Below are 57,671 nucleotides of genomic sequence, written 5' to 3' on the forward strand. Positions count from 1 at the left end.
GACAGCGGTGTCCACGACCGGCGACGCCGAAGAGCGCATCGCGCGCACCGTGGAGTTGATCGCCGGGCATGTGGACCGGTACCCGGCCCACATGCGGTTCATCGTCCGCGAACGGCACGGCGGGGTGCAGGCGGTCCGGGAGGCGATACGCGACCAGCTCGCCCGGTTCGCCGAGGAGGTCGCAAAGGCGCTGGCCGAGGACCCGGTGTCCGCGGGCTGGAGCGAGGACGACCTGCTGATGCTGGCCCAGCTCTACGTCGACCAGATGATCGCCACGGGATGCCTCTTCCTGGAGGCACCGGCCTCGACGGGGGCCTCGGCAACGACATCGACGCCCGGACCCGGGGGTCGGGCACGGGAACGCGTGGCGCTGACGGCGGCCCGTCGGCTGCGGCTGATCAGCATCGGCCGCCTGCACTGGCTGGACCGCCCGGCCGGCGAAGGCACACCCGGCAGAGACACATCCGGCAGAGGTACGGCCGGCAGAGGTACGGCCGGCATCGGTACGGCCGGCTGACCCGTCGGCCGTACCGCGAAGGACCGCTCAGCCCAGGCGCACCCGGGCGAGCTGACGGGACTGGGCGACCAGTCGGTCCGCGCTGTCCCAGACCTCGGCGTCCTCCTCCAGGAAACCGCCGGCGAGGTTGCGCGTGGTGATCGACACCCGCAGCGGGCCGGGCGCCGGGCGGGAGCGGACGTGCACCGTCAGTTCGACCGTGGGCACCCAGCCGCTGAGCCCCAGTTCGAAGGCGGTGGGAGGCAGCGCGTCCACCGCGAGGAGCAAGGAGAGCGGGTCGTGGTCCCGGCCGTCGGCGAGCCCGAACCAGGCGCGCATCTCCCCCTTGCCGGAGGGCTTCCCGAGGGCCCAGCCGAGGGTCGACGGGTCGAGCTTGAGCATCAGCCGGTCCATGATGGCGGAGCTGCCCTCGACGGGGGCCGGCCCGTCCTCGGGGCCGAAGCACTGGTCCATGGGCGGTATCGCGGGCGGCTCGGCCGACGTACGGACGTCGTCGGGGAGGGCGCCCAGGTCTCCATAGGAGGCCAGGAGGCGGATGCGCTCGATCTCACGGCCCTGGCCATCGGTCTGGAAGAGGGACGCCTGCCCGGTCGAGAGGGTGCGTCCGGCGCGTACGGTCTGGGTACGGACGACCGCCGGGCCAGGCTGGGAGGCGGTCAGGTAGTGCGCGGAGAGGGTGAACGGGTCCGAGTGCGGCAGGGCGTCGGCGAGGGCGCGGCCCAGGACGGCCAGCAGATAGCCGCCGTTGACGGCGCTGATGATCGTCCAGCCGGCGGAGAGATCGATGTCGTAGACGCCCGGTTCACGGGGCGTGACCGCGGTGTCGCGGTCGAACTCACTGTCGCCGATGGCGGCCCGGATGGCCGGGGCGGAGGCTGCTTCTGGCATGCGTGAACAGTACAAGAGACACCTACTAAGCGGTAGCTTTGGGGTGCCGGTCGGGCTCCGAACCGCACCCCGCTCCCCTGCTCCTCCGCTACTCCTCCTCGCGGGCTGTCGAACGCCGCTGCCACGCGCGGGGGGCCCGCCAGTGGTACCGGAGCGCCAGCAGTCGCAGCACGAACGCCGTGATCACGGCGAGGCTGCTGGTGAACGCGTTCAGCGCGTCGAAGTGGATGCACAGCGCGACCATGGTGGCGCCGACCATCGCCGGTACCGCGTAGAGATCGCGGTCCCAGCGCAGCAGCGAGGGCACCTCGTTGGCGAGCACGTCCCGCAGCACACCGCCGCCCACCGCGGTGACGAGGCCGAGGCAGGCCGAGGCCGTCAGGCCGAGCCCGTAGTCGTACGCCTTGCTGGTACCGACGACGCAGAACAGGCCGAGCCCGGCGGCGTCGAAGAAGTTGACGGCGTTCTGGATGCGCTCCACGTGCGGGTGGAGGAAGAAGACCAGCACCACGGCGAGCAGCGGGGTGACGAAGTACCCCAGGTCTGTGAAGGCGGCGGGCGGCACCGCGCCGATGACCACATCACGGAAGAGCCCGCCGCCGAGGGCCGTCGCCTCCGCGAGGACGGCGATGCCGAAGGCATCGAGGTTCTTGCGGACGGCCAGCAGGGCACCCGAGATCGCGAAGACGAAGATGCCGATCAGGTCGAGCGCGTGCAGGAGGGACGGACTGAAGAGTTGCTGGAGCACCCGCATATTCTTACTCAGCAAGAACCCCTCGCCTTACAAAGCAAGGCGAGGGGTGATGTGAACTTGCCTGTCCGGGGACCATTCCACGGACGCTCGGCGTCGGCTAGACGGCCTTCTCCGCCGCGGCCTTCTTCTCGGCCCCGGCTTCCGGCTCGGCCCCGGCCTCCGACTCGGTCCCGGTCTCCGGCTGAGCCTTGTCGTCCGTGGCCTCCGGCTCCGTCACGGCCTTCGGCTCCGCCTTCTCCACCGCGGCCTCCGGCTTCTCCGGCTCGGTCTCCGCTTCGGCCTTCTCGTCCGCGACCTTCGGCTCCGCCTTCTCCACCGCGGTCCCGGACTCCTCCACCGCGGCCTTCTCCACCGGCGTCCCGGACTGCTCCGGCGCCGTCACGTCACCGGATCCCACGGACGCCGGGGCGTCCTCGACGCCCTCGCGGGTCGCCGACACCACCTCTCCGTGGGTCCGCTTCAGCGTCCCGGCCGCGATCTCGGCGGTGTAGTGGCAGGCCACCCGGTGGCCGCCGCCGACGTCCCGCAGTTCCGGCCGTTCGGTCGCGCACTTCTCGGCCTGGGCCCAGGGGCAGCGGGTGTGGAAGCGGCAGCCGGTGGGCGGGTTCGCCGGGGAGGGCAGGTCGCCGGTGAGCAGGATGCGCTCGCGGCGGTCCTCCACCTCCGGGTCCGGCACCGGCACGGCCGACATCAGGGCCTTGGTGTACGGGTGCTTGGGCTCGGCGTACAGCGTGTCGCTCGGTGCCTCCTCGACCAGCGAGCCCAGGTACATCACGCCGATCACGTCGGAGATGTGCCGGACGACCGCGAGGTCGTGGGCGATCACCAGGTAGGTCAGGCCGAGTTCCTCCTGGAGTTCCTCCAGCAGGTTGACGACCTGGGCCTGGATCGACACGTCGAGCGCGGAGACCGGCTCGTCGCAGATGATCACGTCCGGTTCGAGGACCAGCGCGCGGGCGATGCCGATGCGCTGGCGCTGGCCGCCGGAGAACTCGTGCGGGTAGCGGGCCAGGGCGTTGGAGGGCAGGCCGACCCGCTCCAGGATCGCCTTGATCTTCTCGCGGCGCTCCTCCTGGTTCTTTCCGATGCCGTGGGCGACCATGCCCTCGGACAGGATCGACTCGATGTTCTGCCGGGGGTTGAGCGAGCCCAGCGGGTCCTGGAAGACCATCTGGAGCCGGCGCCGGAAGCGGCGCATCTCCTCGTTCGGCAGCTTCGCCAGGTCGGTGCCGTCGAGGACGACCGACCCCTCGGTGATGTCCACGAGCCGCAGCACCGACCGCCCTAGGGTGGTCTTGCCGCAGCCGGACTCGCCGACCAGACCGTAGGTCTCGCCGGCCTCGACCTTCAGGGACACCCCGTCCACGGCGTAGACGTGCCCGACCGTACGGTCGAACAGCACGCCCTTCTTGATGGGGAAGTGGACCTTGACGCCGTCCAGTTCGAGCAGGCTCATGCGGGGACCTCCTCGGCCTTCGCGTCGTCGAGTACGGGGTTGACGCACCGCACCCGGTGATCGGCGGCACGCGGCTCGGCGAGCTGCGGGGTGCCGGTCAGGCAGCCCATCTCGTACCGGTCGCAGCGGGGTGCGAAGGCACAGCCGTCGGCCCAGGCGACGCGGTCGTTGATGGAGCCGCGGATGGGCTTGAGGGACTCGCCCCGGGGAGCGTCCAGGCGCGGGATGGAGCCCAGCAGTCCGTGCGTGTAGGGGTGGGTGGGGTGAGCGAACAGCTCGCGGCGCCCGGCGGACTCCACGGCCTTGCCCGCGTAGAGCACGTTGACCTGGTCGCAGAGGCCGGCGACCACGCCGAGGTCGTGGGTGATCATCAGCAGGGCGGTGCCCTCCTGGTCCACGAGCTCCTTGAGCAGTTCCAGGATCTGGGCCTGGATGGTCACGTCGAGGGCCGTGGTGGGCTCGTCGGCGATGAGCATGCGCGGGGCGCAGGCCACCGCCATGGCGATCAGCGCGCGCTGGCGCATGCCGCCGGAGAGCTGGTGCGGGTACTCCTTGAGCCGCCGGGTCGGGTCGGGGATGCCGACCCGGTCCAGCAGGTGGGCGGCCTCCTTGCGGGCGGCCGCCCCCTTCATCCCGCGGTGGCGCTCCAGGATCTCGGTGACCTGCACGCCGATCGGCACGACCGGGTTGAGCGAGGACAGCGGGTCCTGGAAGATCATCGCCATCTTGCTGCCGCGCAGGTCGCGGCGGGCGGACGGGCTCATGGTGAACAGGTCCGTGCCGTCGAATTCGGCACGGCCGCCGACCGTGACGCCCTTGGGGGGCAGCAGGCCCATCAGGGCCAGGGAGGTGACGGACTTTCCGCAGCCGGACTCGCCGACCAGGCCCACGACCTGGCCCTGGTCGACCTCGAAGGAGACGCCGTCGACCGCCCGGGACTCCTTGCGGCCGCGGCCGCCGAAGGTGACGGTCAGTTCGTCGACAGTGAGCAGAGACATGGTGGTTCAGCCTCTCAGCTTCGGGTCGAGGGCTTCCCGCATGGCCTCGCCGAGGAGGGTGAAGCCGAGGGCGGTGATGACGATGCCGACGGCAGGGTAGACCGACATCATCGGCGCGTTGTCGAAGAAGCGCTGTGCCTGGGCGAGCATGACGCCCCACTCGGGGATGGCCGGGTCGGGGTTGCCCAGGCCCAGGTAGGACAGGGCGGAGGCCTCGATGATCGCGGTGGCCAGGGAGAGCGTGGCCTGCACGATCACCGGGCTGAGCGAGTTGGGGATGATCTGCGAGACCACGATGCGCCGCTTGCGCACGCCCAGGGACTTGGCCGCGAGCACGTAGTCCGCGCCGCCCTGCGCCAGCATCGAGCCGCGCAGCAGTCGGGCGAACACCGGGATCTGGACCACACCCACGGCGATCATCACCGTGGTCAGCGACTGGCCCATGACGGCCGCGATGGACACGGCCAGCAGCAGCGACGGCATCGCCAGCATCATGTCGATGAAGCGCATGATGACGGAGTCGATGCGCCTTCCGGTGTCGCCGCCGAGGGTGGCGGCGGCTCCGGAGAGGCCGCCGATCAGGAAGCCGATGACCAGGCCGATGAGCGTGGCGACGACGCCGACGAGCAGGGTCTGGCGGGCGCCGATCAGCATGCGGGAGAACATGTCCCGGCCGAGGTGGTCGAGCCCGAACCAGTTCTCGCCGCGCGGGCCGACGAACTCACCCCGGTTGGGGAAGACCTCGCCGCGCCAGGTCTGGGCGGTGGGGGTGAACGGGGAGATGTACGGCCCGACGATCGCGACAACGACGAAGAGGCCGATGATGACGGCACCGATGATCGCCATCTTGCTGCGCTTCAGACGGCGGAAGGCTTCCCTCCACAGGCTGGCGCCGGTGCTGGTCTCCTTGGTCGCGGTCAGTTCCGCGAGGCGCTGGATCTTGTCGGTCTTGGTGGCGACGCTCACGCTAGTGCACCCGCACTCTCGGGTCGATGAGGCTGTACGCCACGTCCACCAGCAGGTTGATCAGGACGTACACCATCGCGATGAACATGATGAACCCGACGAGCACGGGGTAGTCGCGGCCGTCGATCGCGGTCCGGATGAAGGAGCCGATGCCGCCGAAGTCGAACACCGACTCGGTCAGGACCGCGCCGGACAGCAGGGAGCCCGTGAGCAGGCCGACCGCGGTCACCACGGGGAGCATCGCGTTGCGCAGCACGTGCCGACCGCGGACGACGCTCCGCTTGAGGCCCTTGGCCTCGGCGGTGCGGACGTAGTCCTCGTCCTGCACCTCCAGGACGCTGGCGCGGGTCATGCGCACGATGACCGCGAGCGGGATGGACGCCAGGGCGATGGAGGGCAGCACCAGGTGATGGAGCGCGCTCCCGACGGCGTCGAACTCCCCGGTGAGGATGCCGTCCAGGACGGCGAAACCGGTCACGCTCGTGGCGTCGATGCCGGTCTCCAGGCGTCCGGAGACGGGGAAGAGCCCGAGCTGGACGGCGAAGACGCTCTTGAGGATCAGGGCGAGGAAGAAGACCGGGATGCAGATGCCGACGAGCGAGCCGGAGACGGCGGTGACGTCGAGCCAGCCGCCGCGGTTGCGGGCGGCGAAGTAGCCGAGCGGGATGCCGACGGCCACGGCGATGAGCATCGCGAGGAGGGACAGCTCCACGGTCGCGGGGAAGCGCAGGACGAACTCGTCCCACACCGGCTGTCCGGTCTGGGTGGAGGTGCCCAGGTCGAGCTCGGCGATGCGCTTGATGAAGCGCCAGTACTGGACGTAGACGGGCTGGTCCAGCCCGAGCGCACGGTTGATGCGAATTACTTCGGCCTCGGTGGCCTTCTCCCCCAGGATCGCTGAGGCGGGTCCGCCGGGCAGCCGGTCGAGCCACAGGAAAAGCAGTACCGACAGGCCGAGCAGCGTGGGTATGAGCTGGAGCAGTCTTCGTACGACGAGACGCAGCACCCCGCATGCCCCTTTCTTACGTGATGTGTTCCATGAATGGCCCCGCCCGGCCGTGAGTTTCGACGGCCGGGCGGACCCTGTGTGCTTGGGTGGCTACTGCTCGCTTACTTGAACGAGGCCTCGGCGAAGACTTCCTGCGTCAGCGGGGAGACGTTCGGCGGGTTCACGTTCTTGCCGAAGACGATGGCCGGCGGGGAGGACGAGACCGGGACACCCGGCAGGTACTCCATGACGACCTCGTTGGCGTTCTTGTACGCGGCGATGCGCTCTTCGTGCTTGCCGAGCTTGGAGCCGGCGTTCACGGCGTCGAAGACCTTCTTGTCCTTGAAGCCCCACTGCTTGTCGTACCCGGAGAACCAGGTGCCGATGAAGTTGAAGCCGTCGTTGAAGTCACCGGTCCAGCCGAGCATGTGCAGGTCGCAGGAGCCCGACTCGGTGGCGTCCAGGTAGTCCGGGGCCCACTTCATCGCCTTGGGCGTGACGGTGATGCCGGACTTCTCCAGGTCGTCCTTCATCAGCTCGAACAGGTCCTGCGGGGCAGGCATGTACGGGCGGGTGACCTCGGTCGGGTAGCAGAAGTCGACCTTCAGCTTCTCCTGGCCGGCCTTCTTGAGGAGCTTCTTGGCCTTGGCCGTGTCGTACGGGTACTGCTTGACGTCCTTGGAGTAGCCCTCGATCGTGTCGGGCATGAACTGGTCGGCGACCTTGCCGCCCTCGGGCAGCTGGGTCTTGACCAGGTTCTCCCGGTCGATCGAGTGCGCGATGGCCTGGCGGACTTCCTTCTTCTTGAGCGCGGGGTTGGCCTCCTGGCTCATGCCCACGTAGAAGAGGTTGAAGACGCCACGGGTCGGGACGCCGTAACCCTGGTCCTCGAGGGTCTTGACGTCGGCCGGCGCGACCAGGTCGTAGCCGTCGATGTCACCGGCCTGGAGCGCCTGACGGCGCGTCTGCTCATCGGAGATCGTACGGAAGACCAGGTTCTTGATCTTCGCCTTCTCGCCCCAGTAGCCATCGAAGCGCTCAAGGGAGACTTCCTTGTTGCCCTTGTTCCACTTCGTGATCTTGTACGGGCCGGTACCGGCGACCGTGCCGGCCTCCTGGCTGTACTTGGGGTACGTGATGGCGTCGCCCTTGGCGGAGGCGTCCTGCTTCTCGTACTCCTTGATGGCCTTCGGCGAGTGGATCGCCAGGGCGTTGAGGGAGAAGCCGCCGGGGAGGTTGGCGGAGGGCTCCTTGACCTCGATGACGGCGGTGTTCTCGTCCTTCGCGGTGCAGGACTTGTAGTTCGCCTCGGGCGTTTCCTTGTCCTCGTTCTTCGCGAAGCCGCCCATGATGGTCTGCCAGTAGTACGAGACCGCGCTGGACTGGTAGGTGCCCGTCCAGTTGAACCAGTGGTCGTAGTTGGCGCAGACGGCAGCGGCGTTGAACGCCTCGCCGTCGTGGAACTTCACGTTCTTGCGAAGGTCGAAGGTCCAGACGGTGCCCTTGTCGTTGCTCGACCACTTGTCGGCGAGGCCGCCGACCATCTCGCTGCCGCCGGACTTGTGCTCGATGAGCGCCTCGAACGCCTGGCGCGTCACGCGGAAGGTTTCACCGTCGCTCGCGAGGGCAGGGTCCAGGGAGCCAGGGTCACCGGCACCGGCGAAGACGAAGGTGTCCTTCTTGCCGTCGCTCTTGTTGTCACTGTCCCGGTCGCTGGAGCAGCCCGTGGCGATCAGAGCGACCGCCACCGCGGCCGTGATCGCCCGAGCGGCTCGGGACTTGGATATGCGCATATTGGGGCCACTCCGGGTCCGCTATGTGGATGCATCTTGACCGGCCGAACACTACAGATGTTCACAGCGAGTCGAGAACAGTCCGGATAGCGGTGATACCCACCTGAGATCTGAACAGTTGACATAAGGGACTCTTCAGGCGCCCCCCCTTCAGGAATTAACCGTCCTGAGACATTCGGCTCTCCCCGTATCCCTCCATGGGAAGCGCCGGACCGCGTGAAGAACAGGTGAAACCGCAGGTGACGGGCGGTCAACCGGCGACAGCGGAGCGCACATGGCTGAAAACCTGTCACAAAACCAGTGCCCGGCAGCGGCGTGGGCTGCCCCTGCTGACGCTCGTGTCCACTCCGTGGACACCGTCACGCTGAGTCAGCACAGGAGGGTGCGGCCGTACCCGTCTCCCCCGCATACGGCCCGGTCAGCGCTGGTGCGCGGGCGGATAGCCGGAGCCCGCGGCGGGGGGCGCAGCGGCGCCGTGGGCCTCGCGGTCGTAGAACGGGCGGGCGTTGGCGCGCAGCCACATAGCGACCGGGTCGTGCTCGTCGGACATCGCGACGGTCGACACCGGGAGCCCGTCCGGGACCGCGCCGAGGGACTGCCGCATCATCGCGCGCACCGCGTCCACGGCCGGCGGCGACGTGTCGTACACGTCCAGGCCGATGGCGAGGTACGGGGCGCCCAGCGACGGCTGCACCCAGGCACGGCGCAGCGAGCGGACGGCGGGGGTGCGGTGCGCGTTCTGCGCGAGCAGGGCGTAGAACTGCGGGATCTCGATGGCGGGTTCGGACAGCCGCAGGGGCCCGGCGGGCTGACGGTCGAGGCCGGTGGCGAGCCTGCGCAGATCGAGCCAGGGGATGCCGAGGCCGCCGCCGGGGGCGTGCGGATTGAGCCAGAGTCCGTAGCGGTCGGGGTAGAGGGCGCGGGCGGCCTCGAGGCCGTCGACGACCTCGTAGGACCGGTTCCAGCCACTGGCGGACAGCTCCTGGGCGGAGGTCACGCAGGGCGCGTAGCCGAAGCCGTCGACCTCCATGTTCCCGTACTGGGCGTCCGGGGAGCCCGCCTGACCGTGCCACAGCAGCATCCAGACGTGACCGGAGGAGGGGGTCGCGAGCGCGCGCAGCAACGCCTCGTAGGCGTCGTAACGCCCCGGTGCCACCTGGCGCAGCATGTGCTCGACCTGTCCGGCCGCCGCGGTGCCTGCGCTCACTTTGTATCGCCCCTCCGTACAACACCCTCGCCCAAGCCAATGAACCTAGCTTAAGCGCCTCTCGACCCCGGGGAGCTCCGCCGGTTCGCGGCCGTCCTCCGGCAGCACTGCGGCCCCCTCATCGCTCCCACTGGTAGAAGGGGCGGACACGGTCGCGCATCCACTGGCCGACCGGGTCCTGGGCCACGTCCAGGAGGACCAGGTTGACGGGCCACTTCACCGGCGCGCGGCCCAGCGCGCGGCCCAGCGCGTCCATCGGCGCGGCCCGCAGGTCGCCCTCCGCACGGGTCAGTTCGGCGGAGGACAGTTCGACGCCGACGAACAGCACCGGTTCGGCCGTCTCGATCTCGGCGAGGCAGCGGCGGGCGGTGGAGACGACGCCGAGGGCCTCGAACTCCCTGGAGGCGGCGGCGAGGAAGTCCACCGGGTCGTCCTGCCAGTCGGGTTCGAACAGCTTGACCCGGCCGCCGCTCGCGGGGCCGTCCAGCGGTCCGCGTCCGGCGCGGCACAGGGCGGCGACGGCGGGCGGCGGCAGCGGGACACCGACCAGTCCCCCGGGGTTCACGGCGATCCCGGCCTGCGGTGGCAGACCGCGCGCGAACTCCACCGCGGGCGCGACGGTGAACGACATGGGGGAGCCGACGACCTGACGGAACTGTTCCTCGGAGCTGAAGACCGGGACGTACGCCTGGCCTTCGATCTCCATCGTGGGCAGGTCCAGCGGGCCGCTGTCCGGTCCGCCGCCATCGGGCAGCGGTACCCACACATGGCTCCGGCCCAGTACCTCGATGATCCGGCCGTCGGCCGAGGGGAAGCCGAGGGATGCGGAGAGCACCTCCTCCAGCTCGTTGCCGGGCCATCCGCCGTGCGGATGGGGGTGAGTCTGTGCCGGGAAGTCCGCGGAGAAGCCCGCCGGGAAGTCCATCTGCCTACCGCCTGCCTGGAACCACTGCTGTGGCTGAAAGGCTAACCGCTGCCGCGCCCGGCGGTCGGCCCGTACCGCCGCCTGCCCCTGCACCGGCCGCCTGCCCGCACCCCGGCCGCCTGTCCGTACACCGGCCGGCCGTCTGTGCGGCCGTCAGTTCGTGAAGTCGATGCGGTGCAGTGCGTTCGCCGCGTCGCGGTCGGCCAGGACGGCCGAGCCGCAGCCCGCGGGCAGGATGCCGCGCGTCACGGACGCCAGCAGCCGGTCGATGGCGGTGCGGTGGCGCCGGAAGGCGTACCGGGAGACCCCGCGGCCGCGCTCGCGCTGGCCGTCCAGAGCCTGCTCCGGGGGGACGTCGAGCAGCAGCAGATGCAGGTCCGCGCCCCGGCGGCGGGCCTCGCGGGCCAGCCAGCGGCGCACCCAGGCCTGCGTGCCGCAGTCGTGGACGACGATTCCCTCGCCGGTACGCAGGGCGCGCCGCAGTCCGGCGTAGTGGGCGAGGCGGACCAGGGGCCGGTACACCGCGTACGGCAGGAGGCGCGGCATGCCGCGGTCCCAGCGGTCGCGGGTGTCCTGCGAGTCGATGAGGGTGCCGCGCGCCGCGCGCCGCATGAGGGTGGACTTGCCGCTGCCGGGCAGTCCGGTGACCACGACGAGGTCGCGGGGGCCGAAGAGCAGGGCGTGCGGGCTGCGGCCGGCGCGCTCGCGCAGGTCGCGGACGACAGGCGCGGGCAGGGTGCCGCAGGCCCCCCGGGCCGAGGGGGCCTGCGGCTCGGGCAGCGTGACGCCCGTGGTGGTGGCGTACGCCCTGGCCTTGTTCACCGTGAGTCCTCCCCTGGGGGCTGTCCGGCCCTGTGCCCAGGTACCGGACACCTCCCCGCCGAGTGTAAAGAGACGGTAACGCCGGGTGCCTCTGGTTTCCGTCCCTTTCCCGATACAGGCCTGTCACAGCCGTCCGTGAACACCCGAATACCCTGTGCTTCTCCCAGAAGGGTCCCCCTGCCGCGGCCCCGCGATGCGTGCAATGATGAGCGCGCCAACTGCATACCGGCCGTTTGAATCCGCGCGGGAGAGTCCTCGGCACCGTTGCCGCCGGGGCGCCGAAGGAGCAAGTCCCTCCCTTGAATCTCTCAGGCACCGTTACCGCGTGGGCGAGGCACATCTGAAAAGCGGGCCCCGCGCGAGTCGCCGGTGGCTCCACCCAAGGTGCAAGCCGTGGTCGTCCCCTGCGCGGGCGGTCATGGCGAACCTCTCAGGTTCCGATGACAGATGGGGAGGAAAGACCTCGCCTGTCCTGCCCTGGGAGACCGACCGATGAGCAGTACCGAACTCCGCCGGACCGCGCTCGACGCCGTGCATCGTTCGCTCGGTGCCACGATGACCGATTTCGCCGGCTGGGACATGCCCCTGCGCTACGGCTCCGAACGCGACGAGCACAACGCCGTGCGGACGAGGGCCGGTCTCTTCGATCTCTCCCACATGGGCGAGATCACCGTCACCGGCCCGCAGGCGACCCGGTTCCTCGATCACGCGCTGGTCGGCAACATCGGGACCGTCAAGCCCGGCCGCGCCCGCTACACCATGATCTGCCGCGAGGACGGCGGCATCCTGGACGACCTGATCGTCTACCGGCTCGACGACCCCGAGGCCGGGTCCCCCCGCTACCTGGTCGTCGCGAACGCCTCCAACGCCCAGGTGGTGCTGGACGCGCTCGTGGAGCGGTCGGCCGGCTTCGACACCGAGGTCCGTGACGACCGCGACGCGTACGCGCTGCTCGCGGTGCAGGGCCCCGAGTCCCCCGGCATCCTGCAGTCCCTCACCGACACCGACCTCGAGGGCATGAAGTACTACGCCGGGCAGCCCGGCACGGTCGCGGGCGTCCCCGCGCTCATCGCCCGTACCGGCTACACCGGCGAGGACGGCTTCGAGCTGTTCGTGAAGCCGGAGCACGCGGTCGAACTGTGGCAGGCGCTGACCAAGGCGGGCGAGGGCATCGGGCTGGTCCCGTGCGGGCTGTCCTGCCGGGACACGCTGCGTCTGGAGGCCGGCATGCCGCTGTACGGCAATGAACTGAGCGCCTCCCTGACGCCGTTCGACGCCGGGTTCGGCCGGGTGGTGAAGTTCGAGAAGGAAGGCGACTTCGTGGGCCGCGCCGCCCTGACCGAGGCCGCCGCCCGCGCCGAGGCGACCCCGCCCCGCGTCCTGGTCGGCCTGGTCGCCGAGGGCCGCCGGGTCCCGCGCGCCGGATACGCGGTGGTCGCCGGGGGCGAGGTGATCGGCGAGGTCACCTCCGGCGCGCCCTCGCCGACGCTGGGCCGGCCGATCGCGATGGCGTACGTCGACGTGGCGCACGCGGCGCCGGGCACGGCGGGCGTCGGCGTGGACATCCGCGGCAGCCACGAGCCGTACGAGGTCGTGGCGCTGCCGTTCTACCAGCGGCAGAAGTAACCGTCACGGAGGGCCCCGGGACGGCTGATGCTGTCGGCGAATCCGGTGAACCCGGGGCATGAGCCCGCCGACCGTGACACTTCCGGGAATGTGTCACGGTTCGCCGGAGTACCAGGGCCGTCGGTACGGGCTCGCGAGGCCCGGAACGCCGGGCCGAACCGACCACAGCATCACGGCTTCCGGGCCCTTCCCCGTCGTCGTGGGTCGTCGTGGGTCGGCGCGCAGGTCCTCGTACGTCGCCGTAGGGTCTTCAGGTCCTCGCAGGTCCTCGCACGGATGAGCCGGGCAGATCGTGCCTGCCCACGCGCTTGTCCCGTGCTTCCCGTAGTTTCCGAGTCATCAGCAAGTCCACCGCTTACAGGAGAATCCAGGTCATGAGCAACCCCCAGCAGCTGCGTTACAGCAAGGAGCACGAGTGGCTGTCGGCCGCCGAGGACGGTGTGTCGGCCATCGGCATCACCGAGCACGCGGCCAACGCGCTCGGCGACGTCGTGTTCGTCCAGCTCCCCGAGGTCGGTGACACCGTGACCGCGGGCGAGACCTGCGGCGAGCTGGAGTCGACCAAGTCGGTCAGCGACCTGTACTGCCCGGTCACCGGCGAGGTCACCGAGATCAACGAGGACGTGGTCAGCGACCCGTCGCTGGTGAACTCGGCCCCCTTCGAGGGCGGCTGGCTGTTCAAGGTGCGGGTCGGCGAGGAGCCGGCCGACCTGCTCTCCGCCGCCGAGTACGACGCCTTCATCCAGGGCTGAGGAGGCCGTAACCGCATGTCACTTCTGAACACCCCGCTGCACGAGCTCGACCCGGACGTCGCCGCGGCGGTCGATGCCGAGCTGCACCGCCAGCAGTCCACCCTCGAGATGATCGCCTCGGAGAACTTCGCCCCGGTCGCGGTCATGGAGGCCCAGGGCACGGTCCTCACCAACAAGTACGCCGAGGGCTACCCCGGCCGCCGCTACTACGGCGGCTGCGAGCACGTCGACGTGATCGAGCAGATCGCCATCGACCGGGTCAAGGAGCTGTTCGGCGCCGAGCACGCCAACGTGCAGCCGCACTCGGGCGCGCAGGCCAACGCCGCCGCGATGTTCGCGCTGCTCAAGCCCGGCGACACGATCATGGGCCTGAACCTCGCGCACGGCGGGCACCTGACCCACGGCATGAAGATCAACTTCTCGGGCAAGCTCTACGACGTCGTCGCCTACCACGTCGGCGACGACGGCCGGGTCGACATGGCCGAGGTCGAGCGGCTGGCCAAGGAGAGCAGGCCGAAGCTGATCGTCGCCGGCTGGTCGGCGTACCCGCGGCAGCTGGACTTCGCCGAGTTCCGCCGGATCGCGGACGAGGTCGGCGCGTACCTGATGGTCGACATGGCGCACTTCGCCGGTCTGGTCGCGGCGGGCCTGCACCCGAACCCGGTCCCACACGCCCACGTCGTCACCACGACCACGCACAAGACCCTCGGTGGCCCGCGCGGTGGCGTGATCCTCTCCACGGCCGAGCTGGCCAAGAAGATCAACTCCGCGGTCTTCCCCGGCCAGCAGGGCGGCCCGCTGGAGCATGTGGTCGCGGCCAAGGCCGTCGCCTTCAAGGTCGCCGCGTCCGAGGAGTTCAAGGACCGCCAGCGCCGCACCCTGGAGGGCGCCCGCATCCTGGCCGAGCGCCTGATGAAGGACGACGTCAAGGCGGTGGGCGTGGACGTGCTCTCCGGCGGCACGGACGTGCACCTGGTCCTGGTCGACCTGCGCGACTCCGAGCTGGACGGGCAGCAGGCCGAGGACCGTCTCCACGAGGTCGGCATCACCGTCAACCGCAATGCGATCCCGAACGACCCGCGCCCTCCGATGGTCACCTCGGGTCTGCGGATCGGCACGCCCGCCCTGGCCACCCGCGGCTTCGACGCCGAGGACTTCGCCGAGGTGGCGGACGTGATCGCCGAGGCGCTGAAGGCGCCCTCCCCCTTCGGAGCCGCCGACGCCGAGGCGCTCCGGACACGGGTGACGGCCCTCGCGGAGAAGCATCCGCTGTACCCCGGTCTGAAGTAATTCCGTACGCTTTGATTCGTACGAACGTCCGGGGCATCGCGCACACTGGGTCAGTGTGCGCGATGCCCCGTGTCGTGCGTTCCCCTGTGAACACCGTCCCGTTCCCCGCATGCGTATCACCGCGAACCACCCCCCGGCGGACAGCGGCGTCCGCCGAACCCCTAGGAGTCCTCCCGTGGCCCTCTCGGTCTTCGACCTGTTCTCGATCGGCATCGGGCCGTCCAGCTCGCACACGGTCGGCCCGATGCGGGCCGCCCGTTTGTTCGCCCGGCGGCTGCGCAACGAGGAGCTGCTGGACTCGGTCGCCTCGGTCCGCGCGGAGCTGTACGGGTCGCTCGGCGCCACCGGCCACGGGCACGGCACGCCCAAGGCGGTGCTGCTCGGCCTGGAGGGCGCCTCGCCCCGCACGGTGGACGTGGAGACGGCCGACGGACGGGTGGAGAAGATCAAGGATTCGGGCCGGCTGAGGCTGCTCGACACGCACGAGATCGCGTTCTCCTTCGACGACGACCTGGTGCTGCACCGCCGCAAGGCGCTTCCGTACCACGCGAACGGCATGACCCTGTGGGCGCACGACGCGTCCGGCGCCGAGGTGCTGGCCAAGACGTACTACTCGGTGGGCGGCGGCTTCGTCGTCGACGAGGAGGCGGTGGGCGCGGACCGCATCAAGCTCAACGACACGGTCCTGAAGTACCCGTTCCGCACGGGCGACGAGCTACTGCGCCTGACCCGGGAGACGGGCCTGTCCATCTCCGCGCTGATGCTGGAGAACGAGCGCGCCTGGCGGACGGAGGAGGAGGTCCGCGAGGGCCTGCTGGAGATCTGGCGGGTGATGCAGGCGTGCGTGGCGCGCGGCATGTCCCGCGAGGGCATCCTGCCGGGCGGCCTGAAGGTGCGCCGGCGTTCCGCGAACACGGCACGCAAGCTGCGCGCGGAGGGCGACGCGAAGGCCCTCGCCATGGAGTGGATCACGCTCTACGCGATGGCCGTGAACGAGGAGAACGCCGGGGGCGGCCGGGTCGTCACCGCCCCGACCAACGGCGCGGCCGGCATCATCCCCGCCGTTCTGCACTACTACATGAACTTCGTCCCCGGTGCCGACGAGGACGGTGTGGTCCGTTTCCTGCTGGCGGCCGGTGCGATCGGCATGCTGTTCAAGGAGAACGCGTCCATCTCCGGCGCCGAGGTCGGCTGCCAGGGCGAGGTCGGCTCCGCCTGCTCGATGGCGGCGGGCGCCCTCGCCGAGGTGATGGGCGGCTCACCGGAACAGGTCGAGAACGCCGCCGAGATCGGCATGGAGCACAACCTCGGCCTGACCTGCGACCCGGTCGGCGGCCTGGTCCAGATCCCGTGCATCGAGCGCAACGGCATGGCCGCGGTGAAGGCGGTCACCGCCGCCCGGATGGCGATGCGCGGCGACGGCTCCCACAAGGTGTCCCTGGACAAGGTCATCAAGACCATGAAGGAGACCGGCGCCGACATGTCCGTCAAGTACAAGGAGACCGCCCGGGGCGGTCTCGCGGTGAACATCATCGAGTGCTGAGGTTCTGGGCCCTGACCAGCGCGCTTCGTTCTTTCAGCGCTGTCAGGGCCTTCCCTGCTTGCACGGCGGAAAGTCCCTGGAACCTCCCTGGGACAGACGTGAAAGTCCCTGAAAAGTCCCTGGGATGTCCCGGCTCCGAGACCCGGTTGAACGCCAGCGCGCGCCGAGTCCATGCAGATCAGCACTCCAGTTGTGGAGCTCACGCGTGCGGTTGCATCGCCTCGAGTCGCGCCTCGACTTCGGCAACGACGAGCATCAATTCCTCGGTCGGGCGTCCCGCTGGGTCAACCAGCGGGCACTTCATGACCTTCACCGCGAGACCGTCGAGATCGAGCATCGTCGCGACCTCTGCCCGCCGACGGGAGTCATATCGGGCGAAATCGTCACACTTGTCAACCAGGGCGATAAGTGACGGCAACCTCGTCATCAGCTCGGACCGGAGATCCTGAGTGACGCGCTGCATGCTCTCGACGCACTCGTGCAGCGCGAGCGCCTCGTCCTGCCTCTGCTTTACGCCGGCCTCGCGCCGCTCCAGTACTTGCGCCTCCTCCTGCTTGCTGGCTTCGAGCGCTTGGATCCGCCATCTCGCTGCCAGTTCGTACGTGACCTTGCCCGAAGTGGCCTCGATCTGGTCCAGCATCTTCCTACCGGCCGCTCGCCCGCCGCCGCCGACCGCAACAGCCCCACGACCAAACCATGCTTCTGCGGCGTTGCGGGCTGCGGCCCCACGCAGCGTCTTGATCGCCCTGCCCGTGGAGGCGGATCCGAGGCTCTGCACCGCGCGATAGGACCCCGATTTGACAGCGGGACCGACGACGAGTGGCAGGGCGACGATCAGAACCACGCCGCCCACCATGCGGGCGGCCGGCAACACGGCGACACCTTCCGTTCGCCGTGGCTCGACACCCCCCTCATTGCTCGCGGTGGGCCTCTCGATCATTGCCAGTTCGAAGTGATCCACGTTCTTCATACGCCCGTAGACATCACGGGAGGGAAGAACGGCCACGTCGTAGAGCATCTGCCGTGCCTTACTCAGGGCGACGGAGTCCTCCGTAGCCTGCCGATCGAGCTCCTGAGCGGCCTGTTGCAAACGCTTGCGCGTCTTCCGGTTCTTGCGGACGAGCCCTACGGCGTCGACTACGTCGATGGTCACATTGCCCCCCATGTGCTTTTTGCAGGAGCCTAATTGGGATCGCCGAGCCGCGTCTCGGCGTTCTGCTATGCCGAAGTCATTCAGGTCGACCTGATCGTTCTAAGCCTTCCGCCCGTAGATGCAGGGACGGCCCTTGTCCTTGCATCCGTTGACACGCACAACGGCAGCCGTCGCGTGCCTCCGACGTGGACCGAAGGATTCTGCCGCCGTCTCCGTCCGCCTCTCGACTGCGATCTCTCAGTCAGGATGTTCGCAACCGCCGCCTGGTAGCGCGCGGACAGTCGGCAAGCCAGGGGCTGCACCGCCCTGGGATCACCCGGTGATGACGTTCAGCCGTCGGCCCTGAGGAGACGGGGCGTCGGCCCGCACCCTGCCGGCGGCCGATCAATTAAGTCAATGGATCGGTTCGTACCGGACAGATTCGATCAACTTGGTTTATCAGCTTGTAACTTGCCTCACCCTGAGCTCATCCTGATCAGGTTCGGAGAAGCAGAGGATGTCCGGCCACGGCGTCGTGCCATGGCGGCTTCTGACTCGCGGACCCTGGAGATTCCCGTGGACACCCATGTCCTGCGGGCCGGTTGTGCATACTCGTCGCCGCCGGCACGTACCTCGGAGCCGCCTCGGCTCCCCCGTCGCTCGTTCGTGAACGACGGCACCTACCACCTGCTCAGGCCCTCCTGCAGCGCCTCCTCCCCGTCGGCGACCTACGCCGAAGCTGGAGGGGAGACGCAGTGACCACACCCCCGTTCAAGCCGGGCGTCGCCCAGCAAACGGCCCTCGTCGAGCACCTCGTGAGCGCGGTGGTCACCGACGCCACAGGCGAGGCACAGGGCGACGTCTGCCTCGGCGAACCTCCCAGCGCGCGCTACTTCATGGAGAGCCTCGGCCCCCACGCCGTCGAGCCGGGCGGCGCCGCACCTAGGTACGGTCGGATGACTCCGGACAGCCTCGGGTTCGAGTTCGAGGCCGAGAACGCCAGCTCCGTCATGGTCAAGGCGAAGGCGTCGTTCTACTACTCGGCTCTGCCGACCCGAGCGGAGCAGCTGGAGTGGGCGGGCGATCGCGAGGAGCCTTACCGGCTGGCTCCGTTGTTCAGGCGACTTGACGTGACGGTCGGCCCCGTGGAGATCGTCCTCGGTCAGGCCGGCCTCCGTCAGACTCTGGAGGGTGAGTTCCGGCACGGCTTCGCGGAGGCCGTCGAGCTGGCGCTCCGTGATCCGCGGATCGATCGTCGTGTGGGCAACGACCGCCGAGAGCGTCTGGTGCCTCCTGCGGCGATGGAGGACGACAGGTCTTTCGAGCAGTGGCTGGCCCTGGAGGTTGCCGGGGATCCGGTGGTACCGGCCCCCGCCGCACACGTCGTCATCACGTCGAGGCCGGTGGCCCCGGGACGGCTCCGGGTGACCGCGACCCTGCAGAACCTCGCTGCGGACCCGGTCGTGACCGTCCAGGGAAAGGGCAGGAACGCGGGCCGCAGCCGCCGCGACGAGGCGAGGGACAACGCCCTGTTCCGCGCGGGACTGGAGATCGACGGTGACCGTCTCCTGCCCATCGTGATGGATCTCGGAGCCGACGCCTACCGCTACTCGGGGGACCTGGGGGCGTACGCGAACAACTGCGGTGTCGAGCCGCGGTGGCACGACGGCCGGCTCGTCTCCGTCCGCAGCGTGCCCGTACCGCAGCACGACACCCATCGCGCGGTGGCCCGCGCGGACGAACGCTGGGGCTATTCGGCGCTCGTTGCGGACCCGCTGCCGGTTCTGGAGGACCTCGCCGACGAGATGGAGGCGTATCTCGACGCCCCCGCATGGAGCACGGAGGGCCTCCAGGACAGACCGGATCTGGCCCGCCGGAAGGAGTCCGACCGCCAAGCCGCGGCGTTGGAGGTCGCCCGCTTCCGCGACGGCATCGCGTGGCTGCGGCGGGATGCCCGTCTGCTGACCGCGTTCCAGCTCGCGAACGAGTCCATGACGGAGCTCAACACGCGGAAAAAGCGACCGAACCGGGGGTGGCGCCTCTTCCAGCTCGTGGCCATCGTGAGCCAGATCGGCGCCCTGGCCTGGCGGGAGCACCCCCAGGAGCTCTTCACGCCGGGACTCTGGGGTGACGACCAGGACGTGGATCCCACCGAAGCGGCGACCGTCGTCTGGTACCCGACCGGAGGCGGCAAGACGGAGGCCTATCTCGGCTTGGTCCTCGTGTGCATGTTCTACGACCGGACCAGAGGAAAGGAGGTCGGGGTCTCGGCCTGGTGCCGCTTCCCCCTCCGGCTCCTCACCCTGCAGCAGACGCAGCGGCAACTCGACGTCATTGCCGCCGCTGACATCGTCCGAGGCCGCAACGCTGACCGCATCAAGAAGGTCGGCGGCAATCCCGGGTGGCCCTTCTTCATCGGCTTCTACGCCGGCGGAGGCAACACCCCCAACTCGCTCACGTCCGATCGCACGTTCGACCGCCTTCGGTCGAGCGAGGCAGAGCGGCATGCGTACCGACTTGTACACGACTGCCCCTACTGCGGTGAACGGTCGGTACACATCCCGCCCCCCGATCCTCAGGAGCTCAGGCTCAAGCACGTCTGCGGCAACGAGCAGTGCGGGAAGATCCTGCCAATCGTCGTGGTGGACACCGAGATCTACCGCTACCTGCCCACGGTCGTGGTCGGCACCTTGGACAAGCTGGCCAACGTTGGACTGTCGGACAAGTTCGGCGCGCTCCTGGGGGACGTCGACTGCTGGTGCCCGCAGCACGGGTTCGGTCGGGGCGGGAAGTGCCACGAGCGCCACGCGCCCGGTCATCCGAAGACGGCTCCCGGGCCCCTGAAGGCACCTCTCTACGACCCCTCCCCCTCCCTGGAGATCATCGACGAACTGCACATGGTCAACGAGGAGCTCGGGGCCTTCTCGGGGCACTACGAAGGGCTCCTGGCGGAGGTGCAGCGCACCCTGACGTCGAGGCACCGGGCCGACGGGCGAGGAGTCCGCATGAAGGTGGTGGCGACGACTGCGACCATCCGGGGCGAGGACCGCCAGAGCGAGCACCTCTTCGGCCTCAGGTCCGTCGTGGTGCCCCTCCCGGGGCCCAACCTCGACGAGAGCTTCTACTGGCGCCTGGACCGAGGGCTCCCCCTCCGTCGATTCGTCGGGGTCATGCCGACCCGGGGGACCGCGGAGATGACGCTGGTCAGGATCCTGACCTCCGCACACCGAGCCCTGTGGAAGCTCGAGCAGCGCCGCGAACTTCCGCCGGTTTTCGAAGCGTGGCCGGAGGAGGAGCTGCGTGCGGTCGTCGACCTGTACCGCACGAGCCTCACGTACGCCACCACGCTCGTCGACTTCGGCCGTATCCGCCGCTCGCTGGACACACAGGTCAACGAAGCGCTGCGCAGGGAAGGTTATCCGGACCTCCGCGTGGCCGAGCTGAAGAGCGAGACGCGCTTGGACGAGGTGCGTGGCGTCCTGGACGACCTGAGCAGCCCCAACGGCGAGACGGGCATGGTCGTGGCCACGAGCATGGTGAGCCACGGGGTCGACGTGGACCGACTGAACTTCATGCTGTTCAACGGCATGCCCAGGTCGATGGCGGAGTACATCCAGGCGTCCTCACGAGTCGGCCGCGCGCACCACGGACTCGTGTTCATGCTCTTCAACCCGGTACGGGAGCGGGACCGTTCGCACTACCGTTACCACGGCAAGTTCCACGAGTACCTGGACCGCATGGTCGAACCAGTGGCGATCAACCGTTGGAGCCGGTTCGCGGTACGCAGGACCCTTCCCGGAATCCTCATGGGTCATCTGCTCCAGATCGCCAACCGCGACTGGTGGCAGGCGGGCAATGCCCCAGGGCATCTGCACGACCTCTCCAAGATGCAGGCTGCTCTCCGTGACCCCGCCCGTGGCGGCTTGGACGGAGTCCAGCTGACCGAGCTGCTCGAGGCGCTCCACGCGGTCTTCCAGTCCCATCGACCGGAGGGACAGGAACTCCGGAGCGACTTGGAGGACATGGTGGAGCACGCGATCGCCAGCCTCCGCTCCGCAGGCGCCTCCGCCACCCTCGCCGGCGGAAACAACCGGGGGTACCGCGCGACAGGCGACTACCTAGGGCTCGAGTGTCGACCGATGACGAGTCTCCGCGACGTCTCCGAAGGCATCCCATTCCACGTCGTGTCTGACAACCGGAGGTCGTGATGGCGTTCAACCCCAGAAACGACGAGATGTCACGCGACCGTGGCCAGGTCCTCTTCAGGTTCCGGCCCGGCCAGACCTTCGACCACCGTGGCGGGTACACCACGCAGGTGATCCAGCTCGGGCGTGACGAGGAGTTCGACGGTCCCTCCCTGGATCGTGACCACCTCGTGCAGGAGGCGATGAGGTTCGTTCGCAGATGGCGGACCGCCGGACGTGCGTTCGTCCCCGGTTCCGACCGCGCACCCGAGTTTCCCGGTGACCAGGACCGACTCGCCGATCGCCACTACGAGGTCGTGGTCCCGGGCAAGGTCTTCTGTCGCGTCTGGCCCCGGGTGGTGCGCTGCTCCAGGGCCGGGTGCGGGCACGTCTGGACGGCCGGCGACCCTCGGCCCGGAACCGACGACTGGCCGCCGGCCTGTCCGGCCTGCGGCGGCGTGGTCGGTAACCGGCAGCTCCAGTTCGTCTTCGCGCACAAGTGCGGTGAGACGTCGCCGATGTACCCCCCGAGCAAGTGCCCCAGGGGGCACACGCGGTTCAGGCTCGACGACCGCGCCAGTCGGTTCCGCGACTTCCGCTGGGAGTGCATGACCTGTGGCTTTCCTCTGGGGGTGCAGTGGAGCTGCAGCAACTCCTCGTGCAGCTACCCGGACAAGTTCATGAACCCGCTGCTTCACTCGGCGGGAACCGCGCACGTCGGCCACGGGCTCACCCTCGTGAACGTGACGACGACTGAGGAGGCGACCCGGCAGAGCAATCCGCTGTACACCGCGGCCGTGCTCGGCTGGTGGCTCGGGGAGATCACCGAGGACGAGTTCCGTCGGCTCACGGACGGGCACACGGTGGACGTCCCCGACGAAGTCGTCGAAAGCATCCGGGTGATGGAGGATGCCGGTCTGCACGACCAGGCGCGTGCCCTGCGGGCACGCTTCATGCCGGTCGAAGTGGACCATCTGCGGGACCGGGTGGGTAAGGCCCTCGGGCTCGACACGGGAAGTGACGACGCCCGCGGGCTTGCAGCCGAGCTGCACACCTACCGTCGCGTTCTCAACTTGAAACGCCTCGGGGTCCCCCGACTGCAGCGGGAAGCGCGCAACCCGGAGCGGCGTGCCCTCTACGAACGCTACCCCGGCGTCCTGGCAGCTGCCGGTCTCAGCCGTGACACCTGCCTGGTAAGTGATCTCCCGATCACGTACCTCGCGATCGGCTACAGCCGGACCGGCTTCAGCCCCGAGGAGGCGGACCTGGTGCCCTACCGGGGTCGCGTTTCACGGAGTGCTCCCGAGAAGACCCTTCTCTACGCGCACCCCACCCAGGCGGAAGCGCTGCTCTTCCCAGTGGACCGGGACCGGGTGAGCCGGTGGATGGTCCGCAATGATCTCGTAAGCCAACGCACTCTTGATGACGCCGGGGGCGTCGCCCAGTGGCTGGTACATCAGCTCGGTCCGAGTAACGGCCAGGCTCTCTCCCACGAGGTACGCCCCGCTCCGGGACACCCCGACCTCCCGGTGCACGAGCTGTTCGGACTGCTGCACTCCCTGTCGCACCAGATCCTGCGGGCGCTGGCGGTCGACAGCGGGTACAGCGAGACGAGCCTATCCGAGTACCTGTTCCCGTACGACCTGGCCTTCGCCGTCTATCCCAACGGGGGCAGCGATTTCAGCCTGGGTGCGATGAGGACCGTCCTGGAACAGAACCTCGACGCGGTCGTGAGCCGCGCCGTCGACAACGACTCCTGCCTGTACGACCCCAACTGCATGATCACGAACGAGGGTGCCGACCACGGCTGCCTGCAGCTGCCCGAGACAGCCTGCCAGTCCTGGAACAGGAACCTCTCCCGCTGGCATCTGTTCGGCTCCCCGGACGGTTCGAGAGTCGGGTACTGGGACCCGACTCTGTGAGCGCCCGGTGGGGGAGGGCCCTTTCTCGGTCCTTCCCCACCACCCTCCTGCCCGCTGTCGCAGTGCCCGTTGACCGCTGACCGTGCACGAATGGAGCATGCGTGAAACCCGAACTGGACCTGCTGGACACCATCGCCAGCGCTCGCGACAAGGTCCGCACGCTGCCGGGCTGGGGCTCAGGTCCGGATCGGATCTACGATCTGCTCCGGACCGCGACGAAAGTGCGCGCGATGGAGATCAGCTCAGGAATGACGAGCGAACTGCCCTGGGAAAGCGTCCTCACCCAACTTGTCGTCTGGCACCACGACTATCCCGTCGGCGCGGGTACGTGCCGGGAAGAGGACGCAGCCGAGATCGTCCTTGCCGCTGCGGCGGCCCATCGGTTGGACCTTCTGGAGACAGGCGTGCGGAGTGGCGCCTACCGAGTCCGCAAGACCGGAGGCGACTTCCGAGTGCGTCACAGCCGGGACGTGTCGGCGGAAGTGGCCGACATGCTCCTCGAGCACGACGCGCACCCCACACGGGTACCGGAGTTGTCGGCGGTGGAACGTCAGTGGATCGCCACCCGGCCCGTCGGTTCCCGGAGCGGCCCACCATCGGAGGTTCTTCGTGCATCCGTAGGACGTGCCACCGAGACGATCGATGCGTACCGCCGGTCGGTGCCCGAGGGGCAGATCCCGGACGACTTCCCCCTGGGCGACGGAATGACCGCCAACGACATGATCAGCATTCTGGCCGTGATCATGGGGATTGCCTCCCTGAGTGAGCACACGGCGCACAGGCTGTCCCGGTTGGAGGCCACCCTCGTCCACATGCCGGCCTCCAGGTTGATGGCCGTCATCGCGACGATATGCCGGAATATCTCGGAGGCGCACCAGGCCTTGGTGGTGGAAAGACTCACCTACCGTCCCGGTCGCTCTTGCAGGACCTCGCCGTTGATCCGGCATGGCGACGTCGTGATCATCTGCCCGCCCCTCGTGACCCCGAGAGCCGTGGATCCGATCATGCTGCGTTCGGCTGCTCGTGACTACAGGCGGTTCGGCCCGGTAGGAAGGGAGCAGGGTGAGCGCGCGACGGCTTGGGCCACCTGGATGCGTACCATCCCAGGCACCCTGGTCGCAGAACGAGTTCCGGCGGCCAGAACCGACGGCAACCCTGCTGGCGATCTGGACGTGATCATCGTGGATCCGGTCAAGCGCTTGGGCCTGTGCCTCGAGATCAAGTGGCCGATCGAAGCTCTTTCTCTACACGAGGTCATGAAGGTCGAGAACTGGATCACGTCCGCGGCCCAGCAGCTGGACCGCCTGAGAGAGGAACTCCGGACAGGCACCGCCACCGCCCAGATGCCGTCCGAGTGGCCTGCGTTCGATTCCGTCGACTGGACCTGGTGTGTCGGCACCCCTCAGCAACTCAGTACGCGCCCTCTTCCCGTGCCGGACATGCACGCCACATCACTTCGGTACGTACAGGCGCTGGGTGCCCCACCCGACCTCGATGCCTTGGTGACAGCCCTGACCAGGCCAGACCTCCCCGTTGACGGTGTGCATTTCGACGTACGGAGAAGATCGTTTCCTGTGGGTCGACACCAAGTACATCTGGATGCAATCCAGGTACGCATCACCGATTGGCGCCCACGCCTGGGATAGCCAGAGCACTATCGGTCTGCTCCTCACGAGGGGCAGAGCCGGACCGGGGGGCGACGAGGCGTATGGATGGCGCCCATCGCCTCGCGTCGGCAGGACAGCCCGCTCGACCACCCGCCCTTGGCCGAACGGCGTGGGTGGATAATCCCAACCAGTATCAGAAACCGGAAGCAGGCTGGAAACTCGGCATGATGTACGACATAGCGGCTCCGGAGCCGGCGGGCATGGTCGCCTCGCTCAGTTCGCTCGGGTACTCCCTGCCTGCCGCCATCGCGGATCTCGTGGACAACAGCATCTCCGCGGGGGCGTCCACGGTCGACGTCGAGTTCACCTGGGCCGGGCAGGACTCCTGGATCGCCGTTGCCGACGACGGCGCCGGAATGACCGCCGGCGAGCTCGTGACCGCCATGACCGTGGCCGCGCGAGGCCCTGCGACGCCCCGAAGCTCTACGGACCTGGGGCGCTTCGGCGTCGGCCTCAAGTCGGCCTCGTTCTCACAGGCCCGGCAGCTCACCGTCGCCACCGCCACCGCCGGCGAATGGCACGTGCGCACGTGGGACCTCGACGTCGTCGAGAGGTCGGGCGAGTGGCGGCTGCTACGCGGCGCGGACGAGACGACCACTGAGTTGCTCGACAGGATCCGGGGGGAGGCGGACCACGGCACCGTCGTGTTGTGGCGGCGCCTCAACGGCTACCACGTCGACGCGGTGACGGTGGAGGACGAGCGGACACAGAAGCAGTTCTACGCGGAGGCCGCCCGCACGGAGTCCCATCTGGGCATGGTCTTCGGCAGGTTCCTCACCGGAAGCCGACGTCGCGACCTGCGTGTGTCGGGCAGCCCCGTCGAGCCATGGGATCCGTTCCTGTCCCGTCACCCGTCCGTACAACCGCTTCCGGTCGAGCGTCTGCGGTTGGGGGCGGGTTCCGTACGGGTGGAGGCGTTCGTCCTCCCCAGTGCCCAGAGGCTCGCCCCGGACGAGTACGAGAAGGCCGGCGGCCCGCGTGGGTGGCTCGACCAGCAGGGGTTCTACGTTTACCGCCGGGACCGTCTGATCCTTGCCGGTGACTGGCTCGGACAGCGCGGGTTGCGCCGCGAGGAGAAGTACAACCTGGCACGGATCGCCGTGGACATCCCCGCCGAGACGGATGTCGAGTGGGGGGTCGACGTCCGGAAGTCCAGTGTCGTTCCGCCCGTCGCACTGCGTTCTCATCTACGGCGCATCGCCCTGCAGGCCAGGAGAAGGGCCGCCGACGTGCTTCGGCACCGTGGGCAGATCGCTGCGCGCACACACGGGGATCCGCTCGTGTACGCGTGGAACGTCCGCCGTGTCGACGACCAGGTCACCTGCCGGATCAACCGGGGCCACCCTCTGGTGAAGGCAGCTATGCGCGCTGGCGGTGCCGGTTCGGATGACGTCCGTGCCCTGATCCGTCTGCTCGAGGAGACGGTACCGGTCACCGCCCTCCGCGTGATGCACGAGACGGACACCAGCGACGACCCCGAGCCCTTCGGGGGCCCCGGGCCCGCCGACGCCGAGGCCACGGAGGTCGCACAGCGCATCTACGAGGCACTGGTCTCAGACGGCCGCTCGCCTGCGGCCGCTCGCGAACGCCTCCGGACGATGCCCCCCTTCGACCAGATGCAGGGCTTCTGGAACGGGTGAGCCCGTTGTCAGTGCCCGCCCCTAGCCTGCCCCATGCCGTTCCCGCCCAGCCGGAGGTCTGCTGTGAGTTCCACCCCCGAGGACTCTCTCGAGTCCCTTGCCAAGGCCCGCCGCCTGGTTCTCGCACTACTGTCGCAGGACCGTCAGCCGACACCGGACGAGGTGCAGAACGCGGTCACCGTCATCTTCGGGATGCTGGCCGGCCAGGGCGAGGTTCTCGACCGCGACCAGCTGGCCAAGGAGATCGAGGTCCTGACGGCGGTCTTCCAGGAGGGCTCCTCCGGGCTGGAGAGCGACAGCGGGCACGAGCCCTGGCTGCCCGAAGCCAAGAACGACCGGGCCTGGGACTTCTGGGAACGCTACCGCCGTTACCTGGAGGACGTCCGGAACCTCCCTCCGCTCGTCGTGCGCCGACTGGACCAGAGCACGGACGAGGTCCTGAGCCAGCTCGAGGACCCGCGCCGTGTCGGCTCGTGGCGCCGGACGGGCCTGGTGATCGGGCAGGTCCAGTCGGGCAAGACCGGCCAGTACATCGGGCTCGCCGCGAAGGCCGTGGACGCGGGGTACCAGTTCGTGGTGATCCTCGCCGGCATTCACAACGACCTCCGGAGCCAGACCCAACTGCGTGTCGACGAGGGGCTCCTGGGGTTCGACACCCAGCACCAGCAACGGTCCAACCAGAACGGCAAATCCCGCCTCATGGGTGCTGGCCGCATGCCGGGCGTCAAGAAGCTCGACATCGCGTCCCCCACCAACAGCTCGGAGAAGGGCGACTTCGGCCGACAGGCGGCCAACGCCGTCAACTTCCCGCTCGGCCGTTTCCCGGTCGTTCTCGTCGTCAAGAAGCACTGGAAGATCCTCGAGTACCTGCGGACGTGGGTGACCGAGGTCCAGGGCACGGAGGACGAGAGCGGGAACAAGGTCGTACGCGACATCCCGCTGTTCGTCATCGACGACGAGGCGGACAACGCCTCCATCAACACCAAGCGCGATCCTGACGCGGATCCGACCAAGACCAACGGTGCGATCCGTGAGCTCATGAAGAGCTTCGAGAAGTCGGCGTACGTCGGGTACACCGCCACCCCGTTCGCCAACATCTACATCGATCCCGACGTCGACCACGCCGAACTCGGCGCCGACCTCTTCCCCGACAGCTTCATCCGCACCCTGCCCTCTCCGACCAACTACCTCGGACCGGAGCGGGTGTTCGGTCTCCAGGTCGACAACGACGACGAGGAGGACGTGCCCCCGCTTCCGCTCGTACGCCCCGTGAACGACGCCGAGAGCTGGATCCCGAGCAAGCACAAGTCCTCCTTCGTCCCCTCCGACGACCTTCCACAGTCCCTCCGGGAGGCGATCGCCTCGTTCGTCCTCGCCAACGCTGCACGGCGGGTGCGCGGACAGACGAAGGTGCACAACTCCATGCTGGTACACGTCACCCGCTTCACGGCGGTCCAAGGGATCGTCCGCGACCAGGTGGACGACTACCTGCGGCTCCTCGTGGACTCGCTCCGCGACCGGTACGGACAGGCACCGCAGCGCATGGCCGAGTTCCGGGCCCTGTGGGAACGGGACTTCGTCCCCACCACGGACCACTTCCCCGCGGACGAGGCCCGACGCGTCACCTGGGAGGACGTGTCGAGCCAGCTCATGCCCGCGCTACGGAAGATCGTGGTCAAGACGGTCAACGGCGCCTCCCGCGACGCACTCGACTACTACGAGCACCGCAGGACCGGTCTGTCGGTCATCGCGATCGGAGGCCAGAAGCTCTCCCGGGGTCTCACCCTGGAGGGGCTGACGGTCAGCTACTACCTGCGCACGTCCAGCACGTACGACACCCTGCTCCAGATGGGACGCTGGTTCGGATACCGGCCGGGGCACGAGGACCTCTGCCGCCTGTACACCACTCCCGATCTGCAGGCGAAGTACATCGAGGTGACTGCCGCGACCGACGAACTGCGTCGTGAGGTCGAGGAGATGGCGGCGTTGAACCTCAGTCCGAGGTACTTCGGTCTGAAAGTCCGCGCCTCCTCTCTGGGCCTCGCCGTCACGGCTGCCAACAAGATGCGCCAGGGCACGAAGGTCATGCTCAGCTACTCCGGGGAGGGACCGGAGACGGTGATCTTCAACCTCTCCGACGGTGTCCCGGAACACAACCTCAAGGTGCTCGGGGACTTCGTACGCAGGCTCGACGGCCTGGCCACCGCCGACCAGAAGACGGCGGGCGCCAACGTGACGTGGAAGCAGGTGCCCTCCGACGCTGTCGTGGACTTCCTCACCCGCTACGAGACCGACCGCATGGCCCAGAGGGTTCGTCCCCGCTTCATCGCGAAGTACATCGAACAGTGCATGGCCGTAGGTGAGCTCCCGCAGTGGACGGTGATCCTGGTCGGCAAGCAGGCAGCCGAAAACCCGCAGGGCATCGCCGGTTACAGCCTGGGGCCCGTGAAGCGCTCGGCGCTCAACGACGTCGAGAGCGACGGTCGGTACACGATCCGCCGCCTGCTCAGCCCTCCCGACGAGTACCTCTTCGACCTCGATCCTGACCAGGTGAAAGCCGCCCTGGAAGCGACACAGAAGGCCGCAGCCATCAAGAAGCGGGAGAAGGTGCCCCAGTCGCCTTCGGGAGACCACGTCCGCTGGCAGCGCCGAGCCGACCAGGCACTGCTGCTCGTCTACCTGGTCGAGCGGCTGGCGACCGAGGACGGCGAGGCCCGGACGCCGCTGGTGGGCTTCAAGGCGAGCTTCCCGCGTTCCGAGCACCAGTCCGACACCGAGTACGTGGTCAACGCCATCTGGCAGAAGGAGGGCCTTGACGCCCTCGACGACGGGGAGGACGACGAGTGACCGTCACCGAGTCCGAGTGGCTTGACCTGGAGGCACCCCAGGGTGCCCCGGGTCGTTCCCGGATCCGCCTGCACCCAGACGCCCCGTTGGACGTCTTCCTCTCCGTCTCCCATCCGGCACAGCAGCGCATGCTCGTACTCAGGGCGGACGCCCGCTCCGCCGACCACATCGTGCGCTCCGTGCGCCAGCTGCCTCGCGCTGCCGGGCTGGAGATGAACGTGAGTGCCGTGTCGCGTCTCGAGTACGAGCTCCAGGTGGTCCTCACCGCCGACGAGCTGCGCGAGGTGTTCAACCCGCTCGTCACGGACGTGGCTGACACGGTCCGAGAGGCCCCTGGGGCCGCAGCAGCCCTGACAGCAGCGGTGGAGAGGTTCGAGCGGTGGCAGGACCTCCTTCGCGCCGTCGGCAGAGACGGTCTCGGCCCTGAGGCCCGTCGTGGACTCGTCGGCGAGCTCCTGGTGCTGCGCGACCACATCCTGCCCGCCGTCGGGCCGGCCGAGGCCGTCGACGCCTGGACGGGGCCGAGCGGCGCCAACCAGGACTTCCAGCTGCCCGGAGTCGCCGTCGAGGCGAAGGCCAGCACCGCCAAACGGCCCCGCAGCATCCGGATCGCCAGCGAGCGCCAGCTGGACGACGCCGGGACGCCTGCGCTCCTGTTGGCGTTGGCGATGCTCGACGAACGGCGTGGTGGATCAGGAGAGAGTCTGAACCGCTTGGTGGACCGCATACGCGAGCAGCTCACGAGCCCTGTCGTCCGAGCCGCCTTCGACGGTCGTCTCGTGCAGGCCGGCTATCTCCCCGGCCAGCGAGACGTCTACGAGGAGCCTCGCTACACCGTTCGCGACCTACGCTTCTGGCACGTGGGAGAGAATTTCCCGAGACTCGTCGAGGCAGATCTTCCCGAGGGGGTCGGTGAGTGCTCGTACCACGTGAACACCTCGGGACTTGACCACCACCGCGCCACGACCGAAGAGGTGACCGCACTGATCGGGGGACCCCATGCCTGAGCTCGACCTGTCCCAGTACGCCCACGACGTCGTCACGGACGTCCAGGCCACCGCCGACGCCGAGGGGACCACCACCCCGGAGGCGTTCACGCGGCGCGTGTTCGAGGACCTGGAACGGGCCGGCATCGTGTCCAACACGTTCACCGCCTACCACTCGGCCCACGGCCATCTCGTGCACGGGTACGGCATCGGGGACTCCGGGGAGTGCCTCGACCTCTTCGTGACCGACTTCGACCTGGACCCGCTGGAGTCCAGACTCACGAAGGGGCAGGCGGAGACCGCGTTCAGGCGCCTGCTGACGTTCGTCCGCCGGTGTCGGGACGGGCTGCGTCAGCACATCGACGAGTCCTTCGACGTGTACGACATGTGCGCGGCAGTGGAGAAGGCGCTCACCGAGGTACGTAGGATCCGGCTCTTCCTGCTCAGCAACCGCGTCGGCACGAGTACCTCCTTCCCGCCCACCGAGTTCGACGGCCTTCCCGTGACCCACGAGGTATGGGACCTGGCGCGGCTGCACCGCCACGAGACGTCCGGCAGCATCAGCGAGCCCATCGTGGTCTCGTTCGATCCTCCGCTGCCCTGCGTCTCGGCGCCCAGCAGCGAGCCGGACCACTCGGTGACCATGGCCGTGATCCCCGGCCGGAGACTGGCCGAACTGTACGGGGAGTACGGGACCAGACTTCTCGAGTTGAACGTCCGGTCCTTCCTGCAGGCCCGCGGATCGGTCAACCGGGGAATCAGGGAGACCCTGCTGCACTCACCGGGCAGGTTCCTGGCGTACAACAACGGCATCACGGCGACCGCGTCCCAGGTCGACTTCGTGCACGGCCCGGACGGCACCCCCACGGGCGTCTCCCGGGTGCACGGGCTCCAGGTGGTGAACGGCGGTCAGACCACGGCCTCGTTGCACTACGCCTCGAGCCGGGACAAGGCCGACCTGTCTCACGTGACCGTCCAGATGAAGCTGACGGAGGTCTCTCCCGAGCGGCTCTCGGAGATCGTCCCGATGATCTCCGAGTACTCCAACACCCAGAACCGCGTGACGCTCGTCGACTTCAGCTCGAACCACGCGTACCACGTGGCCGTCCAGCGGATCACCCGATCCCTGTGGGCGCCGGCGACGGACAGCAGCGGCCAGGAGACCCACTGGTTCTACGAGAGGGCGCGCGGCCAGTACACCGACGAGGTGGCCAAGGCCCGGACACCGGCGAAGCAGCGCACCTTCAAGAAACTCAACCCGACCAGTCGGAAGTTCACGAAGGCGGACCTCGCGAAGTACGTCAACTCCTGGAGTCTCCTCCCGTTCAGCGTCAGCCGCGGCGCGCAGAAGAACTTCGTCGCGTTCATGGACCGGATCAGCGAGGCTCCCCCTCGGGTCGACGTCCGGTACTGCCAGCGCGTGATAGCCATGGCAGTCCTCTTCAAGGCGGTCGACCGCATCGCGGCGAACCACGAGGCGGGTAGCTACAAGAGCATGATCACGACCTACACCATGGCCCGTCTGGCGCTCGCCACGGAACAGCGCATCGATCTCGACAGGATCTGGCGTGAACAGAGGGTCTCGTCGGCCCTCGAAGCCGCGATAGACGACCTGTGCCCCCGGGTCATGCGGGTCGTCACCAGGCCACGTGAGGGCAACCACGTGGGCGAGTGGGCCAAGAAGCCCGTCTGCTGGGACGCCGTCTCCCGCGTGCCCTGGTCCGTGCCTCACGGCTTGGAGGCCGAGCTCCGTGATCATCCGCTGGACGACGAGGCCCTGGCGGGCGGTGCGGAAGGCGATCGCGGGGCGAGTGACGAGGTGACGTCGATCCCGGCGGACGAGTGGTACGCCATCGAGCGATGGGCGAAGGAGACGCACAACCTGGATCCCTCGCAGCGCCAGCTCACGCAGTACGTCGGCCGACGACTCGAACTCGAACAGGAGATCCCCGAGCCACAGGCGGTACAGGCACTGCACGCGCGCAACGAGGCGCTTTCGCTCGGGTTCGTCCCCGGTCCGTAGGTCCGACTCGTCCCGGCCTTCAGAGCTCCCCGCGCTCGAGCAGGTCCCTCATGGCGTCCTCGGCGCGGCGGAGCACGATCCGCCCGTCCCCGTCGCTGAAGGCCAGGAGGTCCGCCCCGGGTGCGATGCCCGCCTCCGCGAGCAGGCCGACGGGGAGCTCGACCCGGCCGTGATCGTCGACACGGAGTTCTGCGGGTTCACGAAGCATGGGACGAGTGTGGCACCCTCACACTCGTAGGCCGACGACGGGCTGGGGCTGAGGTATGGCAGCACGTGAGGACACCACGAGCGCGGAGTGGGTCAGCACGGAGCTGAGCGGCCATCTGCGCGGTCGGCGCGCCCGCGACACGAAACCTGAGGTGGCCCTCCGGCGTGCCGTACACCGGCTCGGCCTCCGGTTCCGTCTACAGCGCAAGGTGGCTGCCCGTTGCACGGCGGACTTCGTCCTGCCCAGGTACGACGTGGCGGTGTTCGTCGACGGGTGCTTCTGGCACGGTTGTCCTGTGCACGGCCCGAAGACGTTCCGCGGCCCGAACGCCGCCTTGTGGGAAGCCAAGATCGAGACCAACAAGGAGCGCGACCGCCGGAACACCGCAGCAGCCGAGGCCGCCGGCTGGACCGTCGTCCGCGTCTGGGAGTGCGAGATCCGGGCGGACGTCGAGCGCGCTGCGCTCAGCGTCGCCCGGCAGTGCGACCAGACTCGCGAGCCTGGGTCGGCACCGCCTCCCGTCCGTGGGTCCCGGTCAACGCGTCCGTGAACAGGTCGCCCGAGACGCTCTCCCTGGCGACGCAGTACTTGCTCAGGGGGCACACCTCGCAGAGCGGCTCCTTGGCCCGACAGAAGCTGCTTCCGATGAGCCGAAGCGCCGCCATGCGCAGAGGCGCGTCCTCGCCGGCTCCGACGAGCTTCACCAAGTCCACTCGACCGTCGCTGAGCCTGTTCGTGCGATCCGAATCGCTGCCGTGCAGACGGGCGGCGACGCGCAGCGCCCCCTGCCCGACCCACAGGAGATCCTCGCCGACCAGCAGCCGGTAGACCGTCGCCTCAGCCGGCTTCAGCTTCAGGTGCTCGCGGACCTTCTCCTCATCGCCCCAGTCGCTCGACTTGCCGATCATCGCGGCAAGCCGGGCGACCCGGGCCTTCGCTGCCTCGGAGGGTGCCGCCGCAGTAAGTGTCTCGAGCGCGGCCTTGCTCAGGGACGTCTGCCCCCGCACGACCCCGACCATCTCCGCAAGCTGCGCGGGCTGCATCCGGGTCCCGGACAGTATGGCCACGACTGCGGCCTGCAACCCGGACATCTGATCGCCCGGAAGCTGGTGCCAGTCCTCCGACTCACGCCGCTCTTCGGCCCAGGCGGTCAGATCCCTTCGCACCGTACGCCAGTGCGGCTGGAGTCCACCCTCGCTCGGCTGCTCGTCACCCACGGGCAGCAGGGCCTCCGCCGCAGCCTCGCCAAGGAGTGGCGGCACCGCGTTACCGATCTGGCGGAAGGCGTCACTGCGCGTGCCGGCGAAGCGGAACCTGTCCGGGAAGGTCTGCACCCGCGCGGCCTCCCGCACGGTGAGGGTGCGCGGCTGGTCCTGGTCGGGATGGATGTACCAGTAGCCGTCCTTGGCGATGTGGGCGGTGATCGACCTGCTGAGGTCCGCCCAGTCGAGCTTCTTGTACTTGTCCGTGAAGTGGTCGGCCTTGTAGCGCTGCAGTTCCGGGGAGATGTCCGAGTACAGGGTCTTGGAGTCCATGCTGGAGAAGATCTCCGCGTCGTCCTTCCGGACCCGTCGGGTCATGTGGTCCCACACCCGGTCCTTGCGCGCCCACTTACGCATGTCCTGAGCGAACTTGGATAGCTCGGACGGCTCCTCGTACGGGAGTTCACGCTGCCCGACACGCTCGGTGGGCACGACGGACAGCACCGGCAGGTCACCGATGGCGTCACGCAGCGTGGTCCGCTGATCGTGCTCCAGCTCCTGCCGCCACGAGAAGCGCTCCACATCGTTCCTCGCCAGCAGGATCAGTCGCTTCCTGTGCTGCGGAACGCCGTACTTCCACGCATCGACGAGACGGACCTGCGTCGCGTAGCCGAGGTCCTCCAGCTGCTCCTCGATGGTGCGTATCACAAAGAAGTCATCGCCGAGACCCATGTCCGGCACGTTCTCCATGAGGACCGCACGCGGCCGGAGGCGCTTCACGACGTCGAGGTAGGCGCTCCAGAGTTCCTTGCGGCGATCATGGGGATCGCGGCCGTGATGCTCCACGAGGCTGCGGATCTTGCTCCGGCCAGCTCTGCTGAACGGCTGACACGGCGGGCCGCCGGCCACCAGATCGATCTTGGCTGGCGCCAGCATCTCGACGAGCCTGTCACGCTCGTCAGGATTGCCCAGGTCCATGTCAAGGCTCATGCCGGGGAAGTTCGCGGCGTGCGTCTGGAGCGCCCGCTCGTCGAAGTCGACCGCGGCTGCGACCGTCCACCCGGCTCGCTCCAGTCCGAGGCTCAGTCCACCCGCTCCAGAGAAGAGGTCGACGGCCAGACGCTTGCCAGCACCGAAGCCACCGAGCCACTTGCCGAAGCTCTCTGGCTTGCAGCTGTTCCTGTGACGCCTGAGCTCCAGGCAGTCGCTCCGCTCCAGAGGCACCCCATAGTGCTGCCTGCGCACTGCGCCAACCTCCATCGGACGAGAAGAACGAGCACCAGGAGATCACACAACCTCTGGCAAGATCAAGAATCCGGCGTCCACCTCGGATGACTGGATCGGTTGGGACGCCCCAGGCGCCCCGAGAATATTACGCGGCGCCCACCCCTGCACCGAAAGCGACCCCCCAGTAACTCCAGAGAAGGTCAATCATACGGACAAACACTGACAAGATCACCAGGAGTCCGGTCATAAATACCCCTCCACAGACGGGCATTGCTCGTGGCGGCATAGTCGCCGAGGCTCATGCCATTACCTCGTCCGCGGCATCGGCTTCCGCCCCGAGGTGATGCCAGCGTCCTGCAGTCGGCCGATCCCGTCGGTCGAGTTGGAAGGCCCAGAGCGTTCGGGGAGGACCCGGAGGGCTTCGAATGCTGATGCGAGTCAGGACTTCGAGCCACTCACTGACGCCTGCCCGTGGCATGGGCGTAACGGCCCAAGCCGCCCTTCCCGCTACCTAGCGGCGGAATACTCACAGCGTCCCCATGATTCCCCTCTACAGAGATCGCGGGAGGGGCGCTGGTGGCCGAGCCGATGATGTTCCGCCGGGACGCGGACGGACGGGATGTCGCGCTGTCCAGTTCGACTGTGGCGCTGGAGGTTCAGTTGCAGCGACGCGTCGAGGCCGGCCTGGAGCAGATGCTGGGCATCCGGTTCCTGGCATCGGAGTACGCGACCGGCCCCTGACACCGGGGACGGATCGACACCCTGGGGTTGGACGAGAACGGCAGCCCGGTGGTGATCGAGTTTACCGACCACAGGTAGTCCTGCCCGTGATGTCCGTCTGGGACTGCGCCCAGGTCATCCCGGGCTTGATTACCGACCGTGTGCGGGACGTCTGCCATGTTCTGGAGTCGGTACGGAGTACGAGTGGCACGGCGTGTGGCGGTCGGGGACTTGCGGGTCCAGCAGATCGAGCGGAAAGACGGGCGGCGGTCGTGGACGGTCGTGTGGCCCGAGGGGACGGTCCATGCGGAGGCGGACCGGTTCCTGCGTGGGAGCAGCGCGCCACCACGACCCTGACCGTATCCGCGCCTCCTGGTCACGGGCGCCGTTCAACGTCGGTATCGCCACCGGCCTGTCCGGTCTGCCGATCGTCGAGCTGGACGTGCCCAAGAACAAGGTTATTTCGGAAGCGCCTTGCGGCGCGGCACCCTTCGGGGCGCTCTGCGAGGGTGCCGGCCACGCCGTCCCCAGCACCTACCGCACTCGGACCGCAAGCGGTGGAGAGCACCTGTACTTCACCGCCCTGCAGGGCGTCCGGCTGAGCAACACGGCAGGCAACGTTGCCGATTCGGTCGACACCCGCGCATGGGGCGGTTACGTCGTCGCGGCGAAGCCACTCGCCGTGAGAGACTTACACACCCCCTACTGCACTGATTGACCGTCTGTGAACGACCCATCACAGTCGGCTCTTAGTTGGTCCAGGAGACAGCGTTCGGTGGAAGCCTTCGGCCAGTTGAGCGAGCAGGACCGCTCCCAGGCAATCCAAGTACTGCGTCGGCGTCTCGCCCCGCGGGATCTGCGAGCGGTGATCGAGGATCTCGAGAGCGGAGGGAGATCTCGCTCCAGGAAGTCGGTGGAGTGGATCATCGCAGCGGTCGAGAACGGATCGGGAAGGCTGCGGTCAAAGCTTCCCGAGGACGAGCTTGCCGAGTTCCTGGTCGACAGGTCGGGCTTCGGTCTTCTTGAGTCCAGGACGCTACGGGAACGGCTTGCACTTTCCGCATCGGAGGACGAGCTGGAGACGCTGCACGACTACCGAGGTGGCGAACGCAGCCGTGGTGGGAGCAGAGCCAAAGCCAAGAAGATCGCGGAGCGCACGTGGAGGCCCGGCAAGAGCTGGCCTCGCCACTTCGCACGAGTCCTCGATATCCCGCCTGCCTTTGCGGGCCTGCCGGGGAGTGCACGGGAGCCGGACACGCTGGAAGTTGCCCCCTTCGTGCCTCTCCGAGACCTGGAGGACTTTCAACAGGACCTCAAGGAGCAGGTGATCGAGGTACTCTCCGGGGCACCGGGCGCCAACCGTGGTGTTCTGACGCTACCCACAGGAGCCGGCAAGACCAGGACCGCGGTGGAGAGCCTCATCGAGTGGCGCCTCTCCCAGCCACGCCGTCAGACCGTTCTCTGGATCGCCCAGAGCGAGGAGCTGTGCGAGCAGGCGGTCCAGGCGTTCCGTGAGGTGTGGACCGACCTGGGGCACCGCAATGACCAGGTACGGCGCACCATGGAGATTGCCCGACTTTGGGGAAGCGCCTCGGTCCCGAGCGACCCCGACATCGTGGTGGCCAGCATCCAGAAGCTTGACGCGGTTCTTCGAGGCACCAATGACGAGACACAACAGGAACTCGAGCTGCTGCGCGAGAACCTGGGTGCGGTGGTTGTGGACGAGGCGCACCGGATGCTGGCCCCCAGCTACAGCAGAGTCCTGCGGTTCCTGGGGATCGAACTCGGACAGAAGGCCCCGGTTCCCGTCATCGGGCTGACAGCCACACCCTTTCGGAGGGTCGACGCCGAGACTCGCCAACTGGCGGAGAGGTTCCACAGCAAGCTTCTCAGCTCCCGCTCCTTGGGGAACGACATCGTGTCCGAGCTCCGTCGGCGAGACGTCCTGTCACGGCCTGAGCACAAGGTGCTCTCCTATGCCGGTCCCGGGTTCCGGATGGACGACGTCGAAAGCCACCGTGCACACTTCGACCAGTTCAAGGACTTCCACCCTGACTTCCTCCGTAAGATCGGTGAATCGGACGCAAGGAACCGTGCCCTGCTCGAGCAGCTGCTCGAACTACCGCCGGACTGCCCGACGCTGTTCTTCGGCTGCACCGTAGAACACTCCATAGCAATGGCTGTTCTGCTGCGACGCGCCGGCCGGGCCGCGGAGGTCGTCACCTCCAATACGCGCAGTGCCACGCGGCGCGCACTCATCGAACAGTTCCGCGACGAACGTCTGTCCGTTCTCTGCAACTACGGTGTCCTCACGACCGGCTTCGACGCTCCGGCGGTACAAGCCCTGGTAGTCGGTCGTCCCACCACCAGCCCGGTCCTGTACGAGCAGATGATCGGTCGGGGCATGCGCGGACCGCGATTCGGTGGAACGAAGAGCTGCCTGGTCGTGGACATCGAGGACAACATCCGCTTCAGCGGACAACTAGCGTACGAGCGGTACTCCGACTACTGGTCGAGCAACCAGAGCCGCACGTAGTCCGACGCCACACCGCTTCTGCGTCGGCTGTCCGCCAGCCCACGCCGAAGCGGTCGGTGATCGATCAACCTGCTCAGCAGGTCACGGTAGGTTCTCAGCGAGAAGAAGGCGGTCCAACCCCTGGTTGCGGTGCTCACACGAGGTCTCCGAGGCCAGGAGACACGAGTAGCAGGCAACTCCCTCCGCCCCCACCGACGGCGCCTCATGGCACAACGGGTCGTTCGAGCAGCTCTCGACGTCTCGTAGCGCGTGCGAAAGAACGTGCTCGAACCGGTTGACTAGGGCGACCAGACCCCCAAGGGTGCCATCTCCTCCGGGTTGGACCGTGTAGAGGAGGAGTCCACTGCCTGTGACCCTGCCGTCCTGCACGCTGAGATAGACCCGCTCGCGGATCGCTGCGGACGAGTACCCGGAGTCCACTGAGAGCGATCTGAGGAGGCGGTGGGAGAGAGAGTGCCACCAGACGTGTACGGGGTGGAGCGAGGGATCACCGTGTGGATCACTCCTGAACCGATCGTTCCACTGGTTGGCCCGGCTGCCTGCCAGGGAGAGCGAGTCACCAGCGAGATCGATGAAGACGCCCTCGCCGAAGAGCTCGATGCCCGGGTACCAGGTGGTGCCGTTCCAGCCGAAAGCGGTGGACATCTTCTGGGCCTTCTGCGGGTCCAACCGTTGGTAGCCGGTCTGGACCATGACCATGCGGAGACGGCTGACGGGTGCGACGCGCAGCCCGTGACGCCGGTCGGGGCCCTGTACGAGGCGCACGTCGTCCTGGCGAACCTCGAACAGCGGAGGAGAGCCGGGATGCGGGTGGGGTACCGCCGGAACACCACAGGTCGTCGCTTGGCGAAGGCGGTCGAGCTCGTCGTCACGTAGCGACGACGAGCCCGTGTTACCGGACCCCAGCAGTTGGTCAAGCGCCTTGCTGATCTCGGACCAGGCTGTCTGTTTCAGGTACTCGAGGGCACCCGGGGCAAGCCCGGCCTGCTCCGCCTCTTCCATGAGCGCGACCTGGTCGAGGAGACCGCGGCGATGGAGTGCACCGACTGCTCCCGTAAGGGACGGGTCATTCAGGATGTCGTGAAGGCGGGTCGGCATATCCATGATCGTCAGTGCGCTCTGGAGCTGGCTGAGCCGGAGGTTGGCAGCTCCTCGCTGGACGATGCGCGCCTTCTTCACGCACCGCGCCGTTGTCGGCACCGGGCGCCCCCCGTGCTCCACGATGCGGCCGCTACAGCGCCAGGACTTCGCGTACGCCTGGCCGAAGTTCGCGGTGACGTGGCAACGGGGGCACTCAATGCGGACGAGTCGGAGGGCGCGGCCACCTCCGTGCCACAGGTAGTGCTTCGTGTCACAATCTCCCCCCTCGTGTACGAGTCCGTGCCAATAGACCTCGTCCAAGTGACCGTTCTCGCATGCCTGCACGAAACGGATCGCCTCACGCCCCGCCTTCTCCCGACGCTGCGGTGCCGACACCGATGGGCACTCCGGACATCCGTTTCTCGTCTCGTACAGAACCTGGTGCGGTCGGTGCTGTGTGCACAGGGACCAGAAGGGAAACGCGTGGGTGGGGTAGATCGTTCTGTCCGAGGGAAGCCCGAGTTCGGCATTGGTTGGCACACGAGCGATGCGTGCACCGTCCAGCTCGAGTCGTGAGAGCCGTTTGTCGACGATCTCGAAGTCCTGGGGGTTACGGCCGATCTCGTTGAAGAGTGTGTCCATCGACTTGAGTACGACCGGCCCGGATCCTGTCTCGAGAATGCTTCCAGGGCCGAGGGTGATGACGAACTGAGAGGGGCGGACCTCCTGGTAGGGACGGCTCACGGTTCAACCTCTTCCCTTGATCGTGGTGGTGGCCTCCACCTCTCGTAGAGAGTTCGGCGCGTTTTCATAAGCCTCATCCATGTTCGCGACAAGATGCGCGAGGTCGCCCAGGACGACCGGGCGAGAGGCCGGACGTGTGACCGTCGACTCGTGGTACAGCAAGGCATCACCGACGCGGTCAGCGACCTCCCGCCAATGCTCCAATTCCGAGCGCGCGTGGTTCTCCGTCTCCGATGACGGTGGACGACGGAGGGGCGGCTGCTGGGTGGCACGTTCCTCGAGGATGCCGGGGAGCAGGTCCACCTCTGGGTCTGTGTGGGCGTTGCTCATCTCGTGGGCACGGCAGAACCAGCCCCCGTTACTGAGCCGCTGTTGGATCCGCCACCGCTCGTCGACCTCCACGGAACCCGTCGCGGTCGGGATCCTCGCCGCCTGGCGAAGGACACTGACCATCACCGGTCCAAGGGCCCTGTCTCTTGCCCGGGGTGCGAATGGGTTGACGGTGACAGGCTCAACGTGGCGGTAGAGCGTGGTGTGGTAGCCGGTGAAGTACTCGTAGTGGCTGAGATCCCGCGGACGCGAGGCCCGGTAGAAGGTGACGACGAGCCCACCTACACCCCGGCCCACACGGCCGGTGGCCTGGATGTAGGAGGAGGTGGTCTTCGGCTGCCCGTGTACGACCATGAGTCCGAGTCTGTCCACGTCGACACCCGTGCCGAACATGGAGGTGGCGACGACCGCGTTCGCCGGTTCCCGGCCGGGCCCCAGCCGGATTCCCAGCTCCTCGAGCATGCCCGGGAGCCTCAGGGAGCTGGTGCGGCTGGACAGCTCCATCGGTTCCTGCTCGTCCAGAGTCCGCGGCGACGCGGCGACGCTCCCGAGACGTTGGGGGATGTCCTGACGGGCCAGCGCAACGGCTCCGGCGAGTTCGCGGATAGCGTTGAAGTAGCCCACGAGCGTCCAGAACGGGTCCAGCTCCTCTTGTGCGACGCCGGCCTCGAGTCGGTTGCGGGGTGTCTGGAGCAGACGCGACCACATCCGGACGATGGGTGTCTGTGCTCCTCGTCCGGGGGCGAGCACTCCGACATACAGACGACCCGCTTCCTGCGCGTCGAGCGGGTGCGAGGAACCGGTCGAGGAGAAGAACGTCTCCTCGGCACGGAGGCCCTGAGGAGGGAAAACCTGCAGGCTCCGGTCGAACAGCGAACGGACCTGCTCCTCGGCCCTCCGGACGGTCGCGGTGGAGGCGACGTACTTCGGCCTGACAGTGTTTTCGCCGTCGTGCACCGTGGAGAGGAGGTCGATGCCAGCCTCGTAAAGACCGACCATGCTGCCCAGAGGGCCTTCGATGAGGTGCAGTTCGTCCTGCAACACGAGGTCGGGTGGGCGGAATCCACGGACGGGAACGTCGTTCCCGGACGTCACCTCCTCACGGGCGTTTCGTGGGAGTGTCGCCGGCCCTGCCGGAGGTGCCCAGGCCCGGTAGTAGCCCAGGTGTTCGTTGAGCCTGTCGACGTTGCCGAACAACGCGCCGGCTCTCGGTTCGAACGCCAGGCGGGCAAACTTGTCCACCGTCGCCACGACCATCGACGGGCACCTGGAATAGACCTGCTCGTCTACTGTCCACGCCGGGACAGGACAGTGCGTCGAGGAACCGTCACCCCGGTCGAAGGCCGGCAGCACAGGCCAGGCACCGACCTCGGTCGTCTCGGACCAGGCCAGGTCGGAGTTGAGCGGGCACTTCGGGTTCGGGCAGAAGATCTCGAACTCGACGGGCTTCTCGCTTCGTTGCCTGCCCCACTCGACTGTCCGCACGAAGTATCCAGGACGGCTCGCGCGGGCGAAGACGGGCCAAGACCTGGAACCGAGCAGACGACTCGCATGCCCCTTGAACCATTTGTCGACGCTTTGGTCAGACACGTCCGCTGTGACGCGGAACAGAACGGACACGGTCGCGAACGAGGGGTCCGGATGACGGGTGACCGTGACGGCGGTCACCTCGAAGGGCTCTTCAGACAGCTGCGGCGCGACGTTCGGGCCCAGAGCCGGATCCGGGTCGCCCACCACGAAGTGCAGCACACCCGTGTCGCCCTCGCGCAGGCCTTCCGGGGGAATCGCCAGTGTCGACCTGCAGGCCGGGCAGTTCAGGATCTGCGCCGGGTCACCTTCGCCTTCTTTCCCCTCCAGGATCGAGATGGCGCCGTGGGCCGTGATGATCCTGTTGTTCGCGTCACGGTATTGGAGGTCCTGCAGGTTGTTCGGGGTCACGTTGCCGCCCACCCACAGTCCGACCGAGAACCTGGTGGAGCCCCACAGCACGTCACCGAGATCCTCCCAGCCGGACGGCCGCCAGCCACGCTGTCCAGGCGAGCCGCTGACCCTGAGGAGCTCGCACGCCGTCACCATCGCGAGCGCCCTCCTGTACTGCTGAATGGTGAGGAGCCGAAGTGTGTACCGAGAAAGGACGGTCACTCCTGCTCCTCCGCCAGGATCCTGCCCTCGCTGGGCACGAAGCCTCCGAAGCGCGAGGGTGAAGGCAGCGAGTCCGAGGTAAGCCTCGGTCTTGCCTCCACCGGTCGGGAACCAGAGCAGGTCACACACCTCGCGGTCCTCGTGGGCGTCGTCGACGATTCCCCGTAGGTTGACCAGCTGGAAAGCGAGTTGGAACGGCCACCAGCGGTTGGCCCTCCCCTTGGTCCACTGCGACTGGAGGGCGATCGCCTGGTTGGCGAAGCAGAACGCGAGGAGGGCGTCGCGGTCGTCTGCCAACAGCTCGATCCCGTCGCGGATCCGATCCAGCGCGCGTCGGCACCCGGAGAGGTGTCGTTGGGCCGGTGTGCCTGGCTCATGGCTTTCAACCCCGCGGGCTTGGCCCTCGATCCAGCGTTCGTAGGCGTCCGCGAGCGGCTCCAGCCTCAGGCGGAGTACGGCACCATCCGTGATCTGGGCCAGCTCCATCGGGTCAAGCTCAGGTGGATCTCCCGCGTCGGCTGGCCAGCCCTTGTCCGGAGCGTTGACGGGAACCACAGGAACGAACTCAGACCGGACGTCAGCCGGCTCGAACTCGGCCACCGTCCCTTCCTCGAACAGGTGACGCCCGTCGGACCACCTGAACGGGGGCCTGGTTGCTTCCAACCCTCCCGGATGCGGGCGCTCTGGGTCGACCTGACGCCAGACGGCGGAGCAGAGGTGCCCTCGGGCGAGCACGGGACGGTCCTCGTAGAGAAGCGCCAGGCTCGCGTCCTCCTCGTCCTGTGCCAGGTGCTGGTGTTCCAGTGGAACCAGCTCGGCTCCGCCCTGACAGCGCAGACGCACCTGGGGCTGGAACACGTGCTCCGACGGGGAGGGGTGGTCTGACTCCACAGAGCTCAGGTTGACCACGAACACCGAAATCTTCCAGATGCCGCGGGAGTCCCTTCGGCTACGGACCCTCACCACGACTCCTGGGTCCGCGGGGTCACTCAGCGGGCTGTCGACGGAACAGTCCACGTCGCGCCAGACAGCCCCGTGAGGCTCCCGGCTCCACTCCCCGTTGGCCTCCTTGCGGTACCTGGCCCACGTACAGCAGATGTCAAGGAGTGGCCTGTCAGGGGCGCTGACCGCCAGGGAGACGCCCATCGACGACGGCCTGGCGCGAGGGTCGAGTACCAGCGACGGAATGTCGACGTCGGCGGGCTGATGTCCTGACACGGACTCGCCTGGATCGAGGTCGTCATCACTGCCCGACACCTCGTCACCGACGAGCTCTTGGTCCGAGTCGACCTCGACCGAAGGGGATGAGAACGGAGCCAGGACACCGACGATGTACTCGTCAAGCGGGTCCTCGTCGCCCCCCAGCCTCTCGTTCGGCCCTCCGCGGGGACCGAGGATCTCAGCTACGAGATCCTCGACGAGGTGGTCTCGTTCACTCACCGGGGTGCTCCTTCTCGCTTTGTTCCTCGTGGGGGAACCCGAGAACGAACGCGGCACCGCCGAGTTCGTCCGGCTGCTCGGTCTGGTCCGCAGGTCGCAGCGTGTGTCCGAGGAGAGAAGCCGTCACCGCCTGCCACTGCGCCTGCCGACTGGTGAACGCCTCGTTCGCCGAGGTGCTCAGGTCGTTCGAGCTGACCAGCATCCGAAGATCGCGCCCTGCCAAGACATCGCCCCCCTGACGATCAACTGAGGCCAATGTATGTCCCCTAGGCGGCTGAGGGCAGGCCAGATCCAGGTAACAGGGCGAATGATTACAACTCCACTTGGTTCAAGCCCCGTTCCCCCGTCTACGCCGACAAGGCTCCGAAGGTCGGCAGGCTCCCTCACAAAGGCAGCCCGACAGCGCGGAATAACCGTGCCCTCCGGTCGATTGTCCGACTGTTGGCATCGGGGAGGACCGGGAGGCAAGTGAGCGACCTGAAGCTGTTCCGGCCGGATGCCGATGGCTGGGACGTCGAGCTGCGCGGTTCGACGGTGGCTCTGGAGGTGCAGCTTCAGCGCCGGATCGAGGCCAGCATGGAGGCCATGCTCGGCATCCGCTTCCTCGCATCCGAGTATCCGACCGGACCTTGGCACCGGGGCCGGATCGACTCGCTCGGCTTGGACGAGAACGACACTCCTGCGCTGATCGAATTTACCGACCGCAGGTAGTCCTGCCCGTGATGTCCGTCTGGGACTGTGACCAGCACGTCCCAGGCTTGTTTACCGACCGTGTCCGGGACGTCTGCCATGTTCTGGAGTCGGTACGGAGTACGAGTGGCACGGCACGTGGTGGTCGGGGACTTGCGGGTCCAGCAGATCGAGCGGAAAGACGGGCGGCGGTCGTGGACGATCGTGTGGCCCGAGGGGACGGTGCACACGGAGGCGGACCGGTTCCTGCGTCTGCAGTTCGAGGCGCTCGTGCGGAAGGTGCTGGGCGTGGAAGCCGCCGTGTCGATCGACTGGCGTCGTCCGCGGATGGTCTGCATCGCGGCCGGCTTCTCGCACCACGACAGGGTGGCCGTGCAGCGTCTGCCTGAGCGGATGACCTGGTGCGCTACCGGATCTTCGAGGGTGGTCTTCTGGGCTTGCTGCTCGTCGACTCCGCGCCCGGCTTCCCGAGCGCCGCCTCGTCTCGGCGGAGCCGGGAGCGAGCAACGACAGTCGACAGCGCTCCGACGGCGCCGGTGACTCCTTTGCCGGCAGGGGTCGGCCTCGTCCCCGAGTGTCTGCGGGACCTGTACGCGGAGCTGGACGAGGCGCTCACGGCGTGGGGCGAGGTGGAGGTGGCGCCGCTGCGGCACTACATCGCCTACCAGCGGTTGGTGAACATAGCGTCGGTGATCTTCCGTCCGAAGCACGAGGCGATCCTGGCGTACCTCAGACTCGACCCGGACACGGTCGAGCTGGAGGAGGGCTTCACCCGGGACATGCGCGGTATCGGCCACCTGGGGACCGGGGACCTGGAGATGCGCCTCGCCTCGGCGGCCGACCTGGAGAAGGCAGCACCGCTCATCCGACGGACGTTCGAAGCGGCCTGACGTAACGGGAAGGGCGGCTGGCGCATCGGCTACTCGATGCACCAGCCGCCCTCCGGCGTCTGCGGGCCACCGGCCCCGGGCTCTCCACTCTCATGCTCATGCCTCCGGTCCGGCCAACTCGAAGTCGTCCTTCGTCAGCTCGGCGCGCAGCCGCTGCTCGGCGACGTCGGCGTAGTGCGCGGACAACTCGACGCCCACGAAGCGGCGTCCCTCGCGCAGGGCCGCGACCCCGGTGGAGCCGCTGCCGGTGAACGGGTCGAGCACAGTGCCTCCCTCGGGGCAGACCTGGACGAGCTGCTGCATGACCTCGACCGGCTTCTGGGTGATGTGGACCCGGCCCCTGCGGGGTTGGGAGGCGATGTAGTGGCCGGGCAGGTAGAGGTCGCGGGTGTTGTCGAGGGAGCCCTTGACGCCCCAGACGATGAACTCCGAGTCCTGCTTCGGACCGCCCTTGCGGGGCCGGCTGGAGGGCTTGATCCACGGGATGGTGCCACTCCAGGTCCACCCCGCCATCTGCAGGGCGTCGGAGGTGGTCGGCTCCTGACGCCAGTCGGTGAAGACCATGGCGACCGCGTGCTCGGTCGAGGCCCGGTACGCCTCGGTGAGCAGTTCGGTCAGCCAGGAGCGGTAGGAACGCTGGTCGCGGTTCTCGCCGGGGAAGTCGGCGAGGTCGTGGGCGCTGTTGCTGGTGACGTACTTGGCTCGCGCGGTGCGGCCGGTGCGTTCCGAGCTGGTGCGTCCACCGGAGTTGTACGGGGGATCGGTGATCACCGCGTGGACGCTCTCGTCAGGGAGGGACTTCAGGACGGTCAGGGCGTCGCCCCGGTGCAGCGTGTAGCTCATGGGGAGGACCTCTCTTCGGGCACGGCGGATCCGGGCCCGCTCCGGACAGCGCTCAGCAGCGGTCGTCTCAGGCGGGGTTGCACCGGAGGTTAACGGCCGATTCCGGCCGCGCCTAACGAGGTCTCCCCTGCTGCGGGCCCCGGGATGACAGTCGTTTGGTGCGGCCGGAATCCGGGTCTACTGTCTCGCCGTGTCACCGGGCAGGAGCCCCGCTCCACCCCTTTTGACCTGTGCTTATCCGTGCCTTCTCGTCCAAACGAGCAGCGTCGGGGGCACGTTGTCCATGCATCCCCGAGTGCCTTCCGGAGGTCCCGGTGTACTGCCTGAGATTACGAACGCGGCTGGCTGCCGCGCGTGACCTGGGACCGGCGTCCGGGAGCCGCCACCTCCTCAGACCCGGCCCGCCCGAGAGGCCGATGCACATCGGCGCGGTGCCGGCGGCTTCGCACGAGAAGTCGGCACCGCGCCTCCTACGAACACCGAGGAGCCGCTGCGATGCAGCATGTCCTGATACGCCCACGCCCTGACCCACCGCTGTCACCTGGCCGTCACCGCCATCCTGGTGAACGGCGGCGGCGATGAAGAAGGCGACCGGGGCCCTTGTCGGTCTCTGCGCGACAGGCTCGCTGCTGCTGGCCCTTCCCATCCTCGCCATCGGCGCCGGTACCGCCTCGGCCTCATGCTCTACCGACGCTGCACAGGGTGTGGATACCGCCGCCGTCACCAAGCAGGTGACGGCCATCCTGGACGGCGGCGACAAGGGTTCGGTCTCTGTTCCGGGCCTGGACGAGCCGGCCGAGCAAGTGCCCAACGCCAAGACGATCCAGGCCACGGGCGTCGCGATGAACATCCCCGTCCGGGGGCAGGTCGTGGCCCTGGCGACCGCCCTGCAGGAGAGCGGCCTGCGGAATCTGACCTACGGCGACCGCGACTCGCTGGGGTTGTTCCAGCAGCGGCCGTCGATGGGTTGGGGAACGGCGAACGAGATCCTCGACCCGGTGCACGCCAGCACCAAGTTCTACGAGGGGCTCAAGAAGGTCTCCGGCTGGCAGTCCCTGTCCGTCACCCAGGCCGCCCAAGCGGTGCAGAAGTCGGGCTTCCCCGATGCGTACGCCAAGTGGGAGCCTCTGGCCACCGCCCTGCAGAAGGCCATCGAGCCCCTGCTGCAGAAGGCCGGCAACCCGTCGCCGGGTCCTTCGCCGTCCGGCTCGGCCGACGCAAGCAGTCCTTCACCCATTACCGCGGGCCGCTGTTCGGCGGACGGGGACGGGACGGACTTCGGCACCATCCCGGCCGGTGCGCTGCCGGCCGAGTACAAGATCCCCGCCACTGCCCCGCGAGAGGTTCAGACGGCGATCCGGTGGGCGTTGGGTCAGCTCGGCACTCCGTACCAGTGGGGTGGGAGCTGCACCGACTCCCATGGCACAGACCCGATGGGCCGCTGCGACTGCTCGTCCCTGATGCAGCAGGCGTACAAGGCCGCCGGGGTGACCCTGACGCGGACCACGTACACGCAGGTCAAGGACGGCAAGGCCGTCTCGGTCGACGCCGTTAAGCCGGGCGATCTCCTCTTCTCCGAAGGGACGGCCGCCGTGCCCGAGCACATCGGGATGGCGATCGGGCACGGCTTGATCGTCCACGCCCCACACACCGGGGACGTGGTGCGGATCACGGCCCTCGCGTCCTGGGAATCGCGGATTCTCGCAGTCCGCCGGGTCGTCTGACCGGCGACTCCCCTCCCTCCCCTCTTCTCGCAGCGCTGCTTCGCCCGCTCTGGGCTTCGGCGTGCACTCATTCGAACTGGAGTTCCCTGTGTATCTCGCTGACCAGGTCATACAGCTCGCCTACGATCCCGGGATCAAGCCGAACGAGGGCGGTCTGCCGGGCCTCAACGTCCTCAAGCAGGTGATGGGCTCGATCAACCTCTTCGGACTCATCGCCGTGGTCGGCGCCCTCGCCGTCAGCGCGGGCGTGTGGGCCTGGGGCCACCACTCCGGCGGTCACCAGGCCGAGGCGAACGGGAAGAAGGGCGTGCTGGTGAGCGCCGGCGCCGCCCTTCTGCTCGGTGCGGCCAACGGCGTGGTGGCGTTCTTCTCGACGCTCGGGACGCAGGTCCACTGATGGCTCAGCACTCCACCCACCCCGGCGGCGCATCCCGTGTGCGCCGCCGGGCGCTGCTCGGCACCGCCCTCCTGGCGGTGCTCGTCTCCCTCGCCGGCCTGACCGCGTACCTCACCCGCGACGGCCGAAGCCCCTCCGATGCTCCCGCTCCACCGCCGAGTTCGCCCACGGCGTCGTCCTCGCCCACGGCACCCGCCGGCCCGCACGCGCGGTCCCATGCCCTTCCCGTCCCGCCGAAGACCCAGGACCCGATCAAGTACGGGAAGGCAGCCGCCGCAGCGCTGTGGTCGTACGACACCCGCGCGTACTCGCAGCCGGAGCTGCGGAAGGCGCTGCGCGGCTGGCTGACCAAGGAGTCGAAGTACTCCGACCCGGCCTCCGTCGACAAGGTCGTCCCCTCGCCCGTGCTGTGGAAGGAGATGGCCGCGAACCGCCAGTTCGCCACCGCCGAGGTGAACGAGGGGCACTTCCCGCACGCCTTCACCCAGGCCCTCCAGGCCGATCCCGGGGCGATCACCGAGGCGTACGTCTACGCCGTCACGGTCTCCGGCAAGCAGTCGATCGCCTGGAAGGGCTCGTCGGCGGGCGGCGCGGAGAGCCGGTCCACCACCCTCGCGGTCCAGTGCCGACCCGACCACCCCTGCGCCCTGGTCGGCGTCATGCCGTCCGTCGCGCCCTGACCCCGCCTCAGTAAGGAGGTACGAGCCATGGGAGTCTGCGACTTCCCGCTGATGGACAAGGTCTGCGGCGCCGTCGACTTCGCCACCAATCCCGCCGGCACCGTCACCGACGGCCTGGGGGCGTGGATCGCGAAGTCGGCGGGTGAACTGGCGGCCAGCGCGGCTGACCTGGCCGCCAAGGCCGTCAACAAGACGACGGCCATCGACCTCAACGCCGGGTGGTTCCGGGACAACTACGAGCTGCTGCTGCCCATCGGGCTCGCCCTGACCGTCGGCATCTTCTGCATCCAGCTCATGACCGCGGCCTGGCGTCGTGACGAACGCGCTCTCGCCAAGGCCGCGTTCGGCACCATGACCGGCGTCCTGTTCAGCTTCTCCGCCATCGCCTTCACCACTGTCGCCGTCACCGTGGTCGACGCGTTGTCCGACGGGCTGTTCCAAGCGGCCAACACCTCGATCGACGACGCGATCCGCCGCGTGGTCAAGGTCGACCAGATGGGAGCCATGTACGGCCTCGGCTGGGGCGTCTCCGCACTGGTCGCCTTCGGGTGCGCGATCGGCGCCTTCCTCTACTGGGGCGTGATGGTCGCCCGCAAGGTCGGCGTCCTGATCATGGTCACGCTCGCCGTGTTCGCCGGGGCCGGTGGCGGCTGGGAGGTCGCCAAGCGGTGGCGGCGCGGCTGGATCGAGGCCACCGGCACCCTGATCGTCTCCAAGCTCCTGATGACCGTCGTCTTCCTCATCGGCGTCTCCGCCATGGGCAAGAGCGACGCCAGCGACGGGATGGCGGCCCTGTCCGACGCGATGGCCGGCATCGTCGTGATGGTCCTGGTGCTGCTCTGCCCGTACGCGACGTACAAGTTCGTCCACTGGGCCAGCGACGGCGGCGGCCACGACGACATGCACCGCACCGGAGTCGCCGGCATGGCGGTCGCCGCCGGCGCGGCGAAGACCGCGGGCAGCCTCGCACTGCGGGCCGGCACCGGCACCCCCGCCCCGCAGGGTCCGAACCAGGTCCCCGGCGCAGGGACCGACGGTGTCGCCTCCGGCATCGACCCCTCCGGCGGCAACCTCAGCAAGGAGGGTATCGACTCCGGCCCGCCCAGGCCGCAGACCCGCTTCCGGTACGGCGAGGACCCGAACTCCACCGGTGACAAGGGCCGGGCCCTGATCCACCGCCCGGGGACTCCGCCGCTGATCACGCGTCCCGGCGAGGACGAGCCGGAAGGGTCCGGGGTGGCCGTCCAAGGCGCTGCGGGCGGCTCCGGTCATCTCGCCGACGCAGCGGCTCCGGGCGGCGGCATGACCTCCATGCCACCTGTCGGTCCCGCGCCTTCGGCCTCAGGCGCCCCGGCCGCACCGCCGTCTCCCGCCGGACCGCCGGCCGCCGGTTCTCCCACGCCGACCAACTGGGTCTTCCCCACCCAGCCACCGTCGGGTTCCTGACCCACCACTCCCGGGGGCGGGCCGCACTCCACGGCCCGCCCCCACCTCACCCGACCAGCAGGAGGGTTCTCGCCATGACCTCCAGAAGAGCGTCGCGCGCCTCGTCCTCCGCCCGCTCCCACGTCTGGAAACACCATGTCCGGCAAGCACCAGTCCCCCGCGCCCACCGTGAAGTTCCCCTACCGCAGCAGGCGCGGCGTTCTGCTCGGCCTGACCGCCCCGCAGTTGATCGTCACCGGCCTCACCGGCCTCCTCCTTCTCGCCGTGGTCCTCACGCGCGGCGTGGTCGGCGCGCTCCAGCTCATCCCGCTGTGGGCCGTCATCGCCCTCCTCGTCTTCGTCCGCCACCGGGGCCGTGCTCTGGCGGACTGGGCTCCGATCGTCGCCCGCTACGCCCTGCGCCGGATGCGCGGCCAGCTCGTCTGGCTCACCCGGCCTTCCCGCCGGCCCACCCGCGAAGGACTGCTCCACCTTCCCGGCACCGCCGCCAGCCTGCGCGTGGTCACCGCTCCCGACGGCCGCTACGGCGCGGTCCACAACCCCCACACCGGCACGCTGACCGCGGTGGTCAAGGTCTCCTCCCGCGCCTACGCCCTGCTCGACCCGGGCACCCAGCAGGCCAACGTGGGCGGCTGGGGCCGCGCGCTGGCCGCGCTCGCCCGCACCGGGCAGATCGCCCGCATCCAGGTGATCGAACGCACCGTCCCGGACTCCGGCGACGCGCTTCGCCGCTACTGGGAAGAGCACGGTCGACCCGACACCCCCATGGCCGGCGCGATCTACAACGAGCTGATCCAGAGCGCGGGCCCGGCAGCCGCCCCGCACGAGGCGTACGTCGCGGTGTCCCTGGACACCAAGGCGGCACGACGACTGATCAAGCAGGCCGGCGGCGGCCTCACCGGTGCTTTCGGCGTCCTGGCGCAGCTCACCTCCACTTTCGACCAGGCCGCGCGGACCGCCGGACTCACCCCCGTCGGCTGGCTCACCGCCCGTGAGATCGCCGCCGTGGTACGTACCGCCTACGACCCCAAGGCACTGGCGACGCTGGACCGGTGGTCCACCGCCGGCCGACCCGAGGCCGACCCCGCCTCCGCAGGACCCGTCGTGGTCGTCGAGAAGGCGGACCACATCGTGACCGACTCGGCCGTCCACACCACGTACTGGGTGGAGAACTGGCCCCGGACCGAGGCGTCGGCCGGGTTCCTGCACCAGCTGCTGTTCACCGGCGGGGTCCGGCGCACGCTGTCACTCTCCTACGAGCCGAAGGGACTGGACGCCGCCCTGCGCGACGTCCGGCGCAGGAAGTCCAGCGTTCTTGCTGACGCCGCCGAGCGGGCCCGGCGCGGCCGGGTCGACTCCGAGGCGGACTCGATCGAGTACCAGGACATCAAGGCACGTGAGCGACAGCTCATCGCGGGTCACGCCGACGTCGCCCTGACCGGGCTGCTGACCGTCTCGGCCGACTCCGAGGACGAACTGCGCACCGCCTGCGCCGTGGTGGAGACCGCGGCCGTCGGTGCCCAGCTCGACCTCCGGCCGCTGACCTGGCAGCAGGCCGAGGCGTTCACCGCCGCCGCTCTGCCGCTCGCGCTCGCCGCCTGACACCCCTTCGCTTCGAAAGAGCACCCTCATGTCCCGTACCGCCAGCCCGACCGCGCAGGACTTCGTGCCCTTCGCCACCGCGGCACTCGATTTCCACCGTGCGCTCAACGTCCCGGGCGGCCCGCTGGTCACCACCCGCTCCGAGCTGGACGCCCTGCACGCTCTTCTCGTCTCGCTGTACGGACTGCTCGACGCCCACGCCGGTCGCACCGGGCAGCTCGTCGTGGGCGAGGGCGACCAGCTCCGCACCGCCCGCACTCGCATCTGGCAGGCCACCGAGCACCTCCACGCCGCCTACCACGCGGCGCCCCGGCCGGACTCCGGCGAGGTACCCGAACCCGAGGCGTGTCCGGCCGGTCTGCCCGAAGGGGCGCCGGAGCTGACCGTCTGCCAGCGCCATCAGCGCGCCGCGCACCTGGTGCGACGCCGCACCACCCCGGCCGACCTGCACGCGCCGTTCACCGGCCTCGTCCGCCGCTGACCCGCCGCACCATCTGGAGAAACGTCCATGTCCCGCACTCGCGCCAGCGCCTCCCCCCTGTTCGTGCCCCGCAAGACATCGCGCGCCGAGCAGAGGGCCGCCCGAGCCGGTTTCGCCGAGGCCCGTCGCCAGGCCCGTCGCGCCGGAACACCGCCCAAGCACCGCGCCGAGCAGGTCCTCGACCCGGAACTTCGGCCCACCTACCCGCCGGCCGGCCGCCCCGGCCCGGCCTCCGCCCGGGGCGGCAAGCTCGACCTGCCCGCCCACCGGATGACCACCGCCACGGCCTCGGGGGCCTACCCCTTCGTGGCCGAGGGCGGCCTGGGCGCGGAGGGGGTGTTCATCGGCCGGGATGTCCACGCCGAGGCGGCCTTCTGCTTCGACCCGTTCTCGCTGTACAACAGCGGCCGGATCGAGGGGTTCACGAACCCGAACGCCGTCCTCGCCGGGATCATCGGCATGGGCAAGTCGGCGCTGGCGAAGTCCATCGCCACCAGGTCGATCGCCCACGGTTACCGGATCTACATCCCGTGCGATCCCAAGGGCGAGTGGACCGGCGTCGCACAGGCCCTCGGCGGTTACAGCATCGCTCTGGGCCCGGGACTCCCGGGCAGGTTGAACCCACTGGACGCCCCCGCCCGGCCCGTTTCCGTCAGCGAGGACGACTGGACGACGGAGGTACGCAAGCGCCGCCTCCTGCTCCTGGCCGGCCTGGCACGCACCGTGCTCAAGCGCGATCTGCTGCCGATGGAGCACACCGCCCTGGACCTCGCCCTGGACCTGGTCGTCGCCGATGCCGCCGCCCGTGGCACGGTGCCGCTGCTCGGCGAGATCGCGCACGCCCTCGGGTCCCCCGAACGCCTTGACCGCGCTCTCGGTCACCAGGCCGGACACCTCGGATCGGCCGCCCAGGACCTCGCGCACGCCCTGCGCCGCTTGGTGCACGGCGACCTCAGCGGCATGTTCGACGCCCCGTCGACGGTGGCCTTCGACCCGACCACCCCCATGCTGTCCATCGACCTCTCCCGGCTCGGAGGAAGCGGCGACGACACTGCGCTGGTCCTCGCGATGACCTGCGCGAGCGCGTGGATGGAGTCCGCCCTCGCCGACCCCGACGGCGGCCGGCGCTGGGTGATCTACGACGAAGCCTGGCGGTTGATGCGGCACGTCGGCCTGCTGGAGCGGATGCAGAGCCAGTGGAAGCTCTCACGAGGTCTGGGCATCGCGAACCTGATGGTCATCCACCGGTTGTCGGACCTGCTCTCGGCGGGCGACGCAGGCTCGCGCGGTCGGGTGCTTGCCGAGGGCCTCCTGGCCGACTGCTCCACCCGCATCATCTACCGCCAGGAGCCGGACCAGCTCGCCGCCGCCGCGTCCCTGCTCGGCCTGACCGGCGTCGAGACCCAGGCGGTGTCCGCCCTGAGCAAGGGCCGGGGCCTGTGGAAGGTCGCCGGCCGCTCCTTCATCACGCAGCACATCCTGCACCCGGCCGAGCGCGAACTGTTCGACACCGACGCCCGCATGGCGGCCTAGCCCAACCAGACGACCGGCACAGGCACAAGGATCGATCATGTCTGCTTCCTCCACTTCTCCCACCTCCGGTAAGAACCAGCCACCGGTGGCCACCGACCCCCTGGCGTGGCGGCGGCACCTCACGGCACTGGCCTCGGCCGCCGCCGGCATCAACGAGGCGTCCGACGCCTGGGACGCGGTCTCGGACTCTCTCTGCGACGCGGACGGCTGGCCCCTCGACGAGGACGTCTACGCGGACGGCAAGGTCAAGCGCGACGCCGAAGCCTGGAAGCACGCCGAGGTGTTCCTCGACCACGGGCCCGAGGTGCTGGCTGGGGTCCGCGCCACCGCCGACGGCCCCGACTACGTCGAGGGGCCGATCAGCGACGACCTGCGTCGGCTGCGCGGGCTCGACACCACCCTGGTCCGAGCAAGCCGGCTCCGGCAGGAGTGGGACCAGATCATGGCGCTCATGGACGGCTCGCAACCGGGCTCGCTCCAGCTCTACCAGGAGCGCGCGGAGGAGCACCGCAACACCGAGGGTTGGCACTACGCGCACGAGCTGTCCTATCAGGGCCCGGCGCTCGTCCGGGCCGGCGAGTACCTGGCCGACCGGGCGGACGCCGAACGGCCGTCGCAGGCCGAACGGGCGCGCGTGGCCCTCACCCGGTCCGCTCCCGGCGCCCATGGCGTCCCGCCCGCTTCGTCTCCTGTCCCTCCGGCTTCGGATCCGCCGACCCCTGCCTTGTCCCGGATGAGCGCCGCTCTCGTCCCTTCGCCGTCGGCGGGGCAGTACGCGCTCCCAGCCGATCCGCCGGCGGAGTCATCCGCGCGCGCCGCGCTGCCGCCCGCACGCCCCTCGTCCGTCCCCGGTCGCTGACCACCCACCGCCTTGGAGTCCTTCGTGTACCGCACCGGCAGAAGCGATTCGCCCCTCGCCGCCCACACCTCCGACCGCGCCCACCCCGGATGGATCTGCCGTGCCCAGCCACTACGACGCGATGCCCGATCTGGCCTTCGGCCACCATCCCGTCTACGGCATCGTCGCCGCGAACCCGAAGAACCTCGCAGCCAGCACGTGGATGTTGAAGGGGTTCGACTTCCACCCCGTCCCAGACCAGCCCACTTTGTACTCGTTGGCCAACCAGAACCGTGACGGGCAGGGCCGTACGACCCGCGCGATCGCACTGCTACGCAAGGCCGGCTACCGGGTTGACGTGGACGCCGCACTCGACCCCGCGCTGACACCCGACACGGCACCAGTCCGCGACCGTGAGCCGCTCCTTGAGCCCGACGTCGCCATCGCCGAGCATCCGCAGCTCGGCATCGTCGCGGCCATCGACGACCGTGCCTCCGGCCTTACGGGGCTGGCTCTGGTGGAGCACGGCTGGCGGCACGACTCGAGCCTGGACATCTACACACTGCCCGCCACCACCGGTCGCGGCGAAGCCCTGGGGAAGGTGGTCGACGCCACTCTGGCCCTGCACCGGTCGGGTCTCCAGGTCGCAGTGCAGCCCCGCCTCGCTCAGGACGTAGCAGCACGTCCCCGCCCTGCTGCCGCGCCGGCCGCGCCCCGGGAACGCGGCCAGGTCCCCCCTCGTGCATCTCCGATCAGCGCCGCCGCGCTCGCCGCCAGCCCGGCCCGCGTCGGCCTCCCGGGCAAGGCGCCGGCCCTCGCCCCCGTCGTCCCCGCAGCGGCGGTCCGGCCAGCCGACCCCCGCATCGCGTTCTCACGCGATCGCTGATCCAACTCCCGTAAGGAGAACTTCCCATGGCCGTGAAGACCATCTGGCCGATCAATCACATCTGTGGTCACCATGCCGACCGCGACCTGTCCGACCGACCGGCCGACCGCCGGGCGGGCTTCGCCGAATGGCTCGCCAGGCAGGAGTGCACCGACTGCTGGCGTGCCTCCAAAAAGGGCAACGAGCAGGACAAGGTCGCCTGGCTCAAGGCCAAGCGCGCCGAGGAGCAGGACGCGTCCGAATCCTGGTCCGAGCAGTACCGGATGCCTCCCCTGGAGGGGACCGAGCGGGCCGTCTCCTGGGGTGTGCGCTGTCGCCACCAGATCCTCACCGCCGCCTACACCGCCCTGGTCACCGAGGGCGAAACCAGCGAGACGGAGTGGGAGGGGGTCGAGGAGAGCGCTCGTACCGTCACCCGCGCCGGGTGGTGGATCGATCAGCGTTCCTCCCAGCCGGACGACCTCACCGAGCTGCTCCAGGCCGCTACCGGGGCCGACCGGCCGACCGAGAACCCCTACTTCTGACCGACCGGGTGCCCCGCTGCAGCGGGACACCCGTCTCCTTCCGCCACTGGCGCGCCGGAGCCCCAAGCTGCCTGCGGCTTCTACCAGCGATCCCCGGCCGAGCCAAATCCCGGATGCGCCGGATTCTCTCCCTGCTGCCCCGATCATCCGGGTCCCTTGTTCTCCCCGAGCCCAGGAGCCCTCTTGCCTACACGTTCGATCACCATAAAGTCCGAGTTCAGTGGAAGCGTCGTCGCCAAGGGCGCCACCGACGACCTCTCAGCCCAGCTCCTCAGGCACGCCGGTTTTCAGCAGATCGACGACTGGCACGGCCGGCGCCATCGCCTTCCCACCACCACCCCGCTCGCCGACAAGGTCGCCATCGCCACCCATGCGGCCGAGATGCTTCGCGCCGCCCGCTACGAAGTCGATCTTCCGCACTCTCTCGACACGGCCCGGATGGCCCCTCCGGTGCACCCGCTCGGGCCCTACGCCGCCGGAGCGGAACTCCTCAGGATCACGGACCGGATCCGGGCGGCCGAGAACGGGGCCGACCTCCAGCAGGAGGTCGGCCACCTCCTTCACCCCGAGCACGGTGCTCTG

General features: G+C 68.7%; 43 protein-coding genes, 3 pseudogenes and 2 riboswitches (2 of these 48 only partly in view). Of the genes and pseudogenes, 29 read left to right on the plus strand and 17 right to left on the minus strand.

Annotation, left to right across the window (positions count from 1 at the left end; all coding sequences use genetic code 11):
• A protein-coding gene (locus ACFP2V_RS05125) for a TetR family transcriptional regulator (RefSeq protein ID WP_381206058.1) crosses the window boundary here: on the plus strand, nt 1-517 show its 3' portion. It extends 233 nt beyond the left edge of the window; the window shows 517 of its 750 coding nt (coding positions 234-750); the start codon falls outside the window, past its left edge; the stop codon is at nt 515-517.
• Nucleotides 518-544: 27 nt separating this feature from the next.
• Here ACFP2V_RS05125 and ACFP2V_RS05130 read toward each other — a convergent pair whose 3' ends face one another.
• The 10 genes from ACFP2V_RS05130 to ACFP2V_RS05175 form a co-directional block, all read right to left on the minus strand.
• A complete protein-coding gene (locus ACFP2V_RS05130; protein WP_381206061.1) occupies nt 545-1,405 on the minus strand; it encodes a thioesterase family protein in 861 nt (286 codons plus the stop codon).
• 88 nt (nt 1,406-1,493) lie between these two features.
• Complete coding sequence (locus ACFP2V_RS05135) at nt 1,494-2,153, minus strand: trimeric intracellular cation channel family protein (RefSeq protein WP_381206395.1); 660 nt, start codon at nt 2,151-2,153, stop codon at nt 1,494-1,496.
• A 103-nt stretch (nt 2,154-2,256) separates the two neighbouring features.
• The gene (locus ACFP2V_RS05140) at nt 2,257-3,615 is read right to left on the minus strand and encodes an oligopeptide/dipeptide ABC transporter ATP-binding protein (protein WP_381206064.1); all 1,359 of its coding nucleotides are present in this window, start codon (nt 3,613-3,615) and stop codon (nt 2,257-2,259) included.
• Nucleotides 3,612-4,613, minus strand: a complete 1,002-nt coding sequence (locus tag ACFP2V_RS05145) for an ABC transporter ATP-binding protein (protein ID WP_381206067.1) — start codon at nt 4,611-4,613, stop codon at nt 3,612-3,614. Before ACFP2V_RS05145 ends, ACFP2V_RS05140 begins: the two co-directional genes overlap by 4 nt.
• A 6-nt stretch (nt 4,614-4,619) precedes the next feature.
• Nucleotides 4,620-5,579, minus strand: a complete 960-nt coding sequence (locus ACFP2V_RS05150) for an ABC transporter permease (RefSeq protein WP_381206070.1) — start codon at nt 5,577-5,579, stop codon at nt 4,620-4,622.
• Nucleotide 5,580: 1 nt separating this feature from the next.
• A complete protein-coding gene (locus ACFP2V_RS05155) occupies nt 5,581-6,585 on the minus strand; it encodes an ABC transporter permease (RefSeq protein WP_381206073.1) in 1,005 nt (334 codons plus the stop codon).
• 104 nt (nt 6,586-6,689) lie between these two features.
• Nucleotides 6,690-8,360: an ABC transporter substrate-binding protein gene (locus ACFP2V_RS05160; protein ID WP_381206076.1), complete on the minus strand. Its 1,671-nt coding sequence runs from the start codon at nt 8,358-8,360 to the stop codon at nt 6,690-6,692.
• Between the two features lie 418 nt (nt 8,361-8,778).
• Complete coding sequence (locus ACFP2V_RS05165) at nt 8,779-9,528, minus strand: enhanced serine sensitivity protein SseB C-terminal domain-containing protein (RefSeq protein WP_381206398.1); 750 nt, start codon at nt 9,526-9,528, stop codon at nt 8,779-8,781.
• Nucleotides 9,529-9,685: 157 nt separating this feature from the next.
• The gene (locus tag ACFP2V_RS05170) at nt 9,686-10,492 is read right to left on the minus strand and encodes an enhanced serine sensitivity protein SseB (RefSeq protein ID WP_381206079.1); all 807 of its coding nucleotides are present in this window, start codon (nt 10,490-10,492) and stop codon (nt 9,686-9,688) included.
• Between the two features lie 153 nt (nt 10,493-10,645).
• The gene (locus ACFP2V_RS05175; protein WP_381206082.1) at nt 10,646-11,314 is read right to left on the minus strand and encodes an AAA family ATPase; all 669 of its coding nucleotides are present in this window, start codon (nt 11,312-11,314) and stop codon (nt 10,646-10,648) included.
• 234 nt (nt 11,315-11,548) lie between these two features.
• Nucleotides 11,549-11,648, plus strand: a riboswitch (glycine riboswitch).
• Nucleotides 11,649-11,771, plus strand: a riboswitch (glycine riboswitch).
• Between the two features lie 35 nt (nt 11,772-11,806).
• On the opposite strand from ACFP2V_RS05175, the gene gcvT reads away from it, so the two are divergent.
• The 4 genes from gcvT (at nt 11,807) to ACFP2V_RS05195 (ending at nt 16,525) form a co-directional block, all read left to right on the plus strand.
• Nucleotides 11,807-12,940: a glycine cleavage system aminomethyltransferase GcvT gene (gcvT, locus tag ACFP2V_RS05180; RefSeq protein ID WP_381206085.1), complete on the plus strand. Its 1,134-nt coding sequence runs from the start codon at nt 11,807-11,809 to the stop codon at nt 12,938-12,940.
• A gap of 374 nt (nt 12,941-13,314) precedes the next feature.
• Nucleotides 13,315-13,692 carry a glycine cleavage system protein GcvH gene (gene gcvH / locus ACFP2V_RS05185; RefSeq protein WP_381206088.1) on the plus strand — a complete coding sequence of 126 codons (378 nt, stop codon included), beginning with the start codon at nt 13,315-13,317 and terminating at the stop codon, nt 13,690-13,692.
• Between the two features lie 15 nt (nt 13,693-13,707).
• Nucleotides 13,708-14,982 (plus strand): serine hydroxymethyltransferase, encoded by a 1,275-nt coding sequence (gene glyA / locus ACFP2V_RS05190; protein ID WP_381206092.1) that lies wholly within the window; start codon nt 13,708-13,710, stop codon nt 14,980-14,982.
• A gap of 175 nt (nt 14,983-15,157) precedes the next feature.
• Entirely contained in the window at nt 15,158-16,525 is a 1,368-nt protein-coding gene (locus ACFP2V_RS05195; protein WP_381206095.1) for an L-serine ammonia-lyase, read from the plus strand.
• Nucleotides 16,526-16,724: 199 nt separating this feature from the next.
• On the opposite strand, the gene ACFP2V_RS05200 is transcribed toward ACFP2V_RS05195, so the two are convergent.
• Nucleotides 16,725-17,678, minus strand: a complete 954-nt coding sequence (locus ACFP2V_RS05200; protein WP_381206098.1) for a hypothetical protein — start codon at nt 17,676-17,678, stop codon at nt 16,725-16,727.
• A gap of 734 nt (nt 17,679-18,412) precedes the next feature.
• On the opposite strand from ACFP2V_RS05200, the gene ACFP2V_RS05205 reads away from it, so the two are divergent.
• The 7 genes from ACFP2V_RS05205 (at nt 18,413) to ACFP2V_RS05235 (ending at nt 32,926) form a co-directional block, all read left to right on the plus strand.
• Complete coding sequence (locus ACFP2V_RS05205) at nt 18,413-21,865, plus strand: helicase-related protein (RefSeq protein ID WP_381206101.1); 3,453 nt, start codon at nt 18,413-18,415, stop codon at nt 21,863-21,865.
• A 26-nt stretch (nt 21,866-21,891) separates the two neighbouring features.
• On the plus strand, nt 21,892-23,763 hold the full coding sequence (locus tag ACFP2V_RS05210; RefSeq protein ID WP_381206103.1) for a hypothetical protein: 1,872 nt from the start codon (nt 21,892-21,894) through the stop codon (nt 23,761-23,763).
• Nucleotides 23,764-23,864: 101 nt separating this feature from the next.
• Nucleotides 23,865-25,409, plus strand: a complete 1,545-nt coding sequence (locus ACFP2V_RS05215; protein WP_381206106.1) for a hypothetical protein — start codon at nt 23,865-23,867, stop codon at nt 25,407-25,409.
• A 185-nt stretch (nt 25,410-25,594) separates the two neighbouring features.
• Complete coding sequence (locus ACFP2V_RS05220; protein WP_381206109.1) at nt 25,595-27,070, plus strand: ATP-binding protein; 1,476 nt, start codon at nt 25,595-25,597, stop codon at nt 27,068-27,070.
• Nucleotides 27,071-27,133: 63 nt separating this feature from the next.
• A complete protein-coding gene (locus ACFP2V_RS05225; protein ID WP_381206111.1) occupies nt 27,134-29,917 on the plus strand; it encodes a Z1 domain-containing protein in 2,784 nt (927 codons plus the stop codon).
• Complete coding sequence (locus ACFP2V_RS05230; protein WP_381206114.1) at nt 29,914-30,924, plus strand: PD-(D/E)XK motif protein; 1,011 nt, start codon at nt 29,914-29,916, stop codon at nt 30,922-30,924. The genes ACFP2V_RS05225 and ACFP2V_RS05230 overlap by 4 nt, the downstream gene beginning before the upstream one ends.
• The gene (locus ACFP2V_RS05235; protein WP_381206117.1) at nt 30,917-32,926 is read left to right on the plus strand and encodes an AIPR family protein; all 2,010 of its coding nucleotides are present in this window, start codon (nt 30,917-30,919) and stop codon (nt 32,924-32,926) included. The genes ACFP2V_RS05230 and ACFP2V_RS05235 overlap by 8 nt, the downstream gene beginning before the upstream one ends.
• Nucleotides 32,927-32,945: 19 nt before the next feature.
• Here ACFP2V_RS05235 and ACFP2V_RS05240 read toward each other — a convergent pair whose 3' ends face one another.
• Nucleotides 32,946-33,134, minus strand: a complete 189-nt coding sequence (locus ACFP2V_RS05240; RefSeq protein WP_132850658.1) for an AbrB/MazE/SpoVT family DNA-binding domain-containing protein — start codon at nt 33,132-33,134, stop codon at nt 32,946-32,948.
• A gap of 55 nt (nt 33,135-33,189) precedes the next feature.
• Between ACFP2V_RS05240 and ACFP2V_RS05245 the strand changes: the two genes are divergently transcribed.
• Nucleotides 33,190-33,684, plus strand: a complete 495-nt coding sequence (locus ACFP2V_RS05245; protein WP_381206121.1) for a very short patch repair endonuclease — start codon at nt 33,190-33,192, stop codon at nt 33,682-33,684.
• Here the strand turns inward: ACFP2V_RS05245 and ACFP2V_RS05250 are convergent.
• Entirely contained in the window at nt 33,599-35,596 is a 1,998-nt protein-coding gene (locus ACFP2V_RS05250) for a DNA (cytosine-5-)-methyltransferase (protein WP_381206124.1), read from the minus strand. The genes ACFP2V_RS05245 and ACFP2V_RS05250 overlap by 86 nt on opposite strands.
• A 543-nt stretch (nt 35,597-36,139) precedes the next feature.
• Here ACFP2V_RS05250 and ACFP2V_RS05255 point away from each other — a divergent pair.
• From ACFP2V_RS05255 to ACFP2V_RS05265, 3 genes and pseudogenes are all read left to right on the plus strand, one after another.
• Nucleotides 36,140-36,367 (plus strand): annotated as a pseudogene (locus tag ACFP2V_RS05255) (DUF5655 domain-containing protein); the annotation flags it as partial.
• A 188-nt stretch (nt 36,368-36,555) separates the two neighbouring features.
• Nucleotides 36,556-36,953: pseudogene (locus tag ACFP2V_RS05260) on the plus strand (bifunctional DNA primase/polymerase); the annotation flags it as partial.
• Between the two features lie 195 nt (nt 36,954-37,148).
• The gene (locus tag ACFP2V_RS05265) at nt 37,149-38,819 is read left to right on the plus strand and encodes a DEAD/DEAH box helicase (RefSeq protein WP_381206127.1); all 1,671 of its coding nucleotides are present in this window, start codon (nt 37,149-37,151) and stop codon (nt 38,817-38,819) included.
• A gap of 81 nt (nt 38,820-38,900) precedes the next feature.
• Here the strand turns inward: ACFP2V_RS05265 and drmB are convergent, their stop codons facing one another.
• From drmB to ACFP2V_RS05280, 3 genes are read right to left on the minus strand one after another with little or no spacing between them, the layout of a single operon-like run.
• Nucleotides 38,901-40,643: a DrmB family protein gene (drmB, locus tag ACFP2V_RS05270; protein WP_381206130.1), complete on the minus strand. Its 1,743-nt coding sequence runs from the start codon at nt 40,641-40,643 to the stop codon at nt 38,901-38,903.
• A gap of 3 nt (nt 40,644-40,646) precedes the next feature.
• Complete coding sequence (gene drmA, locus ACFP2V_RS05275) at nt 40,647-44,555, minus strand: DISARM system helicase DrmA (RefSeq protein WP_381206133.1); 3,909 nt, start codon at nt 44,553-44,555, stop codon at nt 40,647-40,649.
• A complete protein-coding gene (locus ACFP2V_RS05280; protein WP_381206136.1) occupies nt 44,548-44,757 on the minus strand; it encodes a hypothetical protein in 210 nt (69 codons plus the stop codon). Before ACFP2V_RS05280 ends, drmA begins: the two co-directional genes overlap by 8 nt.
• Nucleotides 44,758-45,023: 266 nt before the next feature.
• Here ACFP2V_RS05280 and ACFP2V_RS05285 point away from each other — a divergent pair, with 266 nt between their 5' ends.
• Both ACFP2V_RS05285 and ACFP2V_RS05290 read left to right on the plus strand, forming a co-directional pair.
• Complete coding sequence (locus ACFP2V_RS05285; protein WP_381206139.1) at nt 45,024-45,266, plus strand: hypothetical protein; 243 nt, start codon at nt 45,024-45,026, stop codon at nt 45,264-45,266.
• 515 nt (nt 45,267-45,781) lie between these two features.
• Nucleotides 45,782-46,135, plus strand: a complete 354-nt coding sequence (locus tag ACFP2V_RS05290) for a DUF5655 domain-containing protein (protein ID WP_381206142.1) — start codon at nt 45,782-45,784, stop codon at nt 46,133-46,135.
• Nucleotides 46,136-46,231: 96 nt separating this feature from the next.
• Here ACFP2V_RS05290 and ACFP2V_RS05295 read toward each other — a convergent pair whose 3' ends face one another.
• Entirely contained in the window at nt 46,232-46,978 is a 747-nt protein-coding gene (locus tag ACFP2V_RS05295; protein WP_381206145.1) for a DNA-methyltransferase, read from the minus strand.
• A gap of 578 nt (nt 46,979-47,556) precedes the next feature.
• On the opposite strand from ACFP2V_RS05295, the gene ACFP2V_RS05300 reads away from it, so the two are divergent.
• The 11 genes and pseudogenes from ACFP2V_RS05300 to ACFP2V_RS05350 form a co-directional block, all read left to right on the plus strand.
• Nucleotides 47,557-48,702, plus strand: coding sequence for a C40 family peptidase (locus ACFP2V_RS05300; protein WP_381206148.1), 1,146 nt, complete (start codon nt 47,557-47,559; stop codon nt 48,700-48,702).
• A gap of 88 nt (nt 48,703-48,790) precedes the next feature.
• The gene (locus ACFP2V_RS05305) at nt 48,791-49,099 is read left to right on the plus strand and encodes a DUF6112 family protein (RefSeq protein WP_023421641.1); all 309 of its coding nucleotides are present in this window, start codon (nt 48,791-48,793) and stop codon (nt 49,097-49,099) included.
• Entirely contained in the window at nt 49,099-49,779 is a 681-nt protein-coding gene (locus ACFP2V_RS05310; RefSeq protein ID WP_381206151.1) for a hypothetical protein, read from the plus strand. Before ACFP2V_RS05305 ends, ACFP2V_RS05310 begins: the two co-directional genes overlap by 1 nt.
• Before the next feature lie 27 nt (nt 49,780-49,806).
• Complete coding sequence (locus tag ACFP2V_RS05315; RefSeq protein WP_381206154.1) at nt 49,807-51,225, plus strand: SCO6881 family protein; 1,419 nt, start codon at nt 49,807-49,809, stop codon at nt 51,223-51,225.
• 135 nt (nt 51,226-51,360) lie between these two features.
• On the plus strand, nt 51,361-52,827 hold the full coding sequence (locus ACFP2V_RS05320; protein WP_381206157.1) for an SCO6880 family protein: 1,467 nt from the start codon (nt 51,361-51,363) through the stop codon (nt 52,825-52,827).
• A 28-nt stretch (nt 52,828-52,855) separates the two neighbouring features.
• Nucleotides 52,856-53,308, plus strand: a complete 453-nt coding sequence (locus ACFP2V_RS05325; protein ID WP_381206160.1) for a DUF6238 family protein — start codon at nt 52,856-52,858, stop codon at nt 53,306-53,308.
• A 27-nt stretch (nt 53,309-53,335) separates the two neighbouring features.
• Nucleotides 53,336-54,841 (plus strand): ATP-binding protein, encoded by a 1,506-nt coding sequence (locus tag ACFP2V_RS05330; RefSeq protein WP_381206163.1) that lies wholly within the window; start codon nt 53,336-53,338, stop codon nt 54,839-54,841.
• A 100-nt stretch (nt 54,842-54,941) separates the two neighbouring features.
• A pseudogene (locus tag ACFP2V_RS05335) lies at nt 54,942-55,574 on the plus strand (hypothetical protein); the annotation flags it as partial.
• A 226-nt stretch (nt 55,575-55,800) separates the two neighbouring features.
• Nucleotides 55,801-56,565, plus strand: coding sequence for a hypothetical protein (locus ACFP2V_RS05340; RefSeq protein ID WP_381206166.1), 765 nt, complete (start codon nt 55,801-55,803; stop codon nt 56,563-56,565).
• A 26-nt stretch (nt 56,566-56,591) separates the two neighbouring features.
• Nucleotides 56,592-57,089 (plus strand): hypothetical protein, encoded by a 498-nt coding sequence (locus ACFP2V_RS05345; protein ID WP_381206169.1) that lies wholly within the window; start codon nt 56,592-56,594, stop codon nt 57,087-57,089.
• Nucleotides 57,090-57,272: 183 nt separating this feature from the next.
• Nucleotides 57,273-57,671, plus strand: the 5' portion of a protein-coding gene (locus tag ACFP2V_RS05350; protein ID WP_381206171.1) for a hypothetical protein. The gene runs 330 nt beyond the window's last position; only the first 399 of its 729 coding nucleotides appear in the window; the start codon lies at nt 57,273-57,275; the stop codon falls past the right edge of the window.

Origin of the sequence: Streptomyces incanus (assembly GCF_042656345.1) — a bacterium.
GTDB lineage: Bacteria > Actinomycetota > Actinomycetes > Streptomycetales > Streptomycetaceae > Streptomyces > Streptomyces incanus.

Excerpts from the sequence above, each read along its gene's own strand:
- ACFP2V_RS05280 (WP_381206136.1), bottom strand. The coding sequence starts at position 44,757 with ATGCTGGTCAGCTCGAACGACCTGAGCACCTCGGCGAACGAGGCGTTC.
- ACFP2V_RS05165 (WP_381206398.1), bottom strand. The coding sequence starts at position 9,528 with ATGCTGCGCCAGGTGGCACCGGGGCGTTACGACGCCTACGAGGCGTTG.
- ACFP2V_RS05160 (WP_381206076.1), bottom strand. The coding sequence starts at position 8,360 with ATGCGCATATCCAAGTCCCGAGCCGCTCGGGCGATCACGGCCGCGGTG.
- ACFP2V_RS05220 (WP_381206109.1), top strand. The coding sequence starts at position 25,595 with ATGATGTACGACATAGCGGCTCCGGAGCCGGCGGGCATGGTCGCCTCG.
- ACFP2V_RS05130 (WP_381206061.1), bottom strand. The coding sequence starts at position 1,405 with ATGCCAGAAGCAGCCTCCGCCCCGGCCATCCGGGCCGCCATCGGCGAC.
- ACFP2V_RS05250 (WP_381206124.1), bottom strand. The coding sequence starts at position 35,596 with ATGGAGGTTGGCGCAGTGCGCAGGCAGCACTATGGGGTGCCTCTGGAG.
- ACFP2V_RS05295 (WP_381206145.1), bottom strand. The coding sequence starts at position 46,978 with ATGAGCTACACGCTGCACCGGGGCGACGCCCTGACCGTCCTGAAGTCC.
- ACFP2V_RS05210 (WP_381206103.1), top strand. The coding sequence starts at position 21,892 with ATGTCACGCGACCGTGGCCAGGTCCTCTTCAGGTTCCGGCCCGGCCAG.
- ACFP2V_RS05145 (WP_381206067.1), bottom strand. The coding sequence starts at position 4,613 with ATGTCTCTGCTCACTGTCGACGAACTGACCGTCACCTTCGGCGGCCGC.
- ACFP2V_RS05325 (WP_381206160.1), top strand. The coding sequence starts at position 52,856 with ATGTCCCGTACCGCCAGCCCGACCGCGCAGGACTTCGTGCCCTTCGCC.
- ACFP2V_RS05245 (WP_381206121.1), top strand. The coding sequence starts at position 33,190 with ATGGCAGCACGTGAGGACACCACGAGCGCGGAGTGGGTCAGCACGGAG.
- glyA (WP_381206092.1), top strand. The coding sequence starts at position 13,708 with ATGTCACTTCTGAACACCCCGCTGCACGAGCTCGACCCGGACGTCGCC.
- ACFP2V_RS05315 (WP_381206154.1), top strand. The coding sequence starts at position 49,807 with ATGGGAGTCTGCGACTTCCCGCTGATGGACAAGGTCTGCGGCGCCGTC.
- gcvH (WP_381206088.1), top strand. The coding sequence starts at position 13,315 with ATGAGCAACCCCCAGCAGCTGCGTTACAGCAAGGAGCACGAGTGGCTG.
- ACFP2V_RS05345 (WP_381206169.1), top strand. The coding sequence starts at position 56,592 with ATGGCCGTGAAGACCATCTGGCCGATCAATCACATCTGTGGTCACCAT.
- ACFP2V_RS05140 (WP_381206064.1), bottom strand. The coding sequence starts at position 3,615 with ATGAGCCTGCTCGAACTGGACGGCGTCAAGGTCCACTTCCCCATCAAG.
- gcvT (WP_381206085.1), top strand. The coding sequence starts at position 11,807 with ATGAGCAGTACCGAACTCCGCCGGACCGCGCTCGACGCCGTGCATCGT.
- ACFP2V_RS05235 (WP_381206117.1), top strand. The coding sequence starts at position 30,917 with ATGCCTGAGCTCGACCTGTCCCAGTACGCCCACGACGTCGTCACGGAC.
- ACFP2V_RS05170 (WP_381206079.1), bottom strand. The coding sequence starts at position 10,492 with ATGGACTTCCCGGCGGGCTTCTCCGCGGACTTCCCGGCACAGACTCAC.
- ACFP2V_RS05240 (WP_132850658.1), bottom strand. The coding sequence starts at position 33,134 with ATGCTTCGTGAACCCGCAGAACTCCGTGTCGACGATCACGGCCGGGTC.
- ACFP2V_RS05330 (WP_381206163.1), top strand. The coding sequence starts at position 53,336 with ATGTCCCGCACTCGCGCCAGCGCCTCCCCCCTGTTCGTGCCCCGCAAG.
- ACFP2V_RS05320 (WP_381206157.1), top strand. The coding sequence starts at position 51,361 with ATGTCCGGCAAGCACCAGTCCCCCGCGCCCACCGTGAAGTTCCCCTAC.
- ACFP2V_RS05300 (WP_381206148.1), top strand. The coding sequence starts at position 47,557 with ATGAAGAAGGCGACCGGGGCCCTTGTCGGTCTCTGCGCGACAGGCTCG.
- ACFP2V_RS05310 (WP_381206151.1), top strand. The coding sequence starts at position 49,099 with ATGGCTCAGCACTCCACCCACCCCGGCGGCGCATCCCGTGTGCGCCGC.